Below are 55,942 nucleotides of genomic sequence, written 5' to 3' on the forward strand. Positions count from 1 at the left end.
AGCAGCAGCCCGCCGACGACCTCGCACTCCAGCGTCACCGGCACCCGCAGGTGCCGGCCGGGCTGGTCGTCGGCGGTGTCGAAGCCGAGCTGCCCGGCGAGCGTCCGGGTCAGGCAGCTGCGCACGTAGCCCGGCATCGGGTCCACTGTGGACAGCTGACGGCCGCCGGGCCCGATGATCGTGCACCGCGGCTCGGCCTCCGGCAGCACCGAGTCGGCGACGGCGAACAGCGCGTACTCCGCGTCGACGTGCTCCGCGGCGGTGCGCACGGTCGCGCGCAGCAGGTCGTCCTGCTGCTCCACCGTCCGCACGAGCGTCCGGGAAATCCGGTCCAGCGCGTGGATCACGCCTTCGAGGCGCTCGATCGACGTCACGTACGCCGGGTAGAACGAGCGCTTGCTCGACCGGACCCCGGTCAGCTCGGCCAAGTAGCCGGGCCGGTCGTGGTCGTCGAGCGGCGCGCGGGTCACAGGGCGGCCCGGAACAGCGCTTCGATCTCCGCGGCGTCGGCGGTGCGCGGGTTGGTGGCCAGGCACGCGTCGTGCAGGGTGTTGCGTGCCAGCACCGGCAGGTGCGCCGCGGTGACGCCCAGCTCGCCCAGCCCCTTCGGCACCCCGACGTCGTCCGCGAGCGCCCGAACCTGCTCGGCGACGGCGAGTCCGGCGTCCTCCGGCGGGGTGTCGGCCGTCGCGAGCCCGAGAGCTCGCGCGATCGGCCCGTACCGGTCCGGGTGCGCGCCGGCGTTGAACCGGACGACGTGGGGGAGCAGCACCCCGTTGATCACGCCGTGGGGCAGGTCGAGCAGCCCACCGACCTGGTGGCTCATCGCGTGCGCCGCGCCGAGGATCGCGTTGGTGAACGCCAGCCCCGCCTCCAGGCTCGCCTGCGCCATCAGCAGCCGCGGCGACCGCTCGGCCGGGCGGTCGATGCTGCGCACCAGGTTCCCGTTGACCAGCGCGATCGAGTTGAGCGCGTGGTGGTCGGTGAGCGGGTTGTGCGCCTTGGACACGAACGCCTCGATGCCGTGGGTCAGCGCGTCGAGCCCGGTCGCCGCGGCCAGCCAGTCCGGCATCGTGGTGAGCAGCCGCGGGTCGGTCACCGAGACGTCCGGCACCAGGGTGCGGCCGATGATGGTGATCTTGGTGTTGTGCGTGGTGTCGGTGACGATGCAGAACTGCGAGACGTCGGCGCCGGTGCCCGCGGTCGACGGGATCATCACCATCGGCGGGATCGGCTGGCCGCTGCGGTCGACGCCCTCGAAGTCGAGGATGTCCCCGCCGTTGGCGGCCAGGAGCGCGACACCTTTGCCCGCGTCGATCACCGACCCGCCGCCGAGACCCATGATGACGTCGCAGCCGGCTTCGACGTACCGCTCGTGCCCGGCGGTGATCTCGTGGTCCTTGGGGTTCGGTGTCGGGTCGGCCCACACCGTCGGGGCCAGGCCCTCGGCGCGCAGGTGCGCGAGCAGCTCGTCCACCCACGGCGTCGCGAGCAGCCCGGCGTCGGTGACGACCAACGGCCGCCGCGCGCCCAGCCGCGCGGCGACGTGCCCGGCTTCGGCGAGCGCGCCCTCGCCGAACATGATCTCGGGTGCGTGGAACTTGGCGATGGTGAGGCCTTCGGGCCCGGCCGGCGCGGCCGCGGCGCCGTACAGGCCGGCCGGCTGGGTGAGCACCGTGGCCGGCCAGGCGCCGCCGTCGTCGGCCACCCGGGAGGGCGAGGGCCGGCGAGTGAGGACCACGGGCACTCCCGATGCTGCGTCGGCGTTGACTTCCGGCCAGGCTACCCCGGCGCTCCGCCGGTCCGGCCCGTCCGATCGGGTAGGTCGGCCCACTCCGGCAGCCGGACGCCGTGCAGGCCGCGGTAGGCCGCGCGCGGCGGTGACGACCAGCCTTCCAGCAGGTCAGCGCGGGGTTTGAGGACCTCGACGCCGATCGGGTGACAGACGTCGATCGGGTCGCGGGCGTCCGGTCCCCAGAGCGGGACGGACAGGTCGCCGCCCGGGCAGGTGGACAGGGCGCACACCAGGTCGACTTCGGCGAAGAACTCGAAGTGGTCGCCGGGGCGGGCCGGGCAGGCCTTCATGAAGTACCGGTCTTCGTCGTTGAGACCGGTGCACTGGAAGACGTTCAGGACGTCGTGCACGTCGAACTCGGTCAGCCCGAACGGCGCGACCGCGCGCACGAGGTTCGAGTGGCAGTGGAAGTCGAAGTCCTCGCCGGTGAGCAGCCGGTTGACGTACGGGTCGCAGCGGGTGCCGAGCAGGTCGTGGACCCGGCCGCCGTCGCCGTCCCGGCCGTGGTCTTCGAGCGTGTCGGCGGTGATCGTGGCCAGCGGGCGCAGGAACGGCAGCGTCGACCAGAGCCGGTCGAACGTGCTGACGTGGGCGCGTTGCAGCTGACGGGTGCGCGCCGCCCAGAACCGTTCGCGCGGGTCGTCGGCGTTCCACAGGTTGAGGTCGCCGACCTGCGGGCCCTCGACGGTCAGGAGCCGGCAGAGGTGCCCTCGCGGCACCCGCCACGCGCGCCCGGAGCGGATCGGCACTGCGAAGGCGTCGACGAGCTCGCGGCCCTCGGCGGTGGCGAGCCGCCGGTAGAAGGGCCGGTCGACGTCGAGCGCGGCGCCTCGGTAGGCGGCCGGAGGTGAAGCCATCGGCGGTCTCCCTGATCGGTGGGCGGGTGCCGGTCCAGGATGCCCCCGGCACGCGGCTACGCACCGTGGTGTTCGACCACTCGTTCGGCTGCTGGGGCGCCGGGCGGTCCGCTCCTACCGTCGAGGGAGTGCTCGCCGTCTCGTCGTGGGAGGTGTGACCGGCGTGCTCGTGGCACTCCAGCGTTCCGGTGAAGACCAGGACCTGCCCGCCGCCGGGAACCACCTCGTGCGGCTGCTCCGGTCGTGGGGCCCCGGCCCCGACCACCTGACGGGACTCGCGTTGGCCGGCATCAGCCTGCCCAGCCGGCGCGGCCCGCTGTTCGTCGACGCGCTCGTGTTCACGCGCTACGGCGTGGTGGTGATCGCGGCGCACGAGGCCGGCCCGGCGCCGTGGCCCGGCCCGGGCGAGCGGGCCGGCGCCGGTGTCGCGGCGGCGAAGGGCGCGCTCGCCGGCCACGACGGCGGCCGGTTCGTGACGGGCCTGGTCGCGGTGGTGACCGGTTCGCCCGCGCAGGCGGACTGGCAGCTGCCCGGCACGGTGCCCGGGGTGGCGGTCGTGCTCGCCGACCCGCGCGGGCTGCGGCGGATCATCGGCCAGCACAACCGCTGGCGGACCGTCTGGTCGGCCGACGACGTCCTCGACGCGTGTTACGCCCTCTCCCTGGCCCACCTCGCGCCGCCGCGGGCGGTGCTGCTGGCCGACGGCTTCCCCTCGCGGCTCCCGGCGGCGTCACCCTTGCCGGAGCTGCCCGCGGTGATCGAGGTGCCGCCGGATCCGCCGCCACCACCTCCGGCGCCGGCTCCCGAAGAGCCCGGCCCCCGGCTGTCGCGCGGGCCGGGGACCGCCGTGTTCCCGCGGCAGCGGCCCATCCGGCAGGTTCCGTGGGGCCTGGTGGTGGTGCTGCTGTTCCTCGTGACGGTGGGCGTGGTGGCCGCGGTGTTCGTCGCGGACGTCTTCCACGGCTCGTGACTCGATCAGTTCGCGCCAACTAGGCCATCTGCACCGTTTCCCCGGCGCGTCTCCTGGGCATCTCCCGGTAGACGTGAAAGGGGTTCACCATGCCGCGCGCGCTGTCCGTCGTCCTGCTGGCCGTGCTCACCGGGGCCACCCTGGCCGGCTGCAAGCTCACCGACGACCTGGCCGCCGGGTCCGACGCGCAACCCACCGGGACGGCCGCCGCCCCGCCGATCTCCCCGGCCCAGGCGAAGACCGAGCTGGCCGCGCTCCAGGTCGCCGTCCGCGGCACGATGGACGGCTACAGCCGCGAGAAGTTCCCGCACTGGGACAAGGTCGAGGGTGCCTGCGACACGCGCGAACAGGTGCTCAAGCGCGACGGCAAGAACGTCACCACGAACACCGACTGCGCGCCGAAGTCCGGCACCTGGGTGAGCCCGTACGACGGCGAGACCTGGCAGAAGGCGTCCGATGTGGACATCGACCACATGGTGCCGCTCGGGCAGGCCTGGGTCAGCGGCGCCAAGTCCTGGCCGCAGGAGCGCCGCGAGCAGTTCGCGAACGACCTGGTCCGCCCGCAGCTGCACGCGGTGACGGACAACCTCAACGAGCAGAAGAGCGACAAGGCCCCGGACCAGTGGAAGCCGCCGCTGGTGTCGTACTGGTGCACCTACGCGGTCGACTGGATCGACGTGAAGCGCAACTACGGGCTGACGATCACGGTCCCGGAGAAGACGGCGCTGGAGACCATGCTGGGCCACTGCTAACCCAGCGACCGCGCCGCGGCCAGCGCCTGCCCGGCATAGGACTGTCCGAACAGGACGGTGTGCACCAGCAGCGGGAACAGCTGGTGCAGGCCGATCCGGTCGCGCCAGCCCTCGGCGAGTGGTGCGGTCTCGTCGTAGGCCGCCACGATCCGGTCCAGGTGCGGGCAGCCGAACAGGCGCAGCATCGCCAGGTCCGTCTCGCGGTGCCCGCCGTGGGCCGCCGGGTCGATGAGCCACGCCTCGGTGCCGTCCCACAGGACGTTGCCGTTCCACAGGTCGCCGTGCAGCCGGGCGGGCGGCTCGGGCGGGCCCGCGACGGCGTTGATCCGCTCGCAGGCGCGCTCGAACGGCGCGGCTTCGAGCGTCCCGTCGTCGGCGGCCAGACGCACGTACGGCAGCACCCGATGCGTGGCGTACCACGAAGGCCAGTCCTCACCCGGGACGTTCGCCATCGGCGCCAGGCCGATCCACGCGTCGGCCGGGCCGCCCGGGGGAGCGGCGCCGAACGCCGGCGCCCCGGCCGCGTGCAGGCGCGCCAGCCCGCGCCCGAACCGGTCCGCGGCCGCCGCGTCCGGACGGCCGGCCGGGATCCGGTCGAGGACGAGCCGGTCGTCGTCCTCGCTGTGCACCCGGGGCACCGGCACGGTGCCCGGCTCGGCCAGCCAGCGCAGGCCCGCCGCCTCAGCCGCCGTCGCCCGTGGTCCGGCGCCGCGCTTGACCACGACGGCCCGGCCGTCGGCCGGCACGGTCTCGGTCACCTCACCCATGACCCGCACGGTACCGGCGCGCTACCGTGAACCGGTGCAGGACTTCGAACGGGTGCTCGGCGCGCTGGCGGACGTCGACCGGTCCGAGGCGCGCGACTACTCGTCGTTCAGCGTGCGCGGCAAGCGGTTCGGGTACTACTGGCCGCGGACGCGGACCCTCGGCCTCAAGCAGACGATCTCCGAACAGCTCGCCCTGGTCTCCGAACGCCCCGACGTCTTCGAGGTGCAGTTCACCGCGGGCGGCTTCGGCTGGGTCGTGGTCTACCTCGACGGCGTCGAGCCGGACGAGGTCGCCGAGCTGATCTACGAGGCCTGGCGGCTCTCGGCCCCGGAGGAGCTGGTCGCCGCGGTGCCCTTCACCAGGATCGCCCGTGCGTAGAGCAGGTCGAACCCCTGCCGCTGGACGTTCTGCTGCGACTTGGACCCCGGCTGGGTCGTGACGACGGCGATGTCGCACCCGGCCGCCGTGGCCGCGGTGAGCCGGGCCCGCAGCAGCGCGCTCTGCACCCCGCGACGGCGGTGCGCGGGCGCGGTGGCCGCGCCGGTGAACTGGGCGATCCCGTCGGTGACGCGGAAACTCGCGCCCCCGGCGAACTCGCCGTCCCGCTCCGCGACGTAGCGCCGCACCCCGGACATGTCGCGCAGGGCCCGGATCAGCGTCTCCCGCGGGAAGTCCTCGTGCGCGGGCAGGCCTTCGGTGTCGGCGACCGCGGTGGCGTCGGCGACCATCGCCAGCCACGCCGCCAGCTCGTCGTCGCGGATCAGCCGGACGTCGCCGGGCTCGCCGGTGTCGCCGAGCCGCCGCCCGAGCACGCTCTCGAACGACTCCAGCCGGTAGCCGCGCTCGGTGAAGAACGCGCCGGTCCCGGCGGCGGCCAGCGGGCTCAGCTCGACCTGCACCGGTGCGTTCAGCTCGGCGAACGCGGCTTCGACCTCGGCCAGCTCCGCCTCCGACGGCGGGCCGTCGAAGCCGAGCCCGATGACCTTGTTGAACGGCGAGTCCGCCTCGGCGAAGCTGGCGACCCCGCCGGCGAACGGCCGCGCGAACCCCAGGGCGTCCCCGCGCCGCACCCGCGCGGCGTCGCTGCTCTCGGCCGTGAGCCGCGCCTCGGCTCGGTCGATCCGCGCGGCCAGCGCCGTGTCGCAGAAGAGCCGTTCCCCGTCCATGCGCCCACAGTGCCGGACGCACGGACGGGGAACCAACCGATTATCCCTCGACGCGGTGGGTGGCCCAGAACGACGTCAGGTCGGTCGACCCGGCCGCCGCCTGCGCCGCGGCCTTGAACTCGGCCGTCGTCGAGACGCCGTACCAGTGCGACTGCGCGTACGACTTCAGCAGGTTCGCCATCGCCGTGTCGCCGAGCAGCCGCCGCAGGTCGTGCAGCGTGCACTTGCCGTAGTTGTAGACCACCGTCGAGTACCGGGACGAATGCGCGTCCCAGTACGCCATCGAGTTGGTCAGCTTCTCCGCGCTCGACTGCCAGGTGATGCCGCAGCCGCTGCCGGTGACCCCGCGGTAGAGGTCGGTGGCGTAGTCGGTGAAGCTCTCGTCCAGCCACGGCGAGTTGTACTCGTCGTCGCCGACGATCCCGTAGAACCACTGGTGCGCCAGCTCGTGCGGCAGCGCGGTGGTGGACACGAGGTCGAGCACGAAGCCCGGGTACTCCATGCCGCCGAACCAGAAGTTGTTGTCCAGCACCACGTCCACCTCGCCGTACGGGTAGTCGCCGAAGCGGCCCGAGTGGACGTCGATCGAGTCGGCGGCCAGGCTCAGCATCTGGTTGGCGCTGCTGCTGGAGATCCCGCTGACCGAGTAGACGTTCACCCGCACGCCCTTGCCGGACGTCGTGGTGATCTTCGCGAACGGCCCGGCGGCCCAGGCGAAGTCACGCACCTTCGCCGCGGTCGCGTGGGTGGTGGTCGTGCTGCCGCTGGTCGTCTCGGTCGACGTGCCGGTGGCCGGGGTGAGCAGCGACGTCGGGTGCACCAGCGTGACGTCGAAGTCGCTGATCACGGTGTAGAACGACTCGCCGTTGTTGGTGTAGGGGTCGAGGTGCCAGCCCGCGCCGTCGCGGACGGCGAGCACCGGCAGCGCGTTGCCGATCATGTTGTACGCGCCGTCGTGGCCGAACCGGTCGGCGCCGCTGGGCACGACGATGCTCAGGTCGAACCCGATGGTCGCGGACTGGCCCTGCGCCAGCGGGCTCGGGAGCGTGATCTTCATGGCCGTGCAGTTCACGCTCAGCGCGGACGCGGTGCCGCCGGTGACGTTGGTGACCGTGATCGGCGTCGACGGGCAGCTGCCGTGGTAGTTGTCCCACAGCCGCAGGTAGACCTCGGGCAGCGCGGTCGCGGCCCCGTTGGTGAAGCTGACGGACTGGTGCCCGGTCCACGTCGTGCCGGCGGTGTTCGAGGTCAGGTTGACGGTGTAGGCCGGGTTGATCGGCGTGCGTGTCGAGTCGGCGGGCGCCGCGGTGATCGTCCAGGCGAAAGTGGCGCTGCCGCTGTTGCCGGCCGGGTCCTTCGCCGTCACGGTCACCGAGGAAGACCCGGCGGTGGCCGGCGTGCCGGTGATCTTGCCCGTGCTCGCACCGATCGCCAGCCCGGCGGGCAGGCCGGTGGCGCTGTAGGTGAGCGCGTCGCTCTGCGGGTCGGTGGCCTGGACCTGCAGCGACACGGCCTGGCCGACGGCGCTCGACTGCGCGCCCGGCGAGGTGACGACCGGCGACTGCGGGTTGCTCGTCCCGGTCGTGGTCAGGGAGAAGTCGTCGAGGAGGAAGTTGGTCGCCAGGCTCGAGTCCTCGGTGCCGGTGATCTTCAGCGTCACGGTCTGGCCGAGGTAGCGCGACACGTCGACGGTGCGCTGGACGTACCCGGTGTTCTTGTCGAGGTTCGAGTAGCTCGCGAGGGTGTCGGTGCCCGCCTGCACCACCAGCTTGTCGTAGGCGGTGCCGGTGGTCGTCTCCTTGGTGTCGATGTGCGACCACCAGGACAACGTCGCCGAGGCGCAGCCGGCGGGCAGCGTCAGCGGCTGGGACAGGGTGTCGGTGTGCGTGCCGCCGGTGCCGTCCAGCCAGGCGTCCATCGTCCCGCCGTGCGCGGGTTCCGCCGCGGTGGCGGCGGAGATCACGCCGGCGGTCTGGGTCCACGGCGTGGTGCCGCTCTCGAACCCGCCGTTGCCGACGACCTGGTCACCGCAGGCCGCGGCGGCGTGGGCTGGCGCGGCGACGACAACCGTGCCCAGCAGGCCCGCGGCCACACCGAGCGCAGCAGAAAGCACCCTCGATCTCATGGGGGGCGTCCTTTCCCGGCCCCGTCCGTCGGGGCCAGGGGAAAGCGTGCGCTGCCGCCGGGGCGGCAACAACCCGCCATGAGTCGGGTTCCGCGTCAGGCCTGCTGCAGCACGTTCAGCAGGATGAAGAGCAGGACGAGGGCCCCGGCGACGGCGACGAGCGCGGAGACGGCGGACCGGATCATCTCCCCGAACCCCTTGGCGGTGCGGGCCCGGTAGGCGGAGTAGTTGGAGCGGGCCTCGCGAGCGCTGTGGACACGGCTGCCGACCAGCAGCCCGGCGCCCAAGGCGAGCACGACGGCGACGAAAACGGACACGGGTGGATCCTTTCGGGGTTCGGGAACGAGGAACGGCCTCATTACTAGACCCGACGGACGCCGCGCGCCATGGCTTCTCGGCAACTCGTTTCCGGGCCGGTCGGCCCTGGTGGGACGGACGTCCCGCGTTCCTCGGAAAACGGTGGTGGGGAGCCGACGGTATCCGCGGTCTTCCCTGGCGCGCAAGGAGTTTTCGGTGGCTCAGCGCTCGGTCGCGAGTCCTTTGTGTCGTTCCCGCAGTGCGCGCTTGACGATCTTCCCGTTCGGATTCTCGGGAAGACGATTCGCGAACACCGCGTACTTGGGACATTGGTAACCGGCGAGGTGTGACTTGGCGTGGTCGACCACCTGCGTTTCGGTGAGAACAACGCCGTCACGCGGGACGACGACCGCGGTCACCGCTTCGATCCAGTGTGGATGGCCGATGCCGAACACGGCGACTTCGGCGACGCCCCTTGATCACGTCCTTCTTGCGGTCCACGACGGACAAGTAGCCGGTCGTGTCCTCGTCGCGGTAGTAGCCGAGGGTGGCGTGCGGGCTGCGGTGCACGATCTCGCCGACCACCCCCGGCGCGACCGGCCGGTCCAGCTCGTCGACCGGCATCGCGGACGCCGTAGCAACCCTTTCGCCGACTGATCAGGTCGATGCGGTCGAAGTTTTCGTTGCGCAGCAGGGAGCACGCCGAACTGGCGGCAGTTGTGACTCAGCAGCGCAGTCTCGGCCGGGGCGCGGAAACTCGCAAGCGTGGGCGCGGGCTGTCGGCTAGGTTCGGTGATCGTGACGAGCTGGGTCGAGGTGCCCGCGGGGGAGATCGTCCTGCGCGACGAGGGGACGCGGACCGAGTGGCCGGTCGCGGTCGCCGCGTTCCGCCTGGCCGCGTTCCCGGTGCTGGTGCCCGGCACGCGGATGCCGGTGACGGAGACGTCCTGGCTCGACGCGGTCGGGCTCTGCAACCGGTTCTCCGCCGAGGCGGGCTTGACGCCGTGCTACCGGCTCGGGTCCGACCCGGACGGCCTCGACGTCGAGTGCGACTGGACGGCGGACGGCTACCGGCTGCCGTCGGAGGCCGAGTGGGAGCACGCGTGCCGCGCCGGGACGACCGGGGTGCGCTACGGCGAGCTGGACTCGATCGCCTGGCACCGCGGCAACTCGGGCGGTGAGCTGCACGAGGTGGGGGCGAAGGAGCCGAACGCCTGGGGCCTGCACGACATGATCGGCACCGTCTGGGAGTGGTGCTGGGACCGCTACGACCCGGCGGTGTACGGGCCGTACCGCGTGTTCCGGGGCGGCGGCTGGTTCGACCCGCCGCGCGGCTGCCGTGCGTCGTGCCGGCGCAAGAGCCATCCGACGTTCCGGGTGGAGGACCTCGGCTTCCGGCTGGCGCGCTCGGGGTCCGGGGTCAGCCGCTGAGCTTCGCCGGCGGGGCGGCGGTCCGGGATTCCTGCTGGCGTCGGCGATCGGGGTCAGCCGCTGAGTTTCGCCAGCAAGCCTGCAGCCCGGGCTTCCAGCGGCCGGTACCCGGCCTGGGCGGCCAGCTTCGCCGCCGCCTCGCCGTGCGTCCGGGCCAAATCGGCGTCCCCTTCCGCCAGTGCGGCCTCCGCCAACCCCGTCAGCGCCGCCGCCTCGCACCAGGTGAAGCTGGTCTCCCGGGCGATGTCGAGCGCCGCCGTGAGGTGCTCGGCCGCCGGGGCTCCGAGGTGGAGGCAGACCTCGCCGAACGCCGTGCGGGCCGAGGCCTCCGTGCCGCGGTCGCCGATGCGGCGGGTCAGCTCCACCGCTTCCGCCGCGTCGGCGAGGGCCCGCGTGCCGTCGCCGGCGCGGGCCTCCAGGACCGCGCGGCCGGACAGCGCCGCCGCTTCGCCGTACTGGTAACCCAGCTCCCGGTTGGCGGTCAGCGCGCGCTCGTAGAACTCGGCGGCGACGGGGCTGCCCAGGTCACGGTGGACGTGCCCGAGGTCGACCAGCAGCACGGCCACGCTGAACGTCGCGCCGTCGTGTTCGGCGATCTCCAGCGCGCGGCCGAAGTGGCGCAGCGCTTCGTCGTGGTCGCCGACCTGGTTGCACGCGAACCCGAGGTTGGCCAGCGCCATCGTGACCCCCGGGATGGCGAGCTCTTCGCACAGCCGCAACGACTCCGCGCCGCACACGATCGCCTCGCGCGGGTCGCCGAGCCGCTGGTGCACCGCGCTCAGGTTGTTGAGCACCGCCGCGCGCCCGGCCGGCCAGTCCGCCGCCAGCCCGTCGTCCAGGACCGTCTTCAGGTGCGTGCGAGCCTCGGCGTAGCGGCCGCTGTTGACCCCGGCGAGCGCGATCGACAGCCGCATCGCGGCCTGCGCCTGCCGCGCTCCGGCGGCCTGCGCGGCGGTGAGCGCGGTGGTCGCCGTGTCGATCCACTCCGTGTGGTGGCCGCGGTGGTGGAAGAACGCCCGGAGCGCGTCGGCCAGGTGCCAGGCGTGCTCCCGCGGGCCGTGCGCCGCCGCGTGCTCGACCGCGGCGGCGAGGTTCGGCCACTCGGTGTCGAGCCAGGCGAGCGCGTCCTCGGTGCCCGCGAACGGGTTCGGCGCGTCGGGCCGCGGGAGCCGCAGGAAGTGCGGGATCAGCCGGCGCCCGGCCGCATCCGCCGTCGTGAGGTAGTGGTCGAACAGCCTGCGCAGCGCCGCGTCGCGGCCCTCGGCCGGGTCGTCCGCCTCGACGCGCCCGGCCGCGTAGCTGCGCAGCAGGTCGTGGAAGCGGTAGCGCCCGGGCAGGTGCCGTTCGACGAGGTTGGCCGCGGAGAGGGCTTTGAGCTGCTGCCCGGCCCGGCCCTCGGTGACGTCGGCGAGCTCCGCGGCCACCGGCGGGGTGAACGTCTGGCCCGGCACCAGCGCGAGCCGCCGGAACAGCAGGCGGTGCTCGACGGGCAATGCCCGGTACGACACCGAGAACGCCGTGGTCACCGCGCTTTCCTCGGCGCCGTCGACGCTGAGCCCGGCCAGCGGGTCGCCACCGGCGAGCTCACGGGCCAGTTCCGCGATGCCGGACACCTCGCCCGCGCCGAGGTTCGCGGCGGCCAGCCGCAGCGCGAGCGGGAGGTGCCCGCACAGCCGGGCGAGCTCGGCCGCCGCGGCCGGCTCGGCGGCTACCGCGGCGGGACCGAGCACGGTCTCCAGCAGCTGCCGGGAGTCCTCGGCGGGCAGCACGGCCAGCGCCACCGCGCGGGCCCCGGCGCGGGCGATGAGGTCGCCGAGCCGCTGGCGGCTGGTGACCAGCACGGTGCCCGACGGCGGCAGCAGCGGCGTCACCTGGGCGCTGTCGCGGGCGTTGTCGAGCAGCACCAGGACCTTCCGGTCGGCCAGGAGCGAGCGCCACAGCGCCGTCCGCCCGTCCGGGTCCGGCGGGATCGCGCGCGGGTCGGCGCCGAGTGCACGCAGCAGCTGGGCGGCGGCGACAGCGGGGGTCAGCGGCTCGTGGTCGGCGTCGAACCCGCGCAGGTCGAGGTAGAGCTGGCCGTCGGGGAAGCGGTCGCGGACGCGGTGTGCCCACCGGACGGCGAGCGCGGTCTTGCCGACCCCGGCGGTGCCGGTCAGCACCCGGATGTCCGGGCCGGGGCCGGACGGCTCGTCGAGCCGCGCCAGTTCGGCGGCGCGGCCGGTGAAGCCGCCGACGTCGTGGGGGAGCTGGGCGGGACGGACCGGCTCCGGGGCGCCGTCCAGGGCCGGGTCGGCGGCGAGGATCGCGGCTTCGAGCCGGCTCAGCTCCGGCGCCGGGTCGAGGCCGAGCTCTTCGGCGAGCCGGACGCGCAGTTCGCGGTACGCGGCCAGGGCGGCGTCAGTGCGGCCTTCGCGGTGCAGGGCGAGCATCAGCTGCCCGACCGGGCGCTGCCGCAGCGGGTGCGCGGCGACCAGCGTGGTCAGCTCGGCGAGCACCGCGCGGCCCCGGCCGAGCCGCAGCTGCGCGTCGAGCCGGTCTTCCAGCGCGCTCCAGCGGGCTTCGCGCAGCCCGGCCAGCAACCGGTCGGCGACGTCGGGTGACGCGGCCCCGGCCAGCGCGTCACCCCGCCAGAGCGCGAGCGCCTCTTCGAGCAGCGCGACGGCCGTCTCGTCGCCGGCCGTTCGGGCCCGCTGGACGAGGGCGGTGAACCGGTGGGCGTCGACGCTGCCGGGGTCGGCGCGCAGGACGTACCCGGGGCCTTCGGTGGCCAATTCGGGGCCGTCCGCGGCCCGGAACACCGCACGCAGCCGGGAGACCAGCGCCTGGACGGTGTTGCGCGCGCTCGCCGGGGGAGCCGTGGGCCAGAGCAGGTCCACGAGCCGCTCGAGCGAGACCGGCCGGCCGGCTTCGAGGAGCAGGACGGCGAGCACCAGCCGCTGCTTGCGGGACCCGAGGTCGACCGGGGCGCCGTCCGCCGTCGCCTCGACGGCGCCGAGGACGCGGAACTCCACCCGGTCACCTCTCCCTCGTCGGCGTGCAAGCGTACTGCAAGCCCGGTCCGCGATCCTCGGCGTGCTGGAGGACACCGCGAGATGTCCCAGGCTGGGGGTAGGGCCACCTCGGCGACCACGCCCCCGGTCGCCGTGGTGGCCCTTTGCCGTGCTCAGCGCGCGGCCGGGTCGATCTGGACGGGGTAACCCGCCCGCAGGACGGCCAGTGTGGCGGGCGGGGTCAGCACGGGGGCAGTTCCTGCGCCGGGCAGCTTCCGCCGGGTGCCGTACCCCGCGGTCGTCCACTCCGTGAGGTGCCCGTCCACCACGAGCTCCGGGTGCTCACCACGCCGGACGAACGCGCCGTCCGGCAGGTCGGCCCAGCGCACCTCGTGCAGCCGGCGGCGGTGGGTGCCGGGGTACAGGCGCTCGCCGTGCAGCCGCCGGTTCATGGCGGTGGCCGACGGCCCGCCCGGCCACGCGTCGCGGTAGGCGTTGTACGCGGGGCGGCGGCACTCGCCGCAGGGCCGGTGCCCGGCGGCGAACGAGACGGCCTCGTCGTGGAAGTACAGGTGCGTGTAGCGGTTGGGCAGCCACTGCTCGCGCCACCGGCCGCGGAACTCGAGCGCGCAGGTGATCCACAGGTCGCCGGCGTGGAAGCGGACGATCTCGTGGCCCTCGTGCAACACCCCGCGGTTGCCGGTCCACGCGCCCCGCAGCGGGATGTCGACGACGTCGCCGGCCGGCGTCACGCGGTTGCGCACGAGGGTGTCCTCTCCGGGTGGCGCGGCGCGCGGGCGCATCGCAGAATGCGCGCATGCAGCCGACGCTCGTCCGGGTGGCGCGCCTGGCCGACCCGGCCGGGCCCGCCGACGGCGTCCGCGTGCTCGTCGAGCGGGTCTGGCCGCGTGGCACCGCCCGGACGGCGGTGGTCCTCGACGGCTGGTACCGGACCCTGGCCCCGTCCGACGCCCTGCGCACCTGGTACGGCCACGACCCGGACCGGTTCGCGGAGTTCGCCGAGCGCTACCGGGCCGAGCTGCGGGAACCGGACCGGGTGGCGGCGCTCGAGCGGCTGCGCGAGCTGGCCGGCGACGGGCCGGTGACGCTGCTGACGGCGAGCGGGTCGCCCCCGATCAGCCAGGCGGCGGTGCTCGCCGGGGTGCTCGGCGGCGAGGGCTGACCTCACGATCTCGCCCCGTCCGGCGCGCTGGTGGTCACCTTCGCCGTGGCGACGCCCAGCGTGGTGTGCTCGGCGACGACGGTCACCGTCCCCGGTGACCCCGCCACGGGCCGCAGCCAGACGGCCGCCGCGCCGCCGGTCGCGCCGAAGTCCAGCACCGGATCCCCGACCAGCTCGCCCGGCCCGCTCACGCTCACCGTCACCGAACCGGTCGTCCCCGCCCGCAGGGTGCCGAACCGGTCCAGCGCCGCGATCACGACGCGCGTGGCGTCACTGCCGTCCGCGCGCAGCTCCTTGTCGTCCGCGACGCAGCTGAGCACGTCCCGGCTCCGGTCGCCGCTGAAGCGCCGCGAAACGACCAGCCGGTCACCGACGTAGCCCTCGACGCGCAGCTGCGGACGGCCTCCGCGCGGCACCACCAGGTCGACGGCGAACGGCGGATGACGCAGGTGCGGGAAGTCCGCGCGACGGCTGCGCGCCGCGCCCACCGGACGGTCGTCCAGGAACAGCAGCAGCCGGTCGCAGTTCGACCAGATCGTCGCGCCCGGCCCGGGACCACCCGGCTGGGCCGTGAAGTCCCAGGCGAAGCCGGGCTCGACGACCGCCCGGACCCGCGGGTCGCCCTGCGACGCGTAGAAGGCCGCCGCCGGCTTCGGGATCCGGAAGAAGTCCGCCACCCCGGCAAACTTCGACCCGCCGACCGACCGCTGCCAGCCCGACGGGTAGTCGAACGCGCACCAGGCGAGCAGCCCGCAGTACCGGTCGTCGGCGGCGGCCAGGTCGTGGGCCTTGGCGTGCAGCTCCGCCTGCTGGTGCTGGGTCGCCGCCGGGTCGGTCCGGCGGTAGGAGCGGGACCCGGCGATCGTGCCGATCGTCTCGGTCACCAGGTAGGGCACCCCCGGCCGCGGCGCGCGCAGCTGGAACGGCGCCCCGCGGCGCGCGGTGTAGTCGTTGTAGGCCAGGACCTCGACGTCGGAGCCGGCGAACCGCGCGCCCGTGCTGCTGGCCAGCGCGCCGCTCGTCGGCCGCGACGGGTCGAGCTGCCGCGCGAGCCGCCCGGTCCGCCCGTACATCGCGGTGGTGCCGTTGGCCTCGTTGACCCGCGTGCCCCAGACGATGACGCTCGGGTGGTTGCGGTCGCGGGTGATCATGCCCGAGACGTCGCGGAAGTTCTGCTGCTGCCAGGCGGCGTCGCCGATCCGGCCCCAGCCGGGGATCTCTTCCCAGACGAGCAGGCCCAGCTCGTCGCAGGCGTCGAGGAACGCGCTCGACTGCGGGTAGTGCGAGCAGCGGACCATCGTGCAGTTCAGCTCACGGCGCAGGATCTCGGCGTCGCGGCGCTGGACGCGGTCCGGCAGCGCGCCGCCGGCGAACGGGTACCACTGGTGGCGGTTGAGCCCGAACAGCTTGAGCCGCCGACCGTTGAGGAAGAAGCCGTCCGGAGTGAACTTCGCTTCGCGGAATCCGATCCGGACGACCCGCTGGTCGAGCGACCGCGGTCCGGACCGGACGTCGACCACGACGTCGCACAGCGCCGGGTCGTCGACGTCCCAGAGCCGGACGGCGTCGAGGCCGTGGACGTCGAACTCGACGGTGGTGACGCCGATCGGCATCGGCGCGACGTCGGCCCAGCCCTGGGCCAGCTCCCGGCCCGCCTGCCGCACCGAGGCCGTGACCCGCACGGGTTCGGTGCGCGCGACGGTCGTGTCGAGCTCGCACTTGAGGTGCAGCGAGCGGGCGGGGGAGAGGGCGTCGACCGGGCGGGCGAAGACGTCGGACAGGCGGGTGCGGGGCACGGTGCCGATCGAGGCCGGGCGGTAGATCCCGGCCGGCTGGTAGAAGTCGATGACCGACGGGCCCGCGGCGCTGGGCAGGTTCGGCGGGACGTCGAGCTGCCAGCGCCCGTCGACGACCACGGCGAGGACGTTGTCGCCCGCCGTCACCTGCGGCAGCTCGACCTCGAACGGGAGGTAGCCGCCCTCGTGGGTGGCGACGAGCGTGCCGTTGAGGTGCACCGCCGCGGTGGTCATGACCCCTTCGAAGCGGGCCCGGACCCGTTCGGCCGTCATCGCCGGGGTCACCGTGAAGTGCTTGCGGTAGATCCACCGGTCCTGCCACGACGACGGCTGCCAGCCGGTCCAGGAAAGCGGCGTCACGCAGTGGGGCAGCTGGACCGGGCTCAGGTCGGTTTCGTCGAACCCGAGGTCGGCGCAGCCGTCGGCGTACCGCCCGAACAGCCAGAAATCGCCCAGCCGCACGGCATCCGGATCGGGCCCGGCGAGCCCGGCCGACCCGGCGGCGGTCGAGCCGACCACGGCCGCGCCGAGCAGCGCGGCCCCGCCCGCGGCGAGGAACCCGCGCCGCGACAGCCGCGGTTCCGAGTCGGCCATCAACGACCTCCGTGCTCCGGCGAGCGCCCGTTCGTCCCACCCTTGCATCGCTTGTGGCCTTTAAGACGTCACAGCCGATCGGCGGGTTGCTCAGCGGAGGGTCGAGGTGCGCACCACCAGCTCCGGCGTGAAGACGACCTGCCGGTGCTCGTGCCCGGTTTCGGTGGTTTCGGCCAGCAGCAGCTCCGCCGCCGTGTGGCCGAGGCGGCGGCGGGGCTGGCGGACCGAGGTGAGGGGGACCGCGGCCGCCGCGGCGAACTCGATGTCGTCGTACCCCACGATCGCCAGGTCCTCCGGGACGCGCATGCGCAGGTTCGCGCACGTCTGGAGCAGGCCGAGAGCGACCAGGTCGTTGGCGCAGAACGCCGCGGTCGGCCGGATCGACGCGGGCAGCCCGGCCAGGCGCTCGCCGGCGCCCCGGCCGTCGGCCACCGTCAGCGCCGTCGTCGTGAGGTCGACGAGGTGGTCGGGACCGAGACCGGCCGCGCGGAGCGCGCGCAATGCGCCGAGCCGCCGGTCGCGGACCTGGCCGACCGTCGTGTGGTTGCCGATGAACGCGATCCGGTCGTGGCCCTGTTCGACCAGGTGCCGCACGGCGATCTCGCCGCCGTAGACGTCGTCGACGGCGACCGAGCAGTGCGAAGTGCCTTCGGGGGTGCGGTCGACGACCACCACCGGCGTGCCGCGGCGGGCGATCTCGCGCAGCAGCGGCGCGTCCGGGTCGACCGGCGTGATGAGGATGCCCTGGACCCGCTGCTGTTCGAGCCGGTCGAGGTAGGCCTCTTCGCGCGACGGCTGGTGCGCGCTGTTGCAGAGGAACAGCGAGAGGTCACCCTCGTCGGCCGCGTCCTCCATGCCGGCGGCGACGTCGGTGAAGAACGGGTTGCTGCCGTCGAGCATCACGTAGGCCAGCACCCGGCTGCGCCCGGCCCGCAGCTGCCGCGCGGACTCGTTGCGCACGAACCGGAGCTCCGCCATCGCGGCCTCGACCTTCGCGCGGGTGGCCGGGCTGACGCGGTCCGGGCGGTTGAGCACGTTGGACACCGTGCCGAGGGAGACCCCGGCGGCCGCGGCGACGTCCTTCATGCCCGCCGCTCTCGGCTCGGCGCCGGACTCCTGGACCGTCATCGGGACCCCCTTCGGCCAGCACTGTTGAAACGTAACATCGCCACGCACGGCAAGCCTTCGAAGCCGTTTGGCCACGGTTCGGCCGATGCATTGACTTGCTCTTCAACCGCATAGTAGCGTCACCGCGCCAGGTTTGTGAAACCTTTCAATCCGGAGGTCGCGATGACGCGGCAGGACCCGGGCCGGGCCCCTCTGCTGGAGGTGCGCGGCGTGACGAAGTCGTTCGGCGCGGTCGCGGCCGTCGCCGGGGTGAGCTTCGGGCTGCACGCCGGAGAGGCCCACGCGCTCGTCGGCGAAAACGGCGCCGGCAAGTCCACGATCGTGAAGATGCTCGCCGGGGTGCACAAACCCGACGACGGCACGCTGCTGCTGGCCGGGCGGCCGGTCGAGTTCGGCTCCCCGGCCGACGCGAAGGCCGCCGGCATCGCGGTCATCTACCAGGAACCCACCCTGTTCCCGGACCTTTCGGTCGCCGAGAACATCGTGATGGGCCGCCACCCGCGCAAGAGTCTCGGCCGCATCGACCGGACGGCGATCCGCGCCGAGGCCGACCGGCTCTTCACCCGGCTCGGCGTCCGGATCGACCCGGCCCGCCCGGCGCGCGGGCTGTCGATCGCCGACCAGCAGATCGTCGAGATCGCCAAGGCGCTCAGCGCCGACGCCCGCGTGCTGGTGATGGACGAGCCGACCGCCGCGCTCAGCCGCGTCGAGGTCGAACGGCTCTTCACCGTCGCGAGGACGCTGCGCGAGGAAGGCGCGGCGATCATGTTCATCTCGCACCGGTTCGAGGAGATCACCGAGCTGTGCCAGCGCGTGACGATCATGCGCGACGGCAAGCACGTCTCGACGGACCTGCTCGACGACGTCACGGTCGACGAGATGGTCAAGCGCATGGTCGGGCGCGACCTGGACGCGCTGTTCCCCAAGCAGGACGTCGAACCCGGCGCGGTGGTCCTCGAAGTCGAAGGCCTGGCCCGGGAAGGTGTCTTCCGCGACATCTCCTTCTCGGTGCGGGCCGGGGAGATCGTCGCGTTCGCCGGCCTGGTCGGGTCGGGACGCTCGGAGGTCGTCCAGGCCGTCTTCGGGGTCGACGAGCGCGACGCGGGTGTCGTGCGGGTCGGTGGGAAGAAACTGAAGCCGCACTCGTCCCGCGCGGCGATGTCCGCCGGCATGGCGCTGGTCCCGGAGGACCGGCGCCAGCAGGGCCTGATCATGGACCTCTCGATCGAGCGGAACGTGACGCTGCCGCGCTCCGGCGCGCTGGCGAAGCTCGGGTTCCTGGGCGGCGGGAGCGAACGGCAGGAAGCCGCGCACTGGACCGAGCGGCTGCGCACCAAGTACCGCCGCCTCACCGACCCCGTCGGCACGCTCTCGGGCGGCAACCAGCAGAAGGTCGTGCTGGCCAAGTGGCTGGCGATGGCGCCCAAAGTGCTGATCGTCGACGAGCCGACCCGCGGCATCGACGTCGGCACGAAGGCCGAGGTGCACCGGCTGATGTCGGCGCTGGCGGCCGAAGGCGTCGCGATCGTCATGGTCTCCTCGGAGCTGCCCGAGGTGCTCGGCATGGCCGACCGCGTCCTGGTGATGCGCGAGGGCCGGATCGTCGCCGAGCTCCCGCGCGCCGAGGCCACCGAGGACACCGTCATGTTCGCCGCGATGGGGCAGGGAGCCGCCGCATGACCGTGACCAGGGAAGCCCCGCCCGCCGGGGCCACGACCGTCCACTCGCGACGGTCATGGACGGCGAACGTCTTCAAGGCCCGCGAATCCGGCATCGTGCTGGCGCTGGTCGTCCTCGTCGTGTTCACCGCGACGCAGAACTCCCGGTTCCTGTCCGGGCAGAGCATCCGCGACATCCTGCTCGGCACGGCGATCCTCGCGGTGCTGGCCGTCGGGCAGGCGGTCGTGATCATCACCCGCAACATCGACCTGTCGGTCGGATCCGTGCTCGGCCTCTCGGCGTTCGCCGTGGGCTCGCTGATGCGCGACAACCCCGGTCTCCCGGTGGTCGTCGCGCTGCTCGCCGGCCTTGTCGTCGGCGCGGTCTGCGGGCTGCTCAACGGCGTGCTCGTCCGGTTCGGCCAGGTGCCCGCGCTGGTCGTCACGCTCGGCACGCTCTACGCCTACCGCGGGGTCAGCTTCTTCTGGGCCGGCGGCCAGCAGATCAACGCCGACAAGCTGCCGGCGTCCTTCCTGGACTTCGGCACGGCGTCGGTCCTCGGGATCCCGTGGCTGGTGCTGATCGCCGTGGTCGTGCTGGTGATCGCCGGGATCGTGCTGCGCAGCTACCGCGCCGGCCGCGAGCTCTACGCGATGGGCTCCAGCCCGCAGGCCGCGAAGCTGGCCGGCATCAAGGTCGGCCGCAACACCAGCGCCGCGTTCCTGGTCAGCGGCGCGCTCGCCGGCCTCGCCGGGGTCCTGTTCGCGGCGCGGTTCGGCACGGTGGACGCGGCGGCCGGCACCGGCTACGAGCTGAACGTCGTCGCCGCGGCCGTCGTCGGCGGTGTCGCGGTGTTCGGCGGCAGCGGCTCGGTCTGGGGCGCGGGCCTTGGCGCGCTGCTGCTCACGGTCATCGGCAGCGCCCTGGCCGTGCTCGACATCAACCAGTTCTGGCAGCAGGCGATCGTCGGCGCGCTGATCCTGCTCGCCATCGGCGCCGACCGGCTGGTCGCCGTGCGGGTGGCCAAGGCACTGAAGAAGAGGGATTCCCATGTCTGACTCCGGGAACCGGCTCGGCCGGCTGCTCAGCTGGGACGCCGCCGTCGTGCTCGTCACGGTGATCGTGCTGGTCATCGCCTCCGGCGCCGTCGACAACTTCGGCACCAGCCGCAACTTCACCTTCCTGCTGCTCGACCTGCTGCCGATCGCGCTGATCGCGTTGCCGATGACGTTCATCATCGTCACCGGCGAGATCGACCTCTCGGTGGCGAGCACGCTCGGGCTGACGTCCGCGGTGATGGGGTCGCTGTGGGACGCGGGCCTGTCGATCGAGACGATCATCCCGCTCTGCGTCGTGCTGGGCGCGGTCCTCGGCGCGGTGAACGGCTTCTTCGTCACCGTGCTGAAACTGCCGGCCCTGGCGGTCACGATCGGCACGCTCGCGCTGTACCGCGGCCTGGCTTTCGTCGTGCTCGGCGACGGCGCGGTCGCCGACTTCCCGCGGGCCTACACGAGCTGGGTCACCGGCACGATCGGCGACGGCCCGATCCCGAACGTCCTGGTCCCGCTGGTCGTCGTCGCGCTCGTGTTCGGAGTTGTGCTGCACGCGACGCCGGTCGGGCGCAGAGTCTTCGCGGCCGGTGCCGGGGAACAGGCGGCGCGGTTCGCCGGGATCCGCACCGGGCGGCTGAAGTTCTGGCTCTACGTCGTGAGCGGCGCGGTCGCCGGGGTCGCCGGGGTGCTGTGGACGCTGCGCTACTCCAGTGCCCGCGCCGACAACGGCTTCGGCCTCGAACTGGCCGTCGTGGCCGCTGTGCTCCTCGGCGGCGTGTCCATCTTCGGCGGCAAGGGCACGCTGCCCGGTGTGCTCGCCGGGGTGGTCCTGCTGTCGTCCCTGCAGAACGCGCTGCGCCTGCAGGACGTGTCGAACGAAGCCCTCAACATCGTGACCGGCGTGCTGCTGATCGTGTCGGTCCTGCTCCCCAACATCGTGTCTTCGGCCCGTACGGCGCTCCGGCGGCGGCACCGGGCCACAGCACCCAGCGCGGTATCCCCAGAAAGGTGACGAAGATGTCCCGACGGTTCCTCACCGGCGCAGTGTCGGCCGGGCTGGTGCTCGTGCTGGCCGCCTGCGGCGGCACGACCAAGAACGACAGTGCCGGCTCCGGCGCCCAGCAGTCCACCGCGGCGGCGAACCCGAACGCCGCGGCCAAGGAGGGCGTCAAGATGGCGTTCCTGCCCAAGCAGCTCAACAACCCCTACAGCGACATCGAGGTCAGCGGCGGCAAGGCGGCGCTGGGCGAGCTGAAGGGCGAGTACAAGCTGGTCGGGCCGAACGACGCGAGCGCGTCCTCGCAGGTCAGCTACATCAACACGCTGATCCAGCAGCAGCAGGACGTGATCGGCATCGCCGCGAACGACCCGAACGCCGTGTGCCCGTCGCTCAACCAGGCCCGCAGCGCCGGCATGAAGGTCGTCGCCTTCGACTCCGACGCCGCCAAGGACTGCCGCGACGTCTTCATCAACCAGGCCACCACCCAGGGCATCGGCGAGGCGCTGGCCAAGCAGGCCAAGGACCTCTCCGGCGGCTCCGGCGAGATCGCGGTCCTGTCCGCGACGCCGAACGCCACCAACCAGAACGCCTGGATCGACGTCCTCAAAAAGGAGCTGGCCAAGCCGGAGTACTCGGGCCTGAAGCTGGACAAGGTCGCCTACGGCAACGACGACGACCAGAAGTCGTTCCAGGAGGCCCAGGGCCTGCTGCAGTCGTTCCCGAACCTCAAGGTGATCGTCTCGCCGACCACCGTGGGCATCGCGGCCGCCGCGCGTTACGTCAGCTCGTCGAGCTACAAGGGCAAGGTCGCGGTGACCGGGCTCGGCACGCCGAACCAGATGCGCGCGTTCGTCAAGGACGGCACCGTGAAGCAGTTCGCGCTGTGGAACCCGGCCGACATCGGCTACCTCGCCGCCTACGCGGGTGTCGCGCTGTCGTCGGGCCAGATCACCGGCAAGGAAGGCGAGAAGTTCAAGGCCGGCAAGCTCGGTGACTACACGATCGGCGCGAGCGGTGAGATCGTCCTCGGCCCGCCGACGACGTTCGACGCGAACAACATCGACAAGTTCAACTTCTGATGCCACGCTACTGCTTCTGCCTCCAGGTGAAGCCCGACCGGCGTGCCGAGTACGCCGAGCGGCACCGGGCGGTGTGGCCCGAGATGCGCCAGGCCCTGCACGAATCCGGCTGGCGCAACTATTCGCTGTTCCTGCGCGACGACGGCCTGCTGGTCGGCTACGTCGAGGCCGACGACCTCGCCGTCGCGCAGGCGGCGATGGACCGCACCGAGGTCAACCGCCGCTGGCAAGCGGAGATGGCGGAGTTCTTCACCGGCCTCGACGGCGGCCGGCCGGACGAAGGGGTCCGGCTGCTCGACGAGGTCTTCCACCTCGACGTCCGGGAAGGACAGTGATCCCTGTGGATGTCAAAGCGGCGCTGCGCGCCCAGCGCATCGAAACACCGTCGTGGGCGTACGCGAACTCGGGTACGCGCTTCAAGGTGTTCCCGCAGCCCGGGGTGCCCCGCACCCCCGAAGAGAAGATCGCCGACGCGGCCACGGTGCACCGCTTCACCGGGGTCGCCCCGAGCGTCGCGCTCCACATCCCGTGGGACCGCGTCGACGACTACGGCGCCCTGACGGCTTACGCGCGTGACCAGGGGGTGGAGATCGGCGCGATCAACACCAACGTGTTCCAGGACGAGGACTACAAGCTCGGCTCGGTGACCAACCCGGACGCCGGGATCCGGCGCAAGGCCACCGACCACCTGCTCGAGGCGATCTCCATCATGGACGCGACCGGCTCGCGCGACCTCAAGCTGTGGTTCTCCGACGGGATCAACTACCCGGGCCAGGACGACATCCGCGACCGGCAAGACCGGCTGGCCGCGGCGCTGCGCGAGACGTACGACCGGCTCGGGCCGGACCAGCGGATGCTGCTGGAGTACAAGCTCTTCGAACCCGCCTTCTACGCCACCGACGTCCCGGACTGGGGCACCTCCTACGCCCACTGCATCGAGCTGGGGGAGCGGGCGACGGTCTGCATCGACACCGGCCACCACGCGCCGGGGACGAACATCGAGTTCATCGTGGCGTTCCTGCTGCGCGCCGGGAAGCTCGGCGCGTTCGACTTCAACTCGCGCTTCTACGCCGACGACGACCTGATGGTCGGCGCGGCGGACCCGTTCCAGCTGTTCCGGATCATGTACGAGATCGTCCGCGGCGAAGCCCTCGACCCGGCCTACGGGATCGCGTTCATGCTCGACCAGTGCCACAACATCGAGGCCAAGATCCCGGCGATCATCCGGTCGGTGATGAACGTCCAGGAGGCCACGGCGAAGGCGCTGCTCGTGGACCGCCCCGCGTTGCGCGTGGCCCAGCAGGCCGGTGACGTCCTGGCCGCGAACGCCGTGCTGATGGACGCCTACAACACCGACGTCCGGCCGCTGCTGGCCGAGCTGCGCACCGACGCCGGGCTCGACCCGGACCCGGTCGCGGCCTACCACCGCAGCGGGTACCAGGAAAAGATCGTGGCCGAGCGGGCCGGCGGCACGCAGGCCGGATGGGGAGCATGAGGATGACCGTGCCCGAGGAGCTCGTCGCGCGCAGCAACGCGCTCGGCGCCGACCCGCGGAACACGAACTACGCCGGCGGCAACACCTCGGCCAAGGGCACCGCCCTCGACCCGGTCACCGGCACCCCGGCCGAGCTGCTGTGGGTCAAGGGGTCCGGCGGTGACCTCGGGACGCTGAAGGAGTCCGGGCTGGCGGTGCTGCGGCTGGACCGGCTGCGCGCGCTCGTCGACGTCTACCCGGGTGTCGAGCGCGAGGACGAGATGGTCGCCGCGTTCGACTACTGCCTGCACGGCCGCGGCGGCGCGGCGCCCTCGATCGACACCGCGATGCACGGCCTGGTCGAAGCGCCGCACGTCGACCACCTGCACCCGGACTCCGGCATCGCGCTGGCCACCGCGGCCGACGGCGCGGCGCTGACCAAGGAGTGCTTCGGCGACCGCGTCGCGTGGGTCGACTGGCGGCGCCCGGGGTTCCAGCTGGGCCTGGACATCGCCGCCGTCAAGGAAGCCAACCCGCAGGCCATCGGCGTGATCCTCGGCGGCCACGGCATCACTGCGTGGGGCGCGACTTCCGAGGAGTGTCGGCGCAATTCGCTCGACATCATCCGGACCGCCGAGGAGTTCCTGGCTGCCCGCGGGTCCGCCGAGCCGTTCGGCCCGGTCGTCCCCGGCTTCGAAGCCCTCGCCTCGGAGGAGCGGCACGCGCGGGCGGCGGCCTTGGCGCCGGTGATCCGCGGGCTGGCCTCGACCGACCAGCGGCAGGTCGGGCACTACACCGACAGCGACGTCGTCCTCGAGTTCCTGGCCCGGGAGAAACTCGCGCCGCTCGCCGCGCTCGGGACGTCGTGCCCGGACCACTTCCTGCGCACCAAGGTGCGGCCGCTGGTCGTGGACCTGCCCAGCTCGGCGCCCCTCGAGGACGTCGTCGCGCGGCTGAAGGAGCTGCACGGCGAATATCGCGACGAATACCGGTCCTACTACGACCGGCACGCCACTCCGGACTCGCCCGCGATGCGCGGGGCCGACCCGGCGATCGTGCTGGTGCCGGGGGTCGGGATGTTCTCGTTCGGCAAGGACAAGCAGACCGCGCGGGTGGCGGGCGAGTTCTACGTCAACGCGATCAACGTCATGCGGGGCGCGGAGTCCGTCTCGACCTACGCGCCCATTCCCGAGTCCGAAAAGTTCCGGATCGAGTACTGGGCGCTCGAAGAAGCCAAGCTGCAGCGGATGCCGAAGCCCAAGCCCCTGGCCGGGCGGATCGCGCTGGTGACCGGGGCCGGGTCGGGCATCGGGAAGGCCATCGCCCGGCGGCTCGCCGCCGAGGGCGCGTGCGTGACGATCGCGGACCTGAACGCCGACGCGGCTTCCGAAGTGGCCGCCGAGATCGGCGGGATCGCGGTCACCGCCGACGTCACCGACGCGGCCGCCGTGCAGGCCGCGGTCGACGCCACCGTGCTCGCTTTCGGCGGCATCGACCTCGTGGTCAACAACGCCGGGCTCTCCATCTCGAAGCCGCTGCTGGAGACCACCGAACGGGACTGGGACCTCCAGCACGACGTGATGGCCAAGGGCTCGTTCCTGGTCGCGCGGGCGGCGGCGAAGGCGATGGCCGACCAGGGCATCGGCGGCGACATCGTCTACATCTCGTCGAAGAACGCCGTGTTCGCGGGCCCGAACAACGTCGCCTACGGCGCCGCGAAGGCCGACCAGGCCCACCAGGTCCGATTGCTGGCGGCCGAGCTGGGCGGCCACGGCATCCGCGTCAACGGCGTCAACCCCGACGGCGTCGTCCAGGGCTCCGGCATCTTCGCCGGCGGCTGGGGCGCGCAACGCGCCGCGGTGTACGGCGTCGAGGAGGCGAAGCTCGGCGAGTTCTACGCCCAGCGCACCATCCTCAAGCGCGAGGTGCTGCCCGAGCACGTCGCGGCCGCCGTGTTCGCCCTCACCGGCGGCGACCTGACCCACACCACCGGCCTGCACGTCCCCGTGGACGCCGGAGTGGCCGCCGCGTTCCTGCGCTGAACTCCCTGGAGGAGACCGATGACCCTCGACCGCATCACGCCGCGCAAGACCCGCGTCGGGCTCGTCGCGGGCGGGCTCGGCGCGTACTGGCCGCAGTTCCCCGAGCTGCTGCCTCAGCTGCAGGAGTCGGCCCGGCGCGTCGCTTCCCGGCTGTCCGGCATGGACTGCGAGGTCGTCGACGTCGGGTTCGTCTCGGATGCTTCCGAAGGCGCGGCCGCCGCCGAGAAGCTGCGGGTCGCCGGCTGCGACCTGATCATCGGCTTCCTCACGACGTACCTGACCTCCAGCATGCTCGCGCCGGTCGCGCAGCGCTCGGGCGCGCCGGTGCTGCTGCTCAACCTGCAGCCGACCGAGGTGATGGACCACGAGTCCTTCGACACCGGCGCGTGGCTGGCCTACTGCGGGGCCTGCCCGCTGCCGGAGATGGCGAACACGTTCCGCCGGCTCGGTGTCGAGTTCCGCTCGGTGTCCGGGTACCTCGAGGACGAACGTGCGTGGACCCGCATCGCGCGGTGGATCAAGGCGGCGGGGGTCCGGGCGGCGCTGCGGCACGGCCGGCACGGCCTGCTCGGGCACCTCTACCCGGGCATGATGGACGTCTCCACCGACCCGACCCTCGTGTCGGCGCAGCTCGGCGGGCACGTCGAGGTCCTGGAGGTCGACGACCTGCGGGTGCGCGTCGAGCAGGTCTCCGACGCGGAGACCAAGGACCGCATGGACCTCGCGCGCGATGTGTTCACTGTGGACGAGTCCGTCGTGGACGAAGACTTCACCTGGGGCGCCCGGGTTTCCGTCGCGCTCGACCGGCTCGTCGAGGACTTCTCGCTCGACTCGCTGGCTTACTACCACCGCGGCCTCGACGGCGAGACGCACGAACGGGTCGGCGCCGGGTTCATCCTCGGCGCGTCCCTGCTCACCGCGCGCGGCATCCCCGCGGTCGGCGAGTACGAGCTGCGGACGTCGCTGGCGATGCTGGTCATGGACCGGCTCGGCGCGGGCGGCTCGTTCACCGAGCTGCAGGCGCTGAACTTCCGCGACAACGTCGTCGAGATGGGCCACGACGGCCCGGCGCACCTCGGCATCAGCGCGCGCAAGCCGCTGCTGCGCGGCCTCGGCGTCTACCACGGCAAGCGCGGCTGGGGCGTGTCGGTGGAGTTCGACGTCAAGCCCGGGCCGGTGACGCTGTGCGGGCTCGGGCAGGGGCGCGACGGCACGTTCTCGCTCATCGTGTCGGAAGGCACGGTGGTGCCCGGGCCGCTGCTGCGGATCGGCAACACGACCTCGCGCGTCGACTTCGGCGGTGACCCGGGGGAGTGGACCGACGCGTGGTCGGCCGGCGGCATCGCGCACCACTGGGCCCTGGGCACCGGCCACCGCGTCGCCGAGCTGACGGCGGTGGCGGACCTGCTCGGCCTGGAGCTGACCGTGGTGCGGGCGTGACGCGGGTCGCGGCCGTCGACCTCGGCGCGTCCAGCGGGCGCGTGATGGCCGGGACCGTCGGGCGTTCGACGCTGAGCCTCGAGGAGGTGCGGCGCTTCCCCAACGGCGGCGTCCGCGCGGGCCCGGTGCTGTACTGGGACGTCCTGGGCCTGTACCGGGAGACCCTCGCGGGGATCCGCGACGCCGGCCCGCTGGACGGCGTCGGCATCGACTCGTGGGCGGTCGACTACGGGCTCCTCGACGCGTCCGGCGCCCTGCTCGGCAACCCGGTGCACCACCGCGACTCCCGCACCGACGGGGTGCCGGAGAAGGTGGCCGCGTCGGTGTCCGCGCGTGAGCTCTACGACGTCACCGGGCTGCAGCAGCTGCCGTTCAACACGCTCTACCAGCTGGTGTCCGAACAGGACCGGCTGGGCGCGGCCCACACGCTGCTGCTGGTGCCGGACCTGATGAACTACTGGCTGACCGGCGAGATCGGCGCCGAGCGCACCAACGCGTCCACCACCCAGCTCTACGACGTCCGCGCGCGGACCTGGGCCACCGACCTGGCGTCCCGGGTCGGGATCCCGCCCCGGCTGCTGCCGCCGCTGCGTGACCCGGGGACCGTCGTGGGCTCGGCCCGAGAGCTGTCCGGCGTTCCGGTGATCGCGGTCGGCTCGCACGACACGGCGTCGGCCGTCGTCGCGGTCCCGGCCGAGCCGGGCACGAACTTCGCGTACATCTCGTGCGGAACCTGGTCCCTGGCGGGTCTTGAGCTGCCGGAGCCGGAGCTGGGCGACGCGGCGCTGGCCGCGAACTTCACCAACGAAGGCGGCGTCGACGGCACGATCCGGTTCCTGCGCAACGTGATGGGCCTGTGGGTGCTGTCGGAGACGCTGCGCACGTGGTCGCGGTCGGACCTGCCGGACCTGCTCACCGCGGCGGCCGAGGCCCCGGCGCGGGCGGCCGTCGTCGACATCGACGCCCCGGAGTTCCTGCCGCCGGGCGACATGCCTTCGCGCATCGCGGCCGTCTGCCGCGCGACCGGCCAGCGCCCGCCTTCGGCCCCGGCCGAGGTGGTCCGGTGCATCGTGGACAGCCTGGCCCTGGCCCACCGCCGCACCCTCCGCACCGCGGCTTCGGTCACGGGCCGCCGGATCGACGTGGTCCACATCGTCGGCGGCGGTGCGCGCAACGAACTGCTGTGCCAGTTGACGGCCGACGCGTGCGGCGTCCCGGTCCTGGCGGGCCCGGTCGAGGCGGCCGCGCTGGGCAACGTCCTGGTGCAGGCCCGGGCGCTGGGGGAGGACTTACCGGACCTGGCGGCGATGCGGGCTTTGGTCCGCGAGACCCAGGAGGTCCGCCGTTACGAGCCGTCGGCCGGCGGCGACTGGGACGCGGCGGAAGCCCGGCTCTTCCGGCCGTGAATCGATGCGCGGCTTGTCCGGGTTGCCGCTCACCGGACAGGATTGCGCGTTCGTCCCCTTCCGGCTGTCCCCGCCGGGCACACTCGCCGGAGCACGGTTGCGGGCCACGGCGGCTCGTGGCGAGCTGGACACGGACCTCCGGTCGGAAACTTTCCGACCGTGATCGAGGGAGTACCGTCATGGCGCACCGTTCCCGCACCCTGGCCGCCGCTGCCGCCGGCGCGCTGGCCCTCTCACTCGCCGTCCCGGCGACGGCGTTCGCCGACCCGCCCGGCGCCCTGCCCGCCAACGCGAGCGACTTCGAGAAGACCTTCCAGCCCGCCTTCGACTACGACAAGGACGGCTGTTACCCGACCCCGGCGATCGGCCCGGACGGCACGATCGCGCCCGGCCTGTCGCTCGGCGGTGACACCAACGGCCACTGCCGCGACTCCTGGGATCTGGACAACACCAACTCCTACTCGCGCCAGAAGTGCGACCACGGCTGGTGCGCGGTGATGTACACGCTCTACTTCGAGAAGGACCAGGCCTCGCTCGGCCCGGGCAGCGCCGGCCACCGCCACGACTGGGAGCACGTCGTCGTGTGGGTCAAGGACAACCAGGTCGAGTACGTCGCGACGTCGCAGCACGGCGGGTTCGCGGTGCACGACCGCGCGAGCCTGTTGTTCGAGGGCACGCACGCGAAGGTCGTTTACCACAAGGACGGCGGCTCGACGCACTGCTTCCGCTCGGCCAACGGCAACGACGACCCGCCCGAGAACCACCAGGGCGCCTGGCAGTACCCGACGCTCGTCGGCTGGGACGGCTACCCGTCCGGGATCCGGGACAAGCTCGTCGGCGCCGACTTCGGCAGCGCCACCTTCGGCATCAAGGACGACCAGTTCACCGGCAACCTCGGCAAGGCGAAGCCGGGTGGCATCCCGTTCGACGAGAACGCCTAGAGCCAGCCGCGCTCGTCCGCGAGCCGGACCGCTTCGACGCGGTTGCGCGCGCCGGTCTTGGTGATCGCCGCGGAGACGTAGTTCCGGACCGTGCCTTCGGACAGGTACAGCCGCGACGCGATCTCGGCGATCGTCGCACCGGTGCGGGCGGTGATGAGCACGTCGCGTTCGCGGGCGGTCAGGGGCGACTCGCCCGCGGCCAGCGTCGCGACCGCGAGGGCCGGGTCCACCACCCGCTCGCCGGTCCGCACCCGGCGGATCGCGTCGGCGAGGACGTCCGCGGGCGCGTCCTTCACGACGAACCCGGCCGCGCCGGCCTCGATCGCCCGGCGAAGGTACCCGGCGCGGCCGAACGTCGTGAGCATGACAACGCGGCAGTCCGGCACCTGCGCCGCGAGCACCGCCGCGGCCGCGAGCCCGTCCAGGCCCGGCATCTCGATGTCCAGCAACGCGACGTCGGGACGGTGTTCCCGCGCCGCAGCCACGACTTCGTCGCCGCGGCCGACCGAGGCGACCACCTCGAAGTCGTCCTCGAGCGCGAGCAGCGCGCACAGCGCCTGGCGGACCAGCTCCTGGTCGTCGGCGAGCAGCAGGCGGATGGTCACAGCGCCGCCCGCAGCCGCCAGCCGCGCGGCGTCACCGGCCCGGCCTCGACACTTCCGCCCGCGGCCTCGACGCGTTCCCGGAGCCCCGCGAGCCCCGAACCCTCGCCGGGCGGCCCGCCCACGCCGTCGTCCACGACCTCCACCGTGGACGCCGAAAGCGTCACCGCGCACCGGCCGGCCCGCGCGTGCCGGGCGACGTTGGTCAGGCCCTCCCGCACGACCCAGCCGAACAGCTCCTGCCGGTCGGGCCCGACGACGTCGGTGGCGGTCGGCAGGTCGGCGGTGACCCCGCACGCGCGCAGCAGCTCGCGGCCGCGGGCGAGCTCACCGGCGAGCGTGACGTCGCGGTAGCCCGACACCGCCGCGCGGACGTCGGTCAGCGCCTGGCGGGCCAGGGTTTCCACGGCGGTCATCTCCTCGCCCGCCCGGGCGCCGTCGGTGGCCAGCAGCCGCCTCGCCAAGGTGCTCTTGACCGTGATCGCCGTCAGCGAGTGGCCGAGCAGGTCGTGCAAGTCTCGCGCGATCCGCGCGCGTTCGGCCTCGGACGCCAGCCGCGCGACCTCGGCCCGGGCCTCGACGAGCGCGGCGTTGGCCCGGACGGCCTCGGCGACCACGTGGACGACGAGCACGGTGAACACGAGCGCGACCGCCTGCGTCCAGCCCGGGCCGTCCCACACCACCCACGGGACGACCAGCGCGGCGAGGGCGGAGACGGCGACCAGCGCGAGGGCGCCGCGGGGGAGCCGCGGCGCCGCCAGGGACACGACGACGGTGAGGAGGAAGAACGCGGCGTCGTGGGCGAAGGGGAGGGCGGCGGCGAACAGGAGGGTGCTCATCCCGAGCAGCGCCCAGAACTGCGGCACCGCCCGCTTCGCCGCCGCGGTCGCCGCGAGGACGTAGCAGCCGGCGAACCCGGCGACGACCACGCAGCCCGCGACCGCCGTGTGGCCGGTCGAGTGCTGCAGCACGCCGGGCACCGTCACCGCCGGGTAGACGAGCATGCCCGCGTCCAGCAGCATCACGCGCCAGCCGCGCACCCAGCGCTGCACGTCCGCCGTCCTGGTCACCACTGCGACGCTACCGCGCCCGCGGGCGCGGCCGGTTGACGAGCACCGTCACGCCGAGCAGCAGCAGCCCGCACACCGCCTGCTCGACCCGCAGCCACACCGGGAACAGGCCCGGCAGGGCGACGATGACGACGATCGCCACGAGCATCACCGCGGAGACGATCCGCAGCCGCAGCAGCCCCTTGCGCGACCCGCGGGCCGCGCTGCGGGCGAAGGCGAACGTCAGGAGCGAGCTGGCGACGACGATCGTGGCGCGCACCCAGACCGCGTCGGTCACCATCGCCGGGTGGTTCCGGAACAGGACGATCACGAGGAGGGTGAGCACGGAAAGCGTGGCGTAACCGCCGGTCAGGAGCAGGACGGGCCGGAAGCCGGCGGTGGTGGTTCGCGGTGTGGTGGTCATACCGGAATGCTCGCCGTCGCGGGGCCCGGCGGGGCAGTGCCGTCCGCCAGCGGCCCGCCATGACATTTGTCATCGGCCCGGCGCTGGGAGAGCGCTCTCACAGCGTGCTACAAAGGACGGGTGACGACGCAGCCGCCCTCGGCGCCGCCGACCTTGGAGGACGTCGCGCGGGTCGCCGGCGTCTCGCGGGCCACGGTGTCCCGCGTGGTCAACAGCGTGCGCAACGTCGACCCGAAGCTGCGGGAGACCGTCGAACGCGCGATCGCCGACACCGGGTACGTGCCCAACCGGGCGGCCCGCTCCCTGGTCACCCGGCGCACCGGCGGCATCGCGCTGGTGGTGTCCGAGCCGGAGCGGCACGTCGAAGCGTTCACCGGCGGGGTGTTCGGCGACCCGTTCTTCGGCCGGGTCGTGGAAGGCGTGGTCGCGCACCTGCGGCCGCTGGGCCTGCACCCGCTGCTGATGCTGGTCGACAGCGACGAAGAACGCGCGAAGCTGGTGCCGAAGCTGCGGCAGGAGCAGATCAGCGGCGTGCTGCTGATCTCGCTGCACCCGGCCGAGGACCCGCTGCCCCGCGTGCTGACCGACGCGGGTGTCCCGACGGCCCTGTTCGCGCGCCCGGCCCGCCCGGCGCCGGTGTGTTACGTCGACGTCGCGCACCAGGACGGCGCCCGGATCGCGGCGGAGCGGCTCGTCGCGCGCGGCTGCCACCGGGTGGCCACGATCGCAGGCCCGGCGGGCACTCCGGCGGGCCAGGACCGGCTGGCGGGTTTCCGGGACGCGATGGCCCGCCACGGCCACGCGTACGTCACGGTGGCCGAAGGCGACTTCACCGAGCACGGCGGCGAACGCGCGATGGAACGGCTGCTGGCCGAGGAACCCGCGCTGGACGGGCTGTTCGTGGCCAACGACCTGATGGCGTACGGCGCGCTGACGGTGCTGCGCGACGCGGGCCGCCGCATCCCGGACGACGTGGCGGTGATCGGGTTCGACGACAGCCGGGTCGCGCTGAGCTGCCGGCCCCGCTTGACGACGGTCCGCCAGCCGGTCGAAGCGATGGGCGCGGCGATGGCCCGGATGGTCCTGGACCGCATGGCCGACCCGGCGCTGCGGGCGGAGTCGGTGATCTTCGACCCGGAGCTGGTGGTCCGGGACTCGGCCTGAGCGCTACCAGCGAGACCGCCCGCCACGCGGGACACGCCAACATCCTGCGCGAGCAGATCGACGGCGTCACCCGACACTGACCTGACCGGACAGTTCGGCCCTTTGGTCTGGACATCCGGCGTCCCGCTGTGGTCGGATCGGGACCGGGTTTTTTCCAACGTTGTAAATTGTCGGTCCCCCTTCCCGGAACGGAGTTCCGCCTGTGCGGACGAGACCAGCGAAAACCCTTCACCTGGTATGCGCGCTCGCCGTCGCCGCGGGTGCCGTCGCGGCCGTGGGCGTCGCGACGCCGGCCGCCGCCGGACCCGCGCGCCAGACCGTCACCGCCGGGAACGCCCGGTTCCAGGTCCTCTCCCCGACGGTCATCCGCACGGAGTACGCCGGTGACGGCCGCTTCACCGACGCGGCCACCTTCAACGCCGTCGGCCGGGACGCGTTCACGCCGACGCCGTTCACCTCGACGACGTCCGGCGGGGTCCTGACCATCCGCACCAGCGCGACCACGCTGACCTACCGGCTGGGCTCCGGGCCGTTCGACTCCGGCAACCTCCGCGTGCGCACGGCCACCGGTGCGACGCCGGTGCTCGCCGCGCCGTGGCGGCACCTGACCTGCGCGGCCGGCGCGCTGTGCGAGGGCGAGGACCTGGCGGCCGACGGCCTCGGCGTCGCCACCGACCACCGCGGTTACACCGGCGAAGGGTTCCTCGCCGGGTTCGAGAACACCGGCACGGCGGCGACGGCCGACGTCGTCGCGGCCACCGCCGGGACCTACGCCGTGACCGCCCGCTACGCCAACGGCCAGGGCGGCGACGGCCAGCACGTCACCCGCACCCTGAGCGTCTCGGTCGACGGCGGCGCGCCGCAGAAGCTCACCCTGCCCGCGACAGCCGACTGGGACAGCTGGGCGATCGCCTCGGTGCCGGTCACGCTCGGCGCGGGCCGCCACAGCGTCCGCCTCACGCGGACCGCGACCGACTCCGGGAACGTCAACGTCGACGCGCTCGCGGTGCTCACCCCCGGCACGCCGTTCCCGCCCGCCTCGGCCCGCGCGTTCACCGGCTGCGCCGTCGACGTGAGCTGTGAGGCGGAATCCGCGCTGCGGACCGGCTCGGCGGTGGTCGCGACCGACCACGCCGGGTACGCCGGACGCGGGTTCGTCGCCGAGCTCAACCGCGACGCCTCCCTGACGCACCGCGTCGTCGACGTTCCCGCGGCCGGCACGTACCGGCTGCACGTCCGCTACGCCAACGGCACCGGCGGGGACGGCCGGCACGAGACGAGGACCGCGACGGCCGCGGCCAACGGGGTCACCCGCACGCTGACCCTGCCGGTCACCGAGAACTGGGACTCGTGGGGGAGCGCGTCGGTCCCGGTCGACCTGAAGGCCGGCACGAACGACGTCGTGCTCGGCTGCCCGGACGACACGAGCTGCCACGTCAACGTGGACACGATCGCCGTCACCGCGGCCGGTGCCGCGGCGCCGCAGCCGCACCTCACGCTCGGCGGGTACCGGCGCGGCCTCGACGGGGTCAACGGCGACAACGGGAACCCGTCGCTGACCGAAGGGCTGCTGCACTCCGACGGCTGGTACCTGCTCGACGACACGACGTCCGCGCTGTACTCCACGCGGACCCGCGCGGTGACGCAGCGGCCGTCGCACGGCGGGAACCCCTACCAGGACGGGTACGTCTTCGCCTTCGGGCACGACTACAAGGCCGGGCTGCGTGACCTCGCGACCCTCACCGGGCCGCCGCAGCTGCTGCCGCGCTGGGCCTACGGCGTCTGGTACTCCGAGTACATCGACCGCACCGCGGCCGACTACCGCGACACGATCCTGCCGCGCTTCCGCAGCGAGGGCGTGCCGCTGGACGTCCTGGTCACCGACACGGACTTCAAGGCGCCGGACACGTGGAACGGCTGGCAGTTCGACACCACGAAGTTCCCGGACCCGGCGGCGTTCTTCGCCTGGTCGAAGGCGCAGGGGCTGCACAACAACCTCAACATCCACCCGAGCATCATGGGTTCGGACCCGCAGTTCGCCCGCGCCCAGGCGACGGCGAAGGGCAAGCTCGCGAAGTCCAGCTGCGGCAACGACTGCTACGTCTTCGACTGGGGCGACCCGGACCAGCTCAAGGCCTACCTCGACCTGCACGCCGGGATGATGAAGCAGGGCAACGACTTCTGGTGGCTCGACTGGTGCTGCGACGCGTCGAAGTCGAGCCTGGCCGGGGTCACCCCGGACGCGTGGATCAACCAGCAGTACGCCGACCTGGCCGCGCCGGCGACCGGGCGCGGGTTCGTCATCTCGCGGGCCTACGGGTCGCTGCAGGCCGGCGGGTACGGCGGCCCGGTGGGGCTCTCGACCGGGCCGTGGGCGGACAAGCGCAGCACGCTGCACTTCACCGGGGACACGTCCTCGACGTGGGGCACGCTGCGGATGGAGGTCGGCGCGACGCCGGGTGAGTCGGCCGCGACCGGCATGTCGGCGATCAGCCACGACATCGGCGGGCACAACGACACGACCGGGCTGCGCGGCAGCGAGACCTACACCTCGGGCGGGCAGCAGCACCAGACGGCCAAGCTGCCCGACGACCTGTACGCGCGGTGGGTGCAGCTCGGCACGTTCCAGCCGATCGACCGGCTGCACAGCAACCACAGCGACCGGCTGCCGTGGCAGTACACCGGCGCGGCGAAGGACTCGGCGACGAAGTTCCTGAACCTGCGCGAGAACCTGGTGCCCTACACCTACACGCTGGCCCAGGAGGCGGCGACGACCGGCGTTCCCGTCGTGCGGCCGACCTACCTGGAGTACCCGGACGAGCCGGCCGCCTACACCGCGGCCCAGAACGAGTACTTCTACGGACCGGACATGCTGGTGGCGCCGGTGACCTCGCCCGGCGCGTCGGCGAGCACGTCCGTGTGGTTCCCGCCGGGACAGTGGACGGACTACTTCACCGGCAAGACCTACGCGGGCGGCACGACGCAGCAGGTGACGGCGGACCTCGGCACGATGCCGGTGTTCCTGCGCGCCGGCGGCATCACCGCGACCCGCACGGCGGACGTCACCAACGACGTCCAGAACCCGCTGAACCGGGTGACGGTGACGGTGGCGACCGGTGGTCCGGGGTCGTTCTCGCTGTACGAGGACGACGGCACCTCGGCCAAGCACAGCTCGACGACGCCGATCCGGTACAGCGAGCGGGGCGGGGCCCACACGGTGACGGTGGCGCCGTCCCAGGGGCGTTCCCAGGCCGGGCCGCGCGAGTGGACGGTGAAGTTCCTCGGGGTGTCCTCGGCGCCGTCACGGGTGAAGGTCGGCGGGGCGTGGGCGCCGCCGTCGCGCTGGAAGTTCGACGCGGCGACGCACACGCTGACGGTGACCGCCCCGGCGACCCGGGGACCGGTGGTGGTGGCGTACTGAGCTTCCGGCGGGCGGAGCCGGAAATGCCGTCGGGGCCGTTTCGGAGGCGGCCCCGACGGCCCCTCCCGTTGCCGTGAATGACTCATTCATGGCGTCAGGCGTCATGAATGAGTCATTCACTGCGTTCCGGCGGGGACGACCTTCACCAGCACCTGCTCCTGGCGGGCCCCTTCGGCGCCGACCTCCTCGGCCAGTTCCCGGGTCCGGGCGTCCCCGCCCGAGGTCTGCTCACCCCGGGCCAGCACCACCAGCTGCGCGGCGTGCGCTCGCAGCAGCGCGACCAGCCGCTGGTCGAACTCCGTGCCCCGGCCCGTCCGCAACGCGACCAGGTCGGCCGGGGTCACCATCCCCGGCATCCGGTGTCCACTGTGGACGTCGGTTGCCGGGAGCCCGGCCCGGTCGCGGGCCGCGCGCAGCCGTCCCAGCAGCTTCTCCTGGGGCGCCACGACCGAACCGGCCGCGTCCCGGACCACGGCGCTCGACGCGTGGTCCGGGGCGAGCCGGGCGGCCGTCACGGCGTTCTCCGTCATCGGCACCACCAGTTCCAGCCAGGCGATGTCGGTCGGGTTGAACCCCGGCGCGGAGACCGGGGCGGTGGCGGGCGCGGCGGGGCCGGTGGTGGCGCACCCGCCCATGGTCAGCGCCACCACCACCGCCCCCAGGGCCCGCCGGATCACGGCCGGCCGGGCAGCCGGTAGTTCGGGCCCAGCACGGTCCCGCGATCGGGCTTGTACAGGTCGAACCCGCGCGGGTCGCACTGCAGCCCGCCGTTGATGCAGTGCGTGACCAGCGCGGCGAGGGTCGGCGGGTCCCACGCGTTGAAGAAGTCGTAGTGCCACGAATACCCGCGCCCGCTGGCCAGGTGGACCCCGGACATGTCCCCGCTGACCGGGAACGCGATCTTGAACTCGAGCATCGGCACGGCCACCGGGTGGTCGGCCGGGCACGTCAGCGTCGCCCGGTCCGGGTACGCCATGTGGCTCTTGTGGTCGGCCGAGTCCAGGTGGACGCCGTCCCAGCAGCTCGGCGCCTGGTAGCGGATGTTGAGCTGGCTGCCGGGGACGCACTGCACCGGGACGTCCCAGTTGTGGAAGCTGTCCCCGCACTCCCAGCCCTCGATGGCGCCGGGCGCGTGCTGGAACTCGTCCTGGGTCGCCGTCACGCTGCCGGCGACGTACCGCAGGCCGGGCGGGAACGGCACGACCTTCGTGTAGTCGAGGATGCCGGACTTGTAGTAGACGACCTGCGCGAAGTTCGGCAGCACCACCTGGTTCCCGTTGTAGACGGTCGGGAACCAGTACGCCGACAGGTCGTCCGGCGCGAGGCACGTCGTGTTGCCGACGCCGGAGTTCTGCAGCGACTGCAGCGTCGTGGCCGCGTTGGTGGTCTTGTTGCCGATGAACGTGTGGTCGTGCGACGCGCCGGGCAGCCCGGGAAAGACGATCGGGTCGTCCGGCTGGTGGTGGCTGGGGGAGCAGTTGACCTGGAACTCGTGGTGCGTGACCAGGTCGTCGGCTCCGGCGGGCGACCAGGTGGCCGCGGTCAGGAAGGCGCCTGCCAGCACGGTGGCGGCGGTGCAGGCGAGGAGCGCGGCTTTCGATACCAAGGGTCCTCCACGGTGAGGGTGCCTGGGGAATGGGAGAGCGCTCTCCAAGAGCATGCGCACCGAGCCGCCGCCGTGTCAAGGATCAACCACATCCGGGCGATGACAGCGACTGTCCGATTCCCGGCGGAACCTTGACAACGTGGGCGGCCGTGCCGAACCATCGGTCGCGCCGGAGAGCGCTCTCCAACCTCCGTCCCCTTGTCGTACGGGAGATCACCGTGGACCGACCGTCGCTCCTCCGTGCCGTTCCGGCGCTGGTGGCCCTGCTCCTGCTGGGTCTGCTCGCCGGCCCGTCCCCGGCGCACGCCGCGACCGTGCTTTCCCAAGGCAGACCCGCGACCGCGTCGAGCAGCGAAGGCGCGGGCACCCCGGCGGCCTCGGCGGTCGACGGCAACGCCGGCACGCGCTGGGCGAGCGCCTGGAGCGACCCGCAGTGGCTGCAGGTCGACCTCGGCGCGGCTGCCGACATCAGCCAGGTCACCCTGAACTGGGAGGCCGCCTACGCGACTGCATACGAAATCCAGGTTTCGGACAATGCGGCCACTTGGCAGACTGTATACAGCACGACCACCGCGACCGGCGGCGTCCAGACCCTCGCCGTCACGGGTCATGGCCGGTACGTGCGCTTCTACGGCACCCACCGCGTCGGCGGCTACGGCTACTCGCTCTGGGAGTTCCAGGTCAGCGGCACCCCGGGCACACCCACGCAGGACGGCCCCGGCGTCACGCGGGTGACCGGCGGCCAGGGGAACTGGCAGCTGACGGTCGACGGGACACCGTGGACCGTCAAGGGCCTCACCTGGGGACCGCCGGTGAGCGAAGCGGCCACGCGGATGCCCGAACTGCATTCGATCGGCGTCAACACCGTGCGCACCTGGGGCACCGACGCGTCCAGCCAGCCGCTCTTCGACGCGGCCGCGGCCAACGGCATCAAGGTGGTCGCAGGTTTCTGGCTGCAGCCCGGCGGCGGTCCCGGCAGCGGCGGCTGCGTCGACTACACCACCGACACGAACTACAAGAACACGATGCTGGCCGAGATCCAGAAGTGGGTGAGCATCTACAAGGCGAACCCCGGCGTGCTCATGTGGAACGTCGGCAACGAGTCGATCCTCGGCATGCAGAACTGCTACTCCGGCACGATGCTGGAGCAGAACCGGATCGCCTACACGCGGTTCGTCGACCAGGCGGCGCAGGCCATCCACGCGATCGACACGAACCACCCGGTTACCTCGACCGACGCCTGGACCGGCGCCTGGCCGTACTACAAGGCGTACGCGCCGAACCTCGACCTCTACTCGGTGAACTCCTACGCCCAGGTGTGCCAGGTCAAGCAGGACTGGCTCAACGGCGGTTACACGAAGCCGTACATCATCACCGAGACCGGCCCGGCCGGCGAGTGGGAGGTCCCGAACGACGGCAACGGCGTCCCCGCCGAGCCGACCGACCAGCAGAAGCGCGACGGGTACGTCAACGCTTGGAACTGCGTGCTGGCCCACCCCGGCGTGGCGCTCGGCGCGACGCTCTTCCACTACGGCACCGAAGGCGACTTCGGCGGCGTCTGGTTCAACATCACCACGGGCAACGAGAAGCGGCTCTCCTGGTACGCCGTCCGCCGGATCTACAGTGGACAGACCGGTGGCAACACCCCGCCGGTGATCTCCTCGATGAACCTCAGCCGCAGCGCCGACGTCCCGGCCGGCTCGACGTTCACCTTGACCGCGGCGGTGTCCGATCCGGACGGTGACCCGATCACCTACACGATGGGCTACAACAGCAAGTACATCAACAACGCCGGCGGCCTGATCCCCGCGCAGTTCACCGGGAACGGGACGTTCACCGTCACCGCGCCGCAGCAGCTGGGCGTCTGGAAGATCTACCTCTACGCCCGCGACGGCCACGGCAACGTCGGCATCGAGACGCGCTCGCTGCGGGTCGTCGCGCCGCCGGTGCCGGGCACGAACCTGGCCCGCGGCGCCGCGACCACGGCCTCGACCTACCAGGCCGACGGCCCGGGCGCGCCCTACCCGCCGCAGGCCGCGACCGACGGCAACCTCGCCACGCGCTGGGCGAGCGCGTGGAGCGACCCGCAGTGGCTGCAGGTCGACCTCGGCAGCAGGCAGGCCTTCACCCACGTGCAGCTGGTCTGGGAGTCGGCGTTCGGCAAGGCGTACGAGATCCAGGTCAGCGACGACGCGGTGAACTGGCGGCCGGTCTACGGCACGACGTCCGGTGACGGCGGCGCCGACGACCTCGCGATCTCGGCGACGGCGCGGTATGTCCGGGTGAACGCGACACAGCGGGGCACGGCCTACGGTTACTCGCTGTACGAGTTCGGCGTCTACCGAGGCTGACCGGAGTGGGGGGGGGGGGGGGGGGGGGGGGGGAAGGGGGGAGGAAGGGGGGGGGGGGGGGGGGGGGCTCCCTAGCGGATAGGAGCAACCCCCCGCCCCCCCCCCTCCCCCCCCCCCCCCCCCCCCCCCCCCCCCCCCACACCCCCCCCCCCCCCCCCCCCCCCCCCCCCCCCCCCCCACCACCGGGTCAGCCCGGGATGAGGCAGAAGAGGTGCCCTTCCGGATCGGCGAGCACCACCCAGTCCTCGCCACCGGGCTGGAACTCGGGCCTGGTCGCGCCGAGCGCCTCGAACTCCTCGACGGCGCCGCGGAGGTCACCGACCTTGAAGTCGAGGTGCGCGTGCTTCGCGGCGTCCGGCCAGCCCGGGCCGCGGTAACCGGCGATGCGCTGGAAGCCGAGCCCGACCGGGCCGCCGAGCTGGACGGTCTCGTCGTCCTGGTAGGTGACCTCCCAGCCGAGTGCCTTCGCGTAGAAGGCGGCGAGGGCCGCGGGGTCGGCGCAGTCGAGGACGAGCGTGGTGAGTTCTGCGGGCATGGGGTGACTCCTTTCCTCGTGCGGCAGCCTGCCCGCGGCGCCGAGCCGGGTCTTGAAGATCCTTGCGGGCCGGAAACTGTCGTACCCCGGGCGTAGCGTCCGGTCCGTGCTGGACGCCGTCGAAGTCGTGGCCCGACCCGGGTACACCGTCAGCGTGGTGCGCTGCGCCGACGACCACCGGGGCTGGTCGCCGCCCGAGGTGGCGGACGGCCGCCGGCTGGTGCTCGTGCGCCGCGGCCGGTTCCGGCGCCGCGTGCGCGGGATCGTCGCGGACGCCGACCCGACGCTGGCGTACTTGGCCACTACCGGCGACGAAGAATCCTTCGCGCACCCGGCGGGCGGCGACGTCTGCACGTCGGTGACGTTCGGCGCGCGGCTGTGGGAGCGCCTCGCGGCCGACCGGCCGGTCCGCCCGGCGGTGTACGTCGACGGCGCGTTGGAGCTGGCCCACCGGCGGGCGGTCGCCGCGGTCCCCGACCCGGACTATGCGCTGGCGGAACAGCTTCTGGTCTTGGTGGGCGGCGCGATCGAGCGCGCGGGGGCCAGGCCGGTGCCGGCGGGTGCGTTGGTGGCGAAGGCCCGCGAAGCGATCTTGACCGGCCACCCGGCGGCGGCCGGGCTGTTCCCGCTGACGGAGCTGCTCGGGGTGTCGCCGTACCGGCTGAGCCGGGCGTTCCCGCGCGAACTGGGGGTGTCGCTCACGCACTACCGCAACCGGGTCCGCGTCAGCCGGGCTCTCGAGCGCCTTGAGGCGGGGGAGCGGCGGCTGGCGGTCCTGGCGGCGGACCTGGGCTTCGCCGACCAGGCCCATCTGACACGGACGGTTCGCGAGCACGCCGGAGCGACCCCCGCGGTGCTGCGGCGGTTGCTCGCCGGGGGAGGAGGCCGCGCGATCCCGGCGGTGGGGTGAGTTGTGCGGGGCTAGGCCGTGGGCGGGCGGCCTGCGGTCGCACTTGCACACAGTCCCCGCCCGGCTACGCGAAAACCCTTGAGCGGACGGCTTTTCTGCCGTACCCGACCTGGTCCCAGGCGAACTACGGTCGCCGGTGTGCCGGAGACCGGCGTCCTCCCGTTGTCCCGGGCGCGGCGATGGACCTGGGTCCTCGTCGCGGTCGCGCTCGCCTTTGCCGCTTTGGACGGCTACGGCGTCACCGTCGCGCCGGAGCGGCCGTTCTTCTGGATCGGCCTCGCCCTCGACCTCCTCGTCGCCGTCGTCGCCTGGCTGCTGGGCCGGACGCGGTCGCCTTCGAGCAGTCCATTCTCCCGTACGCCGACATCACCGAGATCCGGCGCGGCGCGGTGTCGGCCAAGCCGTTCCGGCTCGCCTTCTGGCTGCCGACCTCCCTGCTGGGCGGCTTGGTCGTCGCGCTCCGGCCGGCCGGCGACTTCGACCGTGAGGTCGTCGAGCTCGGCACCGTCCACGGCCGGATGCGGACCCGCTGGCGCGACCACCGGTCCGCGGACGCCTTTGTCACCGCCGTCGGCGAGAACCGGCCGGACCTCGAAGTCGGCCACGGCGTGGTTCCCCAGACCTTCGCCCGGGACTACTCACCCCGGCTCGGCGTCGGCGGCGGGTTCCTCGCGTTCGGGCTCGGGATCTGGCTGTTCTTCGGCGCCTGGTTCGGGCTGCAGCTGCTGGACCAGTGGCCCGTTCCCGCCGGCAGCCACGTCGGCCACGATCCACGACCTGACCGCCCACCTCGAGGGCTTCGCGCCGCTGCCGGACGTCGCCCGCGACTTCACCGAATGGCCGTGCGACCGCACCGACGACCTGATCCTCGGCCCCGACCCGGCCGCCGCAGATCTGCACCTGAAGCTGGAAAGCCGGACGCTGCCGGAAACCCAGGCCGGCCCGGACGGGCTCGACTTCGAAGTGGACATCCCCGAAGACGACGATCTCCACGTCGAGTTCTCCACCGGCTGCGTCACCAGTGACGCGGTGCCGGGCCTGCGCGACGACCTCACCAAACTGGCCGCGGGCATGGGAGTCCGCTGAGCCGGAGGGGCGCGGCGGGCACGGGGCTAGGCGCGTGGCCACCCCCAGCGACCACGTGAGTCACCCCGCGGCCGCCTGCGCCACCCCGGGTCTTCTGTCCTGTTTACGAAACACCGGACGGGAGTATCGTAGTCTTTCCGGGACAGGGTGTGTCAAGTTTTCAGGACAGTTAGACTGGGGAGTGTCACGTTTCATGGTTGAAGGTGGTGTGGTGAGCGACGAGCGCAGTTTCGCCGACCGGCTGGCGCACTTGATCGCGACTGTGCACCCGCCGGACCGCAAGCCCTACTCCTACCGGGAGATCGCGCACGGCGTCGCCGAGCAGACGGGCGTCACGATGTCGGCGACCCACGTCCAGCAGCTCGCCGTCGGCGCGCGCAAGGACCCCAAGCGCTCCCACATCCAGGCGCTCGCCCAGTTCTTCGGCGTGCCGGTCACGTACTTCTTCGACGACGACGTCGCCGGGCAGGTCGACCAGCAGGTCGAGGACGTCGTGGCCTGGCGTGACGACGAAGCGCGCAACCTCGCCCAGCGGGCCATGCAGCTCTCGCCGCGCGACCGCGAGACCGTGACGGCGCTACTCGACCAGCTGGCCACCTACGACGGCACGCGGCGCCGCGAAGGCCGGCGTCGGAAGCCCGAGTGAGCCTGGCCGGTCGGCTACCATGATCCCGTCGGTGAGCGCGCCCCGGTGCACCCGGCTGGCGCCCGAGCGGGGAGGCCCCATCAACGAGCGCGGTCTGACGGACGTGCGTGCGGCCGCACGCGAGCGGGTGCGGACCGTGCTCGCCGCCGTCCCGCTGCCGCGGCCGTGGTCGATGAACGCCTGGGTCGACGGCCTCGAAGCCTGGCGCGGGCGCGAGATCGACCTCGTGCCGGTCGAGTACCGGCCCGGCCGGCCGTCCGGGGCGTGGCAGGTCCGCCCGGACTACGACCTGATCGCCTACACCGAGCACACGTCGGCGCTGCACCAGGACCACATCATCGCCCACGAGCTCGCCCACCTGCTGTGCGCGCACACCGGCACCTGCCTGATGTCGGAGTCGGAGGCCGCCGAGCTCGCCCCGGACCTGGCCCCGCAGGCGCTCTCGCACCTGCTCACCCGCGTCACGAGCGGCACCGACGAGTACGAGGCCGAGCTGATCGCCGTCCTGCTGATGAGCGCGGCGACGAGCGGACCGCCCGCCGTCCCGCCCGGCGCGTCCGGCCGGGCGGCGGACCAGGCCCGGCGGCTCGCGGCACTGCTGGGATAGTCACCTCCCGTGATCGACATTCTGTTCCTCGGGGTCGGGGTCTTCGCGCTCGCGATCGGCATTTGGCGGGCGGTCCGCGCGCGGCGCACCGGCGCGGGCGCCGGCCTGGCCATCTCGCTCCTCGCGCTCGGGGCGGCGTTCTGCTTCCTGTCCAACCGCGCGCAGCTGGTGGAAAGCGAGATCTACCCGAGCCTCGGGCGGCTGCTGTCGAACCTCGCGACGATGGTCGCCGCGTACGGCATCGGCCTGACGGTCGCGGAGATCAGCGGCACCCGCGACCGCGGCCGGCGCACCCGGCTCGTCACCCTCGGCGTGGCGCTGGCGGTGCTCGTCGTGACGTTCTTCAGCGCGTCCGACCTGCCGCGCGGCATCGGCGTGTTCGACGAGCTGTACCGCACACACCCGACCCTGGTGGTCTACGTCTTCGCCTACACCGTCTACCTGGGGTTCGCCGTCCTGGACATCGGGGTGGTGGCCGCGGTGACGGTCCGCGCGAGCGGCGGCGCGCTGCGCGCCGGGCTGGCGTTGCTGCTGCTGGCGTCGGCGTTCGCGGTCGCCTACCTGGCCGGGAAGGTCGTCGCGACGATCCAGGCGCTGCAGGCCGACCATCCGGTGAAAGCGTTGTGCCGCGGGCCGTTCTCGACCCTGCCGTGCACGCTCGACGTCGGTTTCCCGGCGGTTTCGGTGCTGCTGATCGTGCTGGGCCTGACGATCCCGTCGATCCCCGGCCTGGCGGCAGGCCGCCGTGACGCGCGGACCCTCCGGCTGCTGCGGCCGCTGCGGACGCACCTGACCCGGCGGTTCCCGGAGATCGTCCGGATCGACCCGGGCGGGCCGTCCCGCCGCGAACGGCTGCTGACGGCGATGAGCGAGACGAACGACGGGCTGATCCTCGCCGGCGTGACCCCGGAGCTGTCCGCGCCGGCCGCGGCCCGGCTGGTGCGCGACCTCCCGGACGAGCCGGGCGAGGAAGAGCCGCCCGCCGCCGGGACGGAACCGTTCGCCGCGGACGTCGCGCGGCTGCGGGCGATCGCGCGTGCGTACCGGAAGCTGGACGGCGCGCCGGCCATGGCCCGCTGAGCTCCGTCAGCCGCCGAACGGCACTTCCAGCCGCGGTTCCCAGCCGTTTTCGGTGAGCGCCACCAGGTGCAGCGCCTCGGCCCTGGCGTCGAGCGGCAGCAGCGGCCGCACTTCGGTGGTGACCCGCTCGAGGTCGCCGTCGCCCATGGCCACCGTCAGGTGCGCGTCCGGGCGCGGCCCGAACCGGCCGCCGTAGGGCAGGACGTCGGGCCACCGCGCGCACACCGCGTCGGTGATCGGCTGGAGGGCGGGGGTGGCGATCGCCGCGAACCGGGGTGTCGTCACCAAGTCGGCGAGCCGCACGTCGGTGCACGGGAGTTCCGCTGCGACCGCGCGGACGGCGGTGAACACGTCTTCGGTCAGCGCGGCGTCCGGCAGGAACGGGTAGAGCGCAGTCACGTGCGCGGGCACCCCAGGACGGACCAGGGCGGGGTCGACCCGGCGGGCCGCGGTCAGCACGGGTTCGGCGGCGGGCAGCAGGATCAGCAGTGCGGTGGTTCCGGGTTCGGGCACCTCCGCATCATGGCAGTCAGGCGACGGCGCTCTCCGGGAACCGGCTCGAGCGCGCCAGGGCCAGGCTGCGCCGGCACAGCTCGACGAGCTCCCGGTTGGCGCGGCTGAGCGGGCTGCGGCCGCAGAGTCCGCAGTGGATGGTCACGTCGCCGGTCAGCTCGTCCACCGCGACCAGCGCCTGGTGGTCGCAGCGGCGGCACCAGCGGTAGCCGATCGCCGGGTTGGTGTGCACCGGGGACGACACGCAGTCGTGCAGCCAGCGGTGGTGCGTGCGGCAGGTGACGCGGTCGGTCGGGTCGAGGACACCGGCGTCTTCCGCCCGGTCTTCGCGGGCCAGCGTCGCGGCCAGCAGCGGCCGGCGCGTCGCGGCCGGCCGGTCCGCCGGGCTGGGGCCGGTCCACGCGTGGTGGTCGCCGCAGTGGCACTTGTCGGTCATTTCGCCCCCAGGGTCGGGTGGTTCGATGGCTTCGAGTGTGGGCGCGGTCACGCGGAGGTGACAACCGGGAAAACGCTCAGTTTCGGCCAGCGGCACGCCGGCCGCGGCGGACGGATGAGCGGACTTCGGCCGGGGTTTGTGCGAACATATGTTCTATGACCGACGAGGGGCCCATCCTGCACGCCGACCTCGACTCGTTCTACGCGTCGGTCGAGCAGCGCGACGATCCGGCGCTCAAAGGACGGCCCGTCATCGTCGGCGGCGGGGTCGTCCTGGCCGCGAGTTACGAGGCCAAGGCCTACGGCGTGCGCACCGCGATGGGCGGCGCGCAAGCCCGCCGGCTGTGCCCGCACGCGGTGGTCGTGCCCCCGCGGATGTCGGCGTACCTGGCCGCGAGCCGGGCGGTGTTCGAGGTCTTCCACGACACCACGCCGTGGGTGGAAGGCCTTTCCATCGACGAAGCGTTCCTCGACGTCGGAGGGTTGACCAGGATCGGCGGACGGCCGAGCCGCATCGCCGAACGGCTGCGCGCCGCCGTCGCCGAGCGGGCCGGGCTGCCGATCACCGTCGGGGTGGCCCGCACCAAGTTCCTCGCCAAGGTCGCGAGCCGGGTGGCCAAGCCGGACGGCCTGCTGGTCGTCCCGCACGACGGGGAGCTGGCGTTCCTGCACCCGCTGCCGGTCTCGGCCCTGTGGGGTGTCGGGAAGGTGACGACGGAGAAGCTGCACGCGCGGGGGATCCGGACGGTCGGCGAGCTGGCGACGTCCGAACAGGTCGACCTCATCGGCATGCTCGGCCGGGCGTCGGGCGGGCACCTGCACGACCTGGCGCACAACCGCGACCCGCGTCGCGTCGAGACGGGGCGGCGGCGCCGGTCGATCGGCTCCCAGCGGGCCCTCGGGCGCGGCCGGCGGACCCCGGCCGAGCTCGACGTCGTCCTGGTGGCGCTGATCGACCGGATCGCCCGCCGGCTGCGCGCGGCGCACCGCGTCTGCCGGACGGTGACGCTCCGCCTGCGGTTCGCCGACTTCACCCGCGCCACGCGCTCGCAGACGCTGCCCGAGGCGACCGCCGGCACCGGGGTGCTGCTCACCGCGGCGCGCGACCTGCTCGTCGCGGCGCTGCCGCTGATCGCCGACCGCGGGATCACGTTGCTGGGAGCGTCGTTTTCGAACCTGGCCGACGACGACCCGTTCCAGCTGTCCCTGCCGTTCGAGCGGCAGCGGGCGACCGAGCTCGACACCGCGCTGGACGCGGTGCGGGACCGCTTCGGGAAGACGGCGGTCACCCGGGCGGTGCTGCTCGGCCGTCCGGACGACTTCGAAGTGCCGATGCTGCCCGATTGACGGCGAACGCGGTCAGCGTCCGCCGATTCCGGGGCGCGCGGGAATGCGCGCGTGGGCCAGCGCGGAAAGCGCGGCGGGCCGCAGCGCGTCGGCGCGGTTCCACAGCGCCGGGTCGACGCTGCCGCGCTGTCCGGTCAGTTCGACGACTTCGAATCCGGCGTCGCCCAGGAGTGCGGCCATGGCGGCGGGGGAGAGGAAGGTGCGCCACGGCTCGCCCTGTTCGGCCGCCATCGGCGCGACGGCTTCGGCGTAGGCGTTTCCGGCCGCGTCGCGCAGTTCCGGGGGCAGCAGGTGGTCGGTCACGATTTCCGATCCCGGTGCGAAACCGCCGAGATCCGTCAATGTGGCGAGAATCGCCTTCCGTGTCAGGTACATGGTGACACCGAGCCAGCTGACGAACACGGGGCGGAACGGGTCGAGTCCACTCTGGACGAGCCGTTCCCGGAGCGAATCGGCTTCGAAGTCGACCGGGACGAAGCTGACCGACGCCGGCTCGGCGATCCCGGCGGCGGCGAGCAGTTCCCGTTTGACGGCCTGGGTCGCCGGGTGGTCGGCCTCGAACACGCGGAATCGTCCCCGCGGGTCCCGATAGGCGAACGAATCGAGCCCGGCTCCCAGAATCACATACTGGTCTATACCGGAATTGGCGGCCGCGAGCCGCTCTTCGGTGAACCGGCTCCGGCACGTCGCCTGGGCGCGGGCGCCGGCGAGGACGGGATGAGTGCCGTGAAGCCGGTGATATGCCAGGAGTTGCTCGGCATGGCCGCCGAGCAGACGGGCGGCGAGGGTGTCGGAGAAGAGGGCCGGCGGCGCGTCGACCAGCAAATGTGCCGCTCGCGCCGCGGCGGCGGTGAAGGCGGTGCGGCTGGCACCGGGAGCAATACCGGGAAAGTCGGCGGTCGTCATGCCGTCACGGTACCGATTTGATTTCAAGCATATCACAAAAACAAATATTCGACAAGATCGCGCGCATTTCGGCTCGGTTGCGGTCACCCTGGACCCGGGCGACCCGCTCGCCCGGGCGGCCATTGTGGACGCTTCACGGGTGTCGCGCGTGCCGGACGTGATTCGACAGGTTAGGGTCTGTCCGACCGTGTTCTGGAGAAGATGAGGAACGACCAACCATGGCGCAACGGGTGCACGTCGAGATGGTGGACGATCTCGACGGAAGTGACGCTTCGCAGACCGTCCCCTTCAGCCTCGACGGGGTGCAGTACGAGATCGACCTGTCCGAAGACAACGCTTCCGCGCTGCGCGACGAGCTGGCCCGCTACGTCGGCGCCGCGCGCCGCATCGGCGGCCGCAAGGTCCGCCTCGCCACCGGGCAGTCGCTGTCCGGCACGTCGAGCTCGAGCACCGACCGCGAGCGCAACCGCCAGATCCGCGAATGGGCGCAGGCCAACGGCTACGAGGTCGCCGAGCGAGGCCGACTCTCCAGCGAGATCATCGCGGGCTTCGAGGCGGACCAGGCGGCAGTGGCCGAGCCGGCCGAGGCCAAGCCGGCGCGCAAGCGCGCAACCCGCAAGAAGTCCTGACCCAGAACTGTTGCCGCGCAAGAGAGGCCGGCCCGGCGCGACCGGACTCCCGGTCCGCCCGGCCGGATCCCGCCGGCCGGGGGACGGCCGTTGCGATGGATGGCCCTTGGCGCGATTCCTGCTGTCGGGGTAAGACTCGCGGCTGCCGGGGTCGGGTTGCTTCGGGTGGTTCGTGCACTTGGGGGAGTGGCGCGTGAGTTCCGCGCGTGAGTGGTCCCGCGCTCTCGGCTTGAACCCGTGCCGCGCCGCTGCGGCGCGTGAGTTCCGCGCTTGAAGTGATACCGCGTCTCGCGGTGATTCGTGTCAGGCAGTCGGCGTGCGGCCTGGAGCTGCCTTTGCGAGCGCCGAGTCCAGGCGGGCGGCTCTGTCGCCGCCGTGGTGGGTTGTTTTGCGGGTGAAGTGAAACCGCGCGGCACGCCCGGCACCGCGCCGGGCCATCGGCGCGGAGCGGACTTTCGTGGCCTGCGATCCGTGCCGCCGTGCAAGAGCCTCCCGTGATCGCCGTTTCGAAGCGTTCGAAAGCAGAGGCCGGTGATCACCAGCCGAGTCCGGAAGATCTCACCGGATGTCGCTGCGGCGCGTGAAGATCCGCCTTCCCGTCCTCGCTGACCCGGCGACGATCTTTTGTCGACTCTCCGGCGTCGACCGTCGCGGGGCGTGACCGTTTTCGCTGGTGCGTCCCCTGTGGTCACAACCGTCTCCGCCGCACGGTCCGCAACCGGACATTTGCCGGGCGGCAAAAGCTTGTCGGAGGGTGGCTCCGATGGCCAGACTGTCAGGTGCTCCGCGCGGCCGGTACCGCGCCGGAGCACCGGCCCGGTGGCCGCCTCCTCCCTCGATGGCCACCGGGCCGCCTTCCCCTCCGAAGCGAGCCGCCCGCGCGGCCGTTCGGGCATTTCTGTAGACAATCGACCACGACGAGCGCACACTCAGACTACTCCATACTGCATACAATCGTCAGTACGGTCTGAGGAGGCGGTCGTCATGACCGAGGTCCGCGAGCTCCGGGACGTCTACGGACGGCACTACCGCGTCGGGGAGTCCGACCGGGAGCTGCTCGGCCGGCCGCGGACGTGGGTCACCTGGCTGGCCGCGGCGGCCATGCTCGCCGCCGGGGTGCAGCAGTACGGCTTCGGCGCGATCGTCCCGGCGCTGAGCAAGGCGCACGGCTGGACGTTCGGCGGCATCACCGCGTCCCTCGCCGTCTGGGCGATCTGCCAGGCGGGAACCGCTTTCCCCGCGGCATGGCTGCGCGAACTCGGCGTGCTCCCGGCGCCCGCCGCGATGGCCGCGGGCGCGGTGCTGTGCGCCGCGGGCCTGGTGACGCTCGGCCACGCGGACAGCCTGCTCGTCGTGTTCCTCGGGTACTCCGTGCTCGGCGGCCTCGGCACCGGCCTGGTCTACGCGACGTGCGTCGGCGCGGTGCTCGCGTGGTTCCCCGACCGCACCGGCCCCCGCGCCGGCATCGTGAGCGGCGCTTTCGCCTACGGCAGCGTGCCTTTCGTCGTCCTCGCCGCCGCGCTGCCGGCCGCGCGTCCGGTGCTGCTGGACGGCACCGCCGCCGTGGTGCTCGTCGTGATCGCCGGGTGCGCCGCGCTCCTGCGGTACCCGCCGCGGAACTGGTGGCCCGCGACGCCCGAGCCGCGCACCTGGGCCCTGGACCGCGCGCACAACCGGCGGCCCGCGGTCCGGCACTACCGGCCGGCGGAACTGTTCCGCTGCGGGACGACCCTCGCGCTGTACCTCGTGGTCGTGCTCGCCGCCGCGGTGCTGCTGTTCGACCTCGCCTACCTCGCGACGTTCGTCGCCGAGCGCAGCGGGCCCGGGCTCGCCGCGGCCGCGCTGGCCTTGCTCGCGGCGGCCACCGGCAGCGGCCGGGTGCTCATCGGCCGGCTCGCCGACCGGCTCGGCCGGCACCGCATCCTGCGGTTCGCCTTGCTCGCGGGCGGGATCGCGCAGTTCGTGCTCTTCTACTCCGGCGAGCACCGCCACGCCGTCGGACTGCTCCTCGGCGTCGCGCTCGCCGGGCTCGGCAACGGCTGCTGCTACACACTCCTGGTCGGCCTGGTGCGCGAGTACTTCGGCGAAGAGTCGGCCGCGCAGAACTTCGGGATACTGTATTCCGCCAAGGCCGTCGGCGCGATCGTCGGCATCGGGCTCGCGGCGGTGGTCGTCACCTCGCACGGGTTCCTCGGCGCGTTCGCCGCGGCCGGCGTGCTGAGCCTGGCCGGTGCGGTGCTGTCCGGGCGGCTGACCCAGCCGGGCCGGCCCAAGTCGCTGCTGCCGGCGGCCTGACGTGGGGCGCATGACCAGCCGGAGCCGGGTGGTGCGCGTCCACGACGGCGCGCACACCACGCGTCCGGACACGCTGACCGTCGAGGAGCCGCTCGAGATCCGGGTCGCCGGGAAAGCGCTGTCCATCACGATGCGCACGCCGGGCGACGACTTCGACCTGGCGGCCGGTTTCCTCGTCGGCGAAGGCGTGGTGCGCGCGGCGACGGACATCCATTCGATCCGCTACTGCGCCGGGGCCACCGCAGACGGTGGCAACACCTACAACGTGCTCGACGTCGTGCTCGCGGCCGGCGTCGCGCTGCCGGACGCGTCGGTGGAGCGCAACTTCTACACGACGTCCTCCTGTGGCCTGTGCGGCAAGGCGAGCCTGGACGCCGTGCGCACGACGGTCACCTGGCCGGTCGACGCGGACCCCTTCGCGACCGACCCGGCGACGCTGTCCGGGCTGCCGGACGAGCTCCGCGCGGCCCAACGGGTCTTCGACCGCACGGGCGGCCTCCACGCGGCGGGACTGTTCGACGCCGACGGGAAGCTGCTGTGCCTGCGCGAGGACGTCGGGCGGCACAACGCGGTGGACAAGGTGGTCGGCTGGGCGACCCGCGACGGCAAGCTCCCCCTCTCGGGGACGGCGCTGATGGTCAGCGGGCGCGCGTCGTTCGAGCTGGTGCAGAAGGCGGTGATGGCCGGGATTCCTTTGCTGGCAGCGGTTTCCGCGCCGTCGTCGCTGGCGGTGGACCTGGCCGCCGAGCTCGGGCTGACGCTGGTGGGCTTCCTGCGCGGCACATCGATGAATGTATACAGCCGACCGGACCGCCTGGGTCTTCAGCCGAGCTGAGCGACGACGGCGGCCACAGCGGGGGAGAGGCCGACCCGATGCAAGGCGGCCAGCTGCCACACCGGCGGCTGCGCGAACCGCCGGACGGTGAGATCCGGAAACCGCGCGGCGGTGGAAGCGGGCAGCACACAGGCGGCAAGCCCGGCCCGCACCAGCCCGGCGGAGACGGCGGGATCGTCGACTTCGAGCGCGACCCGCCGGTCGGGAAACGCGCGGTCGACGGCTTCGCGGATCGCCCAGCCCGGCGGGAAGTCCACGAGGGACAGTCCGGACAGATCCGCGGGGGCGGACCGCGATCCGCCGGGGGCGGTGGCGAGGACCAGTTCCTCGCGGGAGAGCGCAGTGGTGGCAAGGTCGGGGGCGGTGCCGTTGGCGAGGGGTACGGCAGGCTCGCGGTTTGCTCGGCCGGGTGTGGCCTCGGGTTCGGGAGTTGCTGCTGTGGCGTTCCCGGATGTCGTGATGCTGTTGGCAAGGGGTACGGCACGCTCGCGGTTTGCCCGGCCGGGTGTGGCTTCGGGCTTGAGAGTTGCCGCTGCGGCGGTCCCGGACTCCAAACAGGCGGCTTCCGCGGCAAACCTGCGGCTCGCAATGCCGCCCGGCGCGGCCACCGAGTCGCCGAGGCGAGCGCCATCGACGGGTCCAGCCTCGGCCACCACACCATCCACCGCCGTCAGCACCAAGTCCACTGTGGACTCCACCAACTCCCGCCGCCCCTCCACGCAACCCACGTGCCGAACCTCCACCACCAGCCCCGGATGCGCGTTCCGCACCGCCACCAACATCCGCGCCCAATCCACGAGCAACCCCGGGCACACCCCCACCCGCACCGTCCCACCCACCGGCGACACGGCCGCCCGAGCTCGATCCGCTGCCTCCAGGGCCGCCCGCGCGGCGGGCACGAAAGCCTCGCCGGCGGGCGTCAAGACCACTCGATGCGTCGTTCGATGGAACAACGCCGTGCCCAGATCGCGCTCCAGGGCCCGGACCACTGTGGATACTGTCGACTGGACCGTCCGCAACCGGTGGGCGGCCGCCGTGAAGCCGCCCTCCTCGGCGACCGCCACCACCACCGCCAGCTGCCTCAGGTCCATCACGGCACCTCGGCCGGCTCGCCGGTCCGCTCGGACAGCACGAACCCCCGCACCGCCTGCGTGTGCGGCAGGAACGGCGACGCCCGCAGCCGGGCGATGCACTGGCGGACGTCCTGGGCCGCCTTCAACCCCAGCAGCGCGTAGACGCTGATCCGCGCGTCCATGCACGCCAGCACCGCCGGCTTCAGCCGCGGGTCCGCGGACATCAGCCGAGCACCTCGCGCACCAGCGCCGCCGTCTCGCTCGGGGTCCTGCCGACGCGGATGCCGGCCGCCTCCAGCGCCGCCTTCTTCGCCGACGCCGTGCCCGACGAGCCGGAGACGATCGCGCCCGCGTGGCCCATCGTCTTGCCCTCCGGCGCGGTGAACCCGGCGACGTACCCGACGACCGGCTTCGACACGTTGGCCCGCACGAACTCCGCCGCCCGCTCTTCGGCGTCGCCGCCGATCTCGCCGATCAGCACGATCAGGTCCGTCTCCGGGTCCTTTTCGAACGCCTCCACCGCGTCGATGTGCGTCGTCCCGATGATCGGGTCGCCGCCGATCCCGACACACGTCGAGAAGCCGATGTCCCGCAGCTCGTGCATGAGCTGGTAGGTCAGCGTGCCGGACTTCGACACCAGGCCGATCCGCCCCGGCCCGGTGATGTCGGCGGGGATGATCCCGGCGTTGGACCGGCCCGGCGAGATGACGCCCGGGCAGTTCGGCCCGATGATCCGGGTGCGCCCGCCCGCGGCGACGGCGTGCGCCCACAGCCGCGCGGTGTCGTGCACCGGCACGCCTTCGGTGATCACCACGGCGAGCCCGATGCCCGCGTCCACCGCTTCGATCACGGCGTCGGCGACGAACGGCGGCGGCACGAACAGCACGCAGACGTCGGCGCCGGCCGCCGTGACCGACTCCGCGACGCTGCCGAACACCGGCAGCTCCGCGGCGCCGATCTCCACCCGCTGCCCGGCTTTGCGCGGGTTGACCCCGCCGACGACGTTCGTCCCGGCGTCGAGCATCCGCCGCGTGTGCTTGGCGCCCTCGGAGCCGGTCATGCCGGAGACGACGATCCGGCTGGTCTCGTCCAGGAAGATGGCCACGGCTCAGACCTCCGCGATCGCGAGCTTCGCCGCCTCGCGGGCGGCGTCGTCCATGGTGGCCACCACGGTGACCAGGGGGTGGGCGGCGTCGGCGAGGATCCGCCTGCCTTCGGTGACGTTGTTGCCGTCGAGCCGGACGACCAGGGGCTTGCCGGCGCGGGAGCCCAGGACGTCCAGCGCCCGCACGATCCCGGTCGCGACGGCGTCGCACGCGGTGATGCCACCGAACACGTTGACGAACACACTGCGCACCTGCGGGTCGCCGAGGATCACCGTCAGCCCGGCGACCATCACCTCGGCCGAGGCTCCGCCGCCGATGTCGAGGAAGTTCGCCGGCCCGCGCGCGCCGGCTTCCGCGGCGGCCGCCGCGACGACGTCCAAAGTGGACATGACCAGGCCGGCGCCGTTGCCGATCACCCCGATGTCCCCGTCGAGCTTGACGTAGTTGAGGCCCTTCGCCCGCGCCTCCCGTTCGAGGGGGTGGCCCTCCTGGGTGTCGTCGAACGTCGAAACGCGGCGGAAGGCAGCGTTGTCGTCCAGGGTGATCTTCCCGTCGAGCGCGACGATCCCGGTCGACGTGCTCGCCAGCGGGTTCACCTCGACCAGCGTGCAGTCCTCGGCGACGAACACCGCCCACAGCTTTTCCACGACCCCCGCGACCTCGGCCCGGACGTCGGCGGGGAAGGCCGCGGCGACGGCCGCCGCGTCGACCCCGGCGAGCGAGTCGACCGGGACCCGGCGCAGCGCCTCGGGCCGGGTGGCCGCGACCTCCTCGATGTCCATGCCGCCCTCGACCGACGCCATCGCGAGAAAGGTGCGCCTGGCGCGGTCGAGCAGGAAGGAGACGTAGTACTCCGCGGCGATCTCGCCGGCTTCGGTGACCAGCACGCGGTGCACGGTGTGGCCCTTGATGTCCATGCCGAGGATGTCGTCGGCGGCCTGCTCGGCGTCGTCGGCTGTATGCACTACCCGGACACCGCCGGCCTTGCCGCGCCCGCCCGTCTTCACCTGGGCCTTCACCACGACCGGGCCGCCGAGGGAAGCGGCCGCGACCCGGGCCGCGGCGGGATCCGCGGCGACCCGGCCGCGGGGGACCGGCACGCCGTGTTTTTCGAAGAGGTCACGGGCTTCGTGTTCGAACAGATCCATGCGGGAGCGTCCTTTCCGCGGCGGGGCAGGGCAAGGAGATCCGCCGTGTCCGGGCACGCGGTGGTGGTCCGCGGGGGCCGGATCGAAGCCCGGGAAAAACCCTGCGGATGGCCCTGGACACGGGCTGCTTGAAGAGTGACTATATGCCTACCCCATACGGTATGCAATCTACAGTCTGCCGCTGAGAGGCCGCTGACCTCGGCGGACAGCGGAGCGGCACCGAGCGGAC

At 72.8% G+C, this 55,942-nt stretch carries 55 protein-coding genes (1 of these 55 cut by a window edge); 28 read left to right on the plus strand and 27 right to left on the minus strand.

Translation table 11 applies throughout. The features are described from left to right. The 3 genes in view from ACZ61C_RS09060 to ACZ61C_RS09070 are tightly spaced (at most 41 nt apart) and all read right to left on the minus strand, a layout consistent with a single transcriptional unit that may run on beyond the window. A protein-coding gene (locus ACZ61C_RS09060) for a sensor histidine kinase (protein WP_465304579.1) crosses the window boundary here: on the minus strand, positions 1–470 show its start. 784 nt of this gene lie to the left of the window's left edge; only the first 470 of its 1,254 coding nucleotides appear in the window; its start codon is at positions 468–470; its stop codon lies beyond the left edge, outside the window. Then, positions 467–1,741, minus strand: coding sequence for an iron-containing alcohol dehydrogenase (locus tag ACZ61C_RS09065; RefSeq protein ID WP_465304581.1), 1,275 nt, complete (start codon positions 1,739–1,741; stop codon positions 467–469). The genes ACZ61C_RS09060 and ACZ61C_RS09065 overlap by 4 nt, the downstream gene beginning before the upstream one ends. 41 nt (positions 1,742–1,782) lie before the next feature. Then, the gene (locus ACZ61C_RS09070; RefSeq protein WP_465304583.1) at positions 1,783–2,652 is read right to left on the minus strand and encodes an urea carboxylase-associated family protein; all 870 of its coding nucleotides are present in this window, start codon (positions 2,650–2,652) and stop codon (positions 1,783–1,785) included. A gap of 26 nt (positions 2,653–2,678) precedes the next feature. Between ACZ61C_RS09070 and ACZ61C_RS09075 the strand changes: the two genes are divergently transcribed. The 3 genes from ACZ61C_RS09075 to ACZ61C_RS09085 all read left to right on the plus strand — a co-directional run bounded on the left by ACZ61C_RS09075 (position 2,679) and on the right by ACZ61C_RS09085 (position 4,374). Beyond that, positions 2,679–2,810: a hypothetical protein gene (locus ACZ61C_RS09075; protein ID WP_465304585.1), complete on the plus strand. Its 132-nt coding sequence runs from the start codon at positions 2,679–2,681 to the stop codon at positions 2,808–2,810. A gap of 5 nt (positions 2,811–2,815) precedes the next feature. After that, positions 2,816–3,622 carry a hypothetical protein gene (locus ACZ61C_RS09080; RefSeq protein ID WP_465304587.1) on the plus strand — a complete coding sequence of 269 codons (807 nt, stop codon included), beginning with the start codon at positions 2,816–2,818 and terminating at the stop codon, positions 3,620–3,622. 89 nt (positions 3,623–3,711) lie between these two features. Next, on the plus strand, positions 3,712–4,374 hold the full coding sequence (locus ACZ61C_RS09085) for a GmrSD restriction endonuclease domain-containing protein (protein WP_465304588.1): 663 nt from the start codon (positions 3,712–3,714) through the stop codon (positions 4,372–4,374). Here the strand turns inward: ACZ61C_RS09085 and ACZ61C_RS09090 are convergent. Beyond that, complete coding sequence (locus ACZ61C_RS09090) at positions 4,371–5,141, minus strand: fructosamine kinase family protein (protein WP_465304589.1); 771 nt, start codon at positions 5,139–5,141, stop codon at positions 4,371–4,373. The genes ACZ61C_RS09085 and ACZ61C_RS09090 overlap by 4 nt on opposite strands. Here ACZ61C_RS09090 and ACZ61C_RS09095 point away from each other — a divergent pair. After that, the gene (locus ACZ61C_RS09095; RefSeq protein WP_465304591.1) at positions 5,140–5,520 is read left to right on the plus strand and encodes an MmcQ/YjbR family DNA-binding protein; all 381 of its coding nucleotides are present in this window, start codon (positions 5,140–5,142) and stop codon (positions 5,518–5,520) included. The genes ACZ61C_RS09090 and ACZ61C_RS09095 overlap by 2 nt on opposite strands. Here the strand turns inward: ACZ61C_RS09095 and ACZ61C_RS09100 are convergent. From ACZ61C_RS09100 to ACZ61C_RS09120, 5 genes are all read right to left on the minus strand, one after another. Further along, positions 5,445–6,308, minus strand: a complete 864-nt coding sequence (locus tag ACZ61C_RS09100) for a GNAT family N-acetyltransferase (RefSeq protein ID WP_465304593.1) — start codon at positions 6,306–6,308, stop codon at positions 5,445–5,447. The genes ACZ61C_RS09095 and ACZ61C_RS09100 overlap by 76 nt on opposite strands. Positions 6,309–6,348: 40 nt before the next feature. Continuing rightward, positions 6,349–8,421, minus strand: a complete 2,073-nt coding sequence (locus ACZ61C_RS09105) for a putative Ig domain-containing protein (protein ID WP_465305609.1) — start codon at positions 8,419–8,421, stop codon at positions 6,349–6,351. 107 nt (positions 8,422–8,528) lie between these two features. Beyond that, entirely contained in the window at positions 8,529–8,750 is a 222-nt protein-coding gene (locus tag ACZ61C_RS09110) for a hypothetical protein (protein ID WP_465304595.1), read from the minus strand. 201 nt (positions 8,751–8,951) lie between these two features. Further along, positions 8,952–9,185, minus strand: a complete 234-nt coding sequence (locus tag ACZ61C_RS09115) for an AMP-binding enzyme (protein WP_465304597.1) — start codon at positions 9,183–9,185, stop codon at positions 8,952–8,954. Further along, complete coding sequence (locus tag ACZ61C_RS09120; protein ID WP_465304599.1) at positions 9,124–9,354, minus strand: hypothetical protein; 231 nt, start codon at positions 9,352–9,354, stop codon at positions 9,124–9,126. The genes ACZ61C_RS09115 and ACZ61C_RS09120 overlap by 62 nt, the downstream gene beginning before the upstream one ends. Before the next feature lie 171 nt (positions 9,355–9,525). On the opposite strand from ACZ61C_RS09120, the gene ACZ61C_RS09125 reads away from it, so the two are divergent. Next, positions 9,526–10,161 carry a formylglycine-generating enzyme family protein gene (locus ACZ61C_RS09125; protein WP_465305611.1) on the plus strand — a complete coding sequence of 212 codons (636 nt, stop codon included), beginning with the start codon at positions 9,526–9,528 and terminating at the stop codon, positions 10,159–10,161. Between the two features lie 53 nt (positions 10,162–10,214). Here the strand turns inward: ACZ61C_RS09125 and ACZ61C_RS09130 are convergent, their stop codons facing one another. Together ACZ61C_RS09130 and ACZ61C_RS09135 are read right to left on the minus strand one after the other, a co-directional pair. Further along, a complete protein-coding gene (locus ACZ61C_RS09130) occupies positions 10,215–13,172 on the minus strand; it encodes an AfsR/SARP family transcriptional regulator (protein ID WP_465304601.1) in 2,958 nt (985 codons plus the stop codon). A gap of 152 nt (positions 13,173–13,324) precedes the next feature. Then, on the minus strand, positions 13,325–13,915 hold the full coding sequence (locus ACZ61C_RS09135) for a hypothetical protein (RefSeq protein ID WP_465304603.1): 591 nt from the start codon (positions 13,913–13,915) through the stop codon (positions 13,325–13,327). Positions 13,916–13,968: 53 nt separating this feature from the next. On the opposite strand from ACZ61C_RS09135, the gene ACZ61C_RS09140 reads away from it, so the two are divergent. Next, positions 13,969–14,334 (plus strand): DUF488 domain-containing protein, encoded by a 366-nt coding sequence (locus tag ACZ61C_RS09140; protein ID WP_465304605.1) that lies wholly within the window; start codon positions 13,969–13,971, stop codon positions 14,332–14,334. 2 nt (positions 14,335–14,336) lie between these two features. Here the strand turns inward: ACZ61C_RS09140 and ACZ61C_RS09145 are convergent, their stop codons facing one another. Both ACZ61C_RS09145 and ACZ61C_RS09150 read right to left on the minus strand, forming a co-directional pair. Then, positions 14,337–16,724 (minus strand): glycoside hydrolase family 2 protein, encoded by a 2,388-nt coding sequence (locus ACZ61C_RS09145; protein WP_465304607.1) that lies wholly within the window; start codon positions 16,722–16,724, stop codon positions 14,337–14,339. Between the two features lie 90 nt (positions 16,725–16,814). Then, entirely contained in the window at positions 16,815–17,852 is a 1,038-nt protein-coding gene (locus tag ACZ61C_RS09150; RefSeq protein ID WP_465304609.1) for a LacI family DNA-binding transcriptional regulator, read from the minus strand. A gap of 162 nt (positions 17,853–18,014) precedes the next feature. Between ACZ61C_RS09150 and ACZ61C_RS09155 the strand changes: the two genes are divergently transcribed. The 10 genes from ACZ61C_RS09155 (at position 18,015) to ACZ61C_RS09200 (ending at position 29,945) form a co-directional block, all read left to right on the plus strand. Beyond that, positions 18,015–19,532, plus strand: coding sequence for a sugar ABC transporter ATP-binding protein (locus ACZ61C_RS09155; protein ID WP_465304611.1), 1,518 nt, complete (start codon positions 18,015–18,017; stop codon positions 19,530–19,532). Beyond that, positions 19,529–20,569 carry an ABC transporter permease gene (locus ACZ61C_RS09160; RefSeq protein ID WP_465304613.1) on the plus strand — a complete coding sequence of 347 codons (1,041 nt, stop codon included), beginning with the start codon at positions 19,529–19,531 and terminating at the stop codon, positions 20,567–20,569. The genes ACZ61C_RS09155 and ACZ61C_RS09160 overlap by 4 nt, the downstream gene beginning before the upstream one ends. After that, on the plus strand, positions 20,562–21,575 hold the full coding sequence (locus ACZ61C_RS09165; protein WP_465304616.1) for an ABC transporter permease: 1,014 nt from the start codon (positions 20,562–20,564) through the stop codon (positions 21,573–21,575). Before ACZ61C_RS09160 ends, ACZ61C_RS09165 begins: the two co-directional genes overlap by 8 nt. Before the next feature lie 5 nt (positions 21,576–21,580). Further along, the gene (rhaS, locus tag ACZ61C_RS09170; RefSeq protein ID WP_465304618.1) at positions 21,581–22,642 is read left to right on the plus strand and encodes a rhamnose ABC transporter substrate-binding protein; all 1,062 of its coding nucleotides are present in this window, start codon (positions 21,581–21,583) and stop codon (positions 22,640–22,642) included. After that, positions 22,642–22,977 (plus strand): L-rhamnose mutarotase, encoded by a 336-nt coding sequence (locus ACZ61C_RS09175; protein ID WP_465304620.1) that lies wholly within the window; start codon positions 22,642–22,644, stop codon positions 22,975–22,977. Before rhaS ends, ACZ61C_RS09175 begins: the two co-directional genes overlap by 1 nt. After that, positions 22,974–24,137 carry an L-rhamnose isomerase gene (gene rhaI, locus ACZ61C_RS09180; RefSeq protein WP_465304622.1) on the plus strand — a complete coding sequence of 388 codons (1,164 nt, stop codon included), beginning with the start codon at positions 22,974–22,976 and terminating at the stop codon, positions 24,135–24,137. The genes ACZ61C_RS09175 and rhaI overlap by 4 nt, the downstream gene beginning before the upstream one ends. A 2-nt stretch (positions 24,138–24,139) precedes the next feature. After that, the gene (locus tag ACZ61C_RS09185) at positions 24,140–26,158 is read left to right on the plus strand and encodes a bifunctional aldolase/short-chain dehydrogenase (RefSeq protein WP_465304624.1); all 2,019 of its coding nucleotides are present in this window, start codon (positions 24,140–24,142) and stop codon (positions 26,156–26,158) included. 18 nt (positions 26,159–26,176) lie between these two features. Continuing rightward, positions 26,177–27,598, plus strand: a complete 1,422-nt coding sequence (locus ACZ61C_RS09190) for an arabinose isomerase (RefSeq protein WP_465304626.1) — start codon at positions 26,177–26,179, stop codon at positions 27,596–27,598. A gap of 44 nt (positions 27,599–27,642) precedes the next feature. Further along, a complete protein-coding gene (locus ACZ61C_RS09195; protein WP_465305613.1) occupies positions 27,643–29,004 on the plus strand; it encodes a rhamnulokinase in 1,362 nt (453 codons plus the stop codon). A 179-nt stretch (positions 29,005–29,183) separates the two neighbouring features. Next, complete coding sequence (locus ACZ61C_RS09200; RefSeq protein ID WP_465304628.1) at positions 29,184–29,945, plus strand: NPP1 family protein; 762 nt, start codon at positions 29,184–29,186, stop codon at positions 29,943–29,945. Here ACZ61C_RS09200 and ACZ61C_RS09205 read toward each other — a convergent pair. The 3 genes from ACZ61C_RS09205 to ACZ61C_RS09215 are packed head-to-tail and all read right to left on the minus strand — an operon-like array spanning position 29,942 to position 32,020. Then, positions 29,942–30,550 carry a response regulator transcription factor gene (locus ACZ61C_RS09205; protein ID WP_465304630.1) on the minus strand — a complete coding sequence of 203 codons (609 nt, stop codon included), beginning with the start codon at positions 30,548–30,550 and terminating at the stop codon, positions 29,942–29,944. The two genes, ACZ61C_RS09200 and ACZ61C_RS09205, sit on opposite strands and share 4 nt — an antisense overlap. Next, the gene (locus tag ACZ61C_RS09210) at positions 30,547–31,617 is read right to left on the minus strand and encodes a sensor histidine kinase (protein ID WP_465304632.1); all 1,071 of its coding nucleotides are present in this window, start codon (positions 31,615–31,617) and stop codon (positions 30,547–30,549) included. The genes ACZ61C_RS09205 and ACZ61C_RS09210 overlap by 4 nt, the downstream gene beginning before the upstream one ends. A 10-nt stretch (positions 31,618–31,627) precedes the next feature. Beyond that, the gene (locus tag ACZ61C_RS09215; protein ID WP_465304634.1) at positions 31,628–32,020 is read right to left on the minus strand and encodes a hypothetical protein; all 393 of its coding nucleotides are present in this window, start codon (positions 32,018–32,020) and stop codon (positions 31,628–31,630) included. A gap of 120 nt (positions 32,021–32,140) precedes the next feature. On the opposite strand from ACZ61C_RS09215, the gene ACZ61C_RS09220 reads away from it, so the two are divergent. Then, complete coding sequence (locus ACZ61C_RS09220) at positions 32,141–33,184, plus strand: LacI family DNA-binding transcriptional regulator (RefSeq protein ID WP_465304636.1); 1,044 nt, start codon at positions 32,141–32,143, stop codon at positions 33,182–33,184. A 274-nt stretch (positions 33,185–33,458) separates the two neighbouring features. Beyond that, positions 33,459–36,605: a TIM-barrel domain-containing protein gene (locus ACZ61C_RS09225; RefSeq protein WP_465304638.1), complete on the plus strand. Its 3,147-nt coding sequence runs from the start codon at positions 33,459–33,461 to the stop codon at positions 36,603–36,605. A 116-nt stretch (positions 36,606–36,721) separates the two neighbouring features. Here the strand turns inward: ACZ61C_RS09225 and ACZ61C_RS09230 are convergent, their stop codons facing one another. Together ACZ61C_RS09230 and ACZ61C_RS09235 are read right to left on the minus strand one after the other, a co-directional pair. Continuing rightward, positions 36,722–37,282 (minus strand): DUF305 domain-containing protein, encoded by a 561-nt coding sequence (locus tag ACZ61C_RS09230; protein WP_465304640.1) that lies wholly within the window; start codon positions 37,280–37,282, stop codon positions 36,722–36,724. Continuing rightward, positions 37,279–38,211: a DUF1996 domain-containing protein gene (locus ACZ61C_RS09235; RefSeq protein WP_465304642.1), complete on the minus strand. Its 933-nt coding sequence runs from the start codon at positions 38,209–38,211 to the stop codon at positions 37,279–37,281. The genes ACZ61C_RS09230 and ACZ61C_RS09235 overlap by 4 nt, the downstream gene beginning before the upstream one ends. Before the next feature lie 218 nt (positions 38,212–38,429). Between ACZ61C_RS09235 and ACZ61C_RS09240 the strand changes: the two genes are divergently transcribed. Then, positions 38,430–40,562, plus strand: coding sequence for a discoidin domain-containing protein (locus tag ACZ61C_RS09240; protein ID WP_465304644.1), 2,133 nt, complete (start codon positions 38,430–38,432; stop codon positions 40,560–40,562). A 187-nt stretch (positions 40,563–40,749) separates the two neighbouring features. Here the strand turns inward: ACZ61C_RS09240 and ACZ61C_RS09245 are convergent, their stop codons facing one another. Continuing rightward, positions 40,750–41,097: a VOC family protein gene (locus tag ACZ61C_RS09245; RefSeq protein WP_465304646.1), complete on the minus strand. Its 348-nt coding sequence runs from the start codon at positions 41,095–41,097 to the stop codon at positions 40,750–40,752. A 106-nt stretch (positions 41,098–41,203) separates the two neighbouring features. Here ACZ61C_RS09245 and ACZ61C_RS09250 point away from each other — a divergent pair, with 106 nt between their 5' ends. Further along, on the plus strand, positions 41,204–42,007 hold the full coding sequence (locus ACZ61C_RS09250; protein ID WP_465304648.1) for a helix-turn-helix transcriptional regulator: 804 nt from the start codon (positions 41,204–41,206) through the stop codon (positions 42,005–42,007). Between the two features lie 230 nt (positions 42,008–42,237). Here ACZ61C_RS09250 and ACZ61C_RS09255 read toward each other — a convergent pair whose 3' ends face one another. Then, positions 42,238–42,519, minus strand: a complete 282-nt coding sequence (locus ACZ61C_RS09255; RefSeq protein WP_465304650.1) for a hypothetical protein — start codon at positions 42,517–42,519, stop codon at positions 42,238–42,240. 46 nt (positions 42,520–42,565) lie between these two features. On the opposite strand from ACZ61C_RS09255, the gene ACZ61C_RS09260 reads away from it, so the two are divergent. The 4 genes from ACZ61C_RS09260 to ACZ61C_RS09275 all read left to right on the plus strand — a co-directional run bounded on the left by ACZ61C_RS09260 (position 42,566) and on the right by ACZ61C_RS09275 (position 45,426). Next, the gene (locus ACZ61C_RS09260) at positions 42,566–43,093 is read left to right on the plus strand and encodes a hypothetical protein (RefSeq protein ID WP_465304652.1); all 528 of its coding nucleotides are present in this window, start codon (positions 42,566–42,568) and stop codon (positions 43,091–43,093) included. A gap of 211 nt (positions 43,094–43,304) precedes the next feature. Next, positions 43,305–43,739 carry an XRE family transcriptional regulator gene (locus ACZ61C_RS09265; RefSeq protein WP_465304654.1) on the plus strand — a complete coding sequence of 145 codons (435 nt, stop codon included), beginning with the start codon at positions 43,305–43,307 and terminating at the stop codon, positions 43,737–43,739. Positions 43,740–43,770: 31 nt separating this feature from the next. Beyond that, the gene (locus ACZ61C_RS09270) at positions 43,771–44,346 is read left to right on the plus strand and encodes a hypothetical protein (RefSeq protein WP_465304656.1); all 576 of its coding nucleotides are present in this window, start codon (positions 43,771–43,773) and stop codon (positions 44,344–44,346) included. A 9-nt stretch (positions 44,347–44,355) separates the two neighbouring features. Then, complete coding sequence (locus ACZ61C_RS09275; protein ID WP_465304658.1) at positions 44,356–45,426, plus strand: hypothetical protein; 1,071 nt, start codon at positions 44,356–44,358, stop codon at positions 45,424–45,426. Positions 45,427–45,432: 6 nt separating this feature from the next. Here the strand turns inward: ACZ61C_RS09275 and ACZ61C_RS09280 are convergent, their stop codons facing one another. Continuing rightward, positions 45,433–45,939 carry a 2'-5' RNA ligase family protein gene (locus ACZ61C_RS09280; protein WP_465304660.1) on the minus strand — a complete coding sequence of 169 codons (507 nt, stop codon included), beginning with the start codon at positions 45,937–45,939 and terminating at the stop codon, positions 45,433–45,435. A 16-nt stretch (positions 45,940–45,955) separates the two neighbouring features. Further along, complete coding sequence (locus ACZ61C_RS09285; protein WP_465304662.1) at positions 45,956–46,375, minus strand: hypothetical protein; 420 nt, start codon at positions 46,373–46,375, stop codon at positions 45,956–45,958. A gap of 155 nt (positions 46,376–46,530) precedes the next feature. Here ACZ61C_RS09285 and dinB point away from each other — a divergent pair, with 155 nt between their 5' ends. Next, the gene (dinB, locus tag ACZ61C_RS09290) at positions 46,531–47,721 is read left to right on the plus strand and encodes a DNA polymerase IV (protein WP_465304664.1); all 1,191 of its coding nucleotides are present in this window, start codon (positions 46,531–46,533) and stop codon (positions 47,719–47,721) included. Positions 47,722–47,733: 12 nt separating this feature from the next. On the opposite strand, the gene ACZ61C_RS09295 is transcribed toward dinB, so the two are convergent. Then, the gene (locus tag ACZ61C_RS09295; RefSeq protein WP_465304666.1) at positions 47,734–48,627 is read right to left on the minus strand and encodes a class I SAM-dependent methyltransferase; all 894 of its coding nucleotides are present in this window, start codon (positions 48,625–48,627) and stop codon (positions 47,734–47,736) included. 218 nt (positions 48,628–48,845) lie between these two features. Here ACZ61C_RS09295 and ACZ61C_RS09300 point away from each other — a divergent pair, with 218 nt between their 5' ends. The 3 genes from ACZ61C_RS09300 to fdhD all read left to right on the plus strand — a co-directional run bounded on the left by ACZ61C_RS09300 (position 48,846) and on the right by fdhD (position 52,386). Beyond that, positions 48,846–49,256: a histone-like nucleoid-structuring protein Lsr2 gene (locus ACZ61C_RS09300; protein WP_465304668.1), complete on the plus strand. Its 411-nt coding sequence runs from the start codon at positions 48,846–48,848 to the stop codon at positions 49,254–49,256. A 984-nt stretch (positions 49,257–50,240) separates the two neighbouring features. After that, on the plus strand, positions 50,241–51,551 hold the full coding sequence (locus tag ACZ61C_RS09305; RefSeq protein WP_465304670.1) for an OFA family MFS transporter: 1,311 nt from the start codon (positions 50,241–50,243) through the stop codon (positions 51,549–51,551). A gap of 1 nt (position 51,552) precedes the next feature. Continuing rightward, positions 51,553–52,386: a formate dehydrogenase accessory sulfurtransferase FdhD gene (gene fdhD, locus ACZ61C_RS09310; RefSeq protein ID WP_465304672.1), complete on the plus strand. Its 834-nt coding sequence runs from the start codon at positions 51,553–51,555 to the stop codon at positions 52,384–52,386. Here the strand turns inward: fdhD and ACZ61C_RS09315 are convergent. From ACZ61C_RS09315 to sucC, 4 genes are read right to left on the minus strand one after another with little or no spacing between them, the layout of a single operon-like run. Then, on the minus strand, positions 52,374–53,477 hold the full coding sequence (locus tag ACZ61C_RS09315) for a LysR family transcriptional regulator (RefSeq protein ID WP_465304674.1): 1,104 nt from the start codon (positions 53,475–53,477) through the stop codon (positions 52,374–52,376). The genes fdhD and ACZ61C_RS09315 overlap by 13 nt on opposite strands. Next, entirely contained in the window at positions 53,477–53,683 is a 207-nt protein-coding gene (locus ACZ61C_RS09320; RefSeq protein WP_465304676.1) for a hypothetical protein, read from the minus strand. The genes ACZ61C_RS09315 and ACZ61C_RS09320 overlap by 1 nt, the downstream gene beginning before the upstream one ends. Further along, positions 53,683–54,564 carry a succinate--CoA ligase subunit alpha gene (gene sucD / locus ACZ61C_RS09325; protein ID WP_465304678.1) on the minus strand — a complete coding sequence of 294 codons (882 nt, stop codon included), beginning with the start codon at positions 54,562–54,564 and terminating at the stop codon, positions 53,683–53,685. The genes ACZ61C_RS09320 and sucD overlap by 1 nt, the downstream gene beginning before the upstream one ends. A 3-nt stretch (positions 54,565–54,567) precedes the next feature. Continuing rightward, positions 54,568–55,713, minus strand: a complete 1,146-nt coding sequence (sucC, locus tag ACZ61C_RS09330; protein WP_465304680.1) for an ADP-forming succinate--CoA ligase subunit beta — start codon at positions 55,711–55,713, stop codon at positions 54,568–54,570. Positions 55,714–55,942 lie beyond the last annotated feature (229 nt).

This window comes from Amycolatopsis sp. NPDC104587, from assembly GCF_055583645.1.

Excerpts from the sequence above, each read along its gene's own strand:
- ACZ61C_RS09070 (WP_465304583.1), bottom strand. The coding sequence starts at position 2,652 with ATGGCTTCACCTCCGGCCGCCTACCGAGGCGCCGCGCTCGACGTCGAC.
- ACZ61C_RS09085 (WP_465304588.1), top strand. The coding sequence starts at position 3,712 with ATGCCGCGCGCGCTGTCCGTCGTCCTGCTGGCCGTGCTCACCGGGGCC.
- ACZ61C_RS09095 (WP_465304591.1), top strand. The coding sequence starts at position 5,140 with ATGACCCGCACGGTACCGGCGCGCTACCGTGAACCGGTGCAGGACTTC.
- ACZ61C_RS09090 (WP_465304589.1), bottom strand. The coding sequence starts at position 5,141 with ATGGGTGAGGTGACCGAGACCGTGCCGGCCGACGGCCGGGCCGTCGTG.
- ACZ61C_RS09100 (WP_465304593.1), bottom strand. The coding sequence starts at position 6,308 with ATGGACGGGGAACGGCTCTTCTGCGACACGGCGCTGGCCGCGCGGATC.
- ACZ61C_RS09120 (WP_465304599.1), bottom strand. The coding sequence starts at position 9,354 with ATGCCGGTCGACGAGCTGGACCGGCCGGTCGCGCCGGGGGTGGTCGGC.
- ACZ61C_RS09140 (WP_465304605.1), top strand. The coding sequence starts at position 13,969 with ATGCAGCCGACGCTCGTCCGGGTGGCGCGCCTGGCCGACCCGGCCGGG.
- ACZ61C_RS09145 (WP_465304607.1), bottom strand. The coding sequence starts at position 16,724 with ATGGCCGACTCGGAACCGCGGCTGTCGCGGCGCGGGTTCCTCGCCGCG.
- ACZ61C_RS09150 (WP_465304609.1), bottom strand. The coding sequence starts at position 17,852 with ATGACGGTCCAGGAGTCCGGCGCCGAGCCGAGAGCGGCGGGCATGAAG.
- ACZ61C_RS09155 (WP_465304611.1), top strand. The coding sequence starts at position 18,015 with ATGACGCGGCAGGACCCGGGCCGGGCCCCTCTGCTGGAGGTGCGCGGC.
- ACZ61C_RS09160 (WP_465304613.1), top strand. The coding sequence starts at position 19,529 with ATGACCGTGACCAGGGAAGCCCCGCCCGCCGGGGCCACGACCGTCCAC.
- ACZ61C_RS09165 (WP_465304616.1), top strand. The coding sequence starts at position 20,562 with ATGTCTGACTCCGGGAACCGGCTCGGCCGGCTGCTCAGCTGGGACGCC.
- rhaS (WP_465304618.1), top strand. The coding sequence starts at position 21,581 with ATGTCCCGACGGTTCCTCACCGGCGCAGTGTCGGCCGGGCTGGTGCTC.
- ACZ61C_RS09175 (WP_465304620.1), top strand. The coding sequence starts at position 22,642 with ATGCCACGCTACTGCTTCTGCCTCCAGGTGAAGCCCGACCGGCGTGCC.
- ACZ61C_RS09185 (WP_465304624.1), top strand. The coding sequence starts at position 24,140 with ATGACCGTGCCCGAGGAGCTCGTCGCGCGCAGCAACGCGCTCGGCGCC.
- ACZ61C_RS09190 (WP_465304626.1), top strand. The coding sequence starts at position 26,177 with ATGACCCTCGACCGCATCACGCCGCGCAAGACCCGCGTCGGGCTCGTC.
- ACZ61C_RS09195 (WP_465305613.1), top strand. The coding sequence starts at position 27,643 with ATGGCCGGGACCGTCGGGCGTTCGACGCTGAGCCTCGAGGAGGTGCGG.
- ACZ61C_RS09200 (WP_465304628.1), top strand. The coding sequence starts at position 29,184 with ATGGCGCACCGTTCCCGCACCCTGGCCGCCGCTGCCGCCGGCGCGCTG.
- ACZ61C_RS09215 (WP_465304634.1), bottom strand. The coding sequence starts at position 32,020 with ATGACCACCACACCGCGAACCACCACCGCCGGCTTCCGGCCCGTCCTG.
- ACZ61C_RS09245 (WP_465304646.1), bottom strand. The coding sequence starts at position 41,097 with ATGCCCGCAGAACTCACCACGCTCGTCCTCGACTGCGCCGACCCCGCG.
- ACZ61C_RS09285 (WP_465304662.1), bottom strand. The coding sequence starts at position 46,375 with ATGACCGACAAGTGCCACTGCGGCGACCACCACGCGTGGACCGGCCCC.
- dinB (WP_465304664.1), top strand. The coding sequence starts at position 46,531 with ATGACCGACGAGGGGCCCATCCTGCACGCCGACCTCGACTCGTTCTAC.
- ACZ61C_RS09295 (WP_465304666.1), bottom strand. The coding sequence starts at position 48,627 with ATGACGACCGCCGACTTTCCCGGTATTGCTCCCGGTGCCAGCCGCACC.
- ACZ61C_RS09300 (WP_465304668.1), top strand. The coding sequence starts at position 48,846 with ATGGCGCAACGGGTGCACGTCGAGATGGTGGACGATCTCGACGGAAGT.
- ACZ61C_RS09305 (WP_465304670.1), top strand. The coding sequence starts at position 50,241 with ATGACCGAGGTCCGCGAGCTCCGGGACGTCTACGGACGGCACTACCGC.
- ACZ61C_RS09315 (WP_465304674.1), bottom strand. The coding sequence starts at position 53,477 with ATGGACCTGAGGCAGCTGGCGGTGGTGGTGGCGGTCGCCGAGGAGGGC.
- ACZ61C_RS09320 (WP_465304676.1), bottom strand. The coding sequence starts at position 53,683 with ATGTCCGCGGACCCGCGGCTGAAGCCGGCGGTGCTGGCGTGCATGGAC.
- sucC (WP_465304680.1), bottom strand. The coding sequence starts at position 55,713 with ATGGATCTGTTCGAACACGAAGCCCGTGACCTCTTCGAAAAACACGGC.